At 37.4% G+C, this 42593-nt stretch carries 47 protein-coding genes (1 of these 47 only partly in view); 12 read left to right on the top strand and 35 right to left on the bottom strand.

Going from position 1 to position 42593, the window contains the following annotated elements:
• Positions 1 to 62: 62 nt before the first annotated feature.
• The 7 genes from E7Z78_RS06380 to E7Z78_RS06350 all read right to left on the bottom strand — a co-directional run bounded on the left by E7Z78_RS06380 (position 63) and on the right by E7Z78_RS06350 (position 5242).
• Positions 63 to 836, bottom strand: a complete 774-nt coding sequence (locus E7Z78_RS06380) for a coenzyme F420-0:L-glutamate ligase (protein WP_303724326.1) — start codon at positions 834 to 836, stop codon at positions 63 to 65.
• 26 nt (positions 837 to 862) lie between these two features.
• Positions 863 to 1489: an IMP cyclohydrolase gene (locus E7Z78_RS06375; RefSeq protein ID WP_303724325.1), complete on the bottom strand. Its 627-nt coding sequence runs from the start codon at positions 1487 to 1489 to the stop codon at positions 863 to 865.
• A 16-nt stretch (positions 1490 to 1505) separates the two neighbouring features.
• A complete protein-coding gene (locus E7Z78_RS06370; RefSeq protein WP_303724324.1) occupies positions 1506 to 1922 on the bottom strand; it encodes a biopolymer transporter ExbD in 417 nt (138 codons plus the stop codon).
• Positions 1923 to 1930: 8 nt separating this feature from the next.
• The gene (locus E7Z78_RS06365; protein WP_303724323.1) at positions 1931 to 2770 is read right to left on the bottom strand and encodes a MotA/TolQ/ExbB proton channel family protein; all 840 of its coding nucleotides are present in this window, start codon (positions 2768 to 2770) and stop codon (positions 1931 to 1933) included.
• 92 nt (positions 2771 to 2862) lie between these two features.
• A complete protein-coding gene (gene rnhB / locus E7Z78_RS06360) occupies positions 2863 to 3477 on the bottom strand; it encodes a ribonuclease HII (RefSeq protein ID WP_303724322.1) in 615 nt (204 codons plus the stop codon).
• A 50-nt stretch (positions 3478 to 3527) separates the two neighbouring features.
• Entirely contained in the window at positions 3528 to 4601 is a 1074-nt protein-coding gene (locus tag E7Z78_RS06355; protein WP_303724321.1) for a rod shape-determining protein, read from the bottom strand.
• Between the two features lie 2 nt (positions 4602 to 4603).
• On the bottom strand, positions 4604 to 5242 hold the full coding sequence (locus E7Z78_RS06350; RefSeq protein ID WP_303724320.1) for a hypothetical protein: 639 nt from the start codon (positions 5240 to 5242) through the stop codon (positions 4604 to 4606).
• A gap of 419 nt (positions 5243 to 5661) precedes the next feature.
• Here E7Z78_RS06350 and E7Z78_RS06345 point away from each other — a divergent pair, with 419 nt between their 5' ends.
• From E7Z78_RS06345 to E7Z78_RS06330, 4 genes are read left to right on the top strand one after another with little or no spacing between them, the layout of a single operon-like run.
• A complete protein-coding gene (locus E7Z78_RS06345) occupies positions 5662 to 6357 on the top strand; it encodes an archaetidylserine synthase (protein ID WP_303724319.1) in 696 nt (231 codons plus the stop codon).
• Between the two features lie 60 nt (positions 6358 to 6417).
• The gene (locus E7Z78_RS06340; RefSeq protein WP_303724318.1) at positions 6418 to 7593 is read left to right on the top strand and encodes a DUF515 domain-containing protein; all 1176 of its coding nucleotides are present in this window, start codon (positions 6418 to 6420) and stop codon (positions 7591 to 7593) included.
• A 36-nt stretch (positions 7594 to 7629) separates the two neighbouring features.
• Positions 7630 to 8349: a sortase gene (locus E7Z78_RS06335; protein ID WP_303724317.1), complete on the top strand. Its 720-nt coding sequence runs from the start codon at positions 7630 to 7632 to the stop codon at positions 8347 to 8349.
• Positions 8349 to 8720: a dihydroneopterin aldolase family protein gene (locus tag E7Z78_RS06330; protein WP_303724316.1), complete on the top strand. Its 372-nt coding sequence runs from the start codon at positions 8349 to 8351 to the stop codon at positions 8718 to 8720. The genes E7Z78_RS06335 and E7Z78_RS06330 overlap by 1 nt, the downstream gene beginning before the upstream one ends.
• Here E7Z78_RS06330 and mfnA read toward each other — a convergent pair.
• The 3 genes from mfnA to rplJ all read right to left on the bottom strand — a co-directional run bounded on the left by mfnA (position 8717) and on the right by rplJ (position 12865).
• Complete coding sequence (mfnA, locus tag E7Z78_RS06325; protein WP_303724315.1) at positions 8717 to 9874, bottom strand: tyrosine decarboxylase MfnA; 1158 nt, start codon at positions 9872 to 9874, stop codon at positions 8717 to 8719. The two genes, E7Z78_RS06330 and mfnA, sit on opposite strands and share 4 nt — an antisense overlap.
• A 57-nt stretch (positions 9875 to 9931) precedes the next feature.
• Positions 9932 to 12208 (bottom strand): phosphoenolpyruvate synthase, encoded by a 2277-nt coding sequence (gene ppsA, locus E7Z78_RS06320; RefSeq protein WP_303724314.1) that lies wholly within the window; start codon positions 12206 to 12208, stop codon positions 9932 to 9934.
• Positions 12209 to 12382: 174 nt separating this feature from the next.
• A complete protein-coding gene (gene rplJ / locus E7Z78_RS06315; protein ID WP_303724313.1) occupies positions 12383 to 12865 on the bottom strand; it encodes a 50S ribosomal protein L16 in 483 nt (160 codons plus the stop codon).
• A gap of 202 nt (positions 12866 to 13067) precedes the next feature.
• Here rplJ and E7Z78_RS06310 point away from each other — a divergent pair, with 202 nt between their 5' ends.
• Positions 13068 to 13298 (top strand): KEOPS complex subunit Pcc1, encoded by a 231-nt coding sequence (locus tag E7Z78_RS06310; protein ID WP_303724312.1) that lies wholly within the window; start codon positions 13068 to 13070, stop codon positions 13296 to 13298.
• Between the two features lie 74 nt (positions 13299 to 13372).
• The gene (locus E7Z78_RS06305) at positions 13373 to 14389 is read left to right on the top strand and encodes an ATPase (RefSeq protein ID WP_303724311.1); all 1017 of its coding nucleotides are present in this window, start codon (positions 13373 to 13375) and stop codon (positions 14387 to 14389) included.
• On the opposite strand, the gene E7Z78_RS06300 is transcribed toward E7Z78_RS06305, so the two are convergent.
• Entirely contained in the window at positions 14366 to 15460 is a 1095-nt protein-coding gene (locus E7Z78_RS06300) for a nucleotidyltransferase family protein (protein WP_303724310.1), read from the bottom strand. The genes E7Z78_RS06305 and E7Z78_RS06300 overlap by 24 nt on opposite strands.
• A 90-nt stretch (positions 15461 to 15550) precedes the next feature.
• Between E7Z78_RS06300 and E7Z78_RS06295 the strand changes: the two genes are divergently transcribed.
• The gene (locus tag E7Z78_RS06295) at positions 15551 to 16807 is read left to right on the top strand and encodes a dihydroorotase family protein (protein WP_303724309.1); all 1257 of its coding nucleotides are present in this window, start codon (positions 15551 to 15553) and stop codon (positions 16805 to 16807) included.
• A 44-nt stretch (positions 16808 to 16851) separates the two neighbouring features.
• Here the strand turns inward: E7Z78_RS06295 and E7Z78_RS06290 are convergent, their stop codons facing one another.
• From E7Z78_RS06290 to mcrB, 22 genes are all read right to left on the bottom strand, one after another.
• Positions 16852 to 18087: a 4Fe-4S binding protein gene (locus tag E7Z78_RS06290; protein ID WP_303724308.1), complete on the bottom strand. Its 1236-nt coding sequence runs from the start codon at positions 18085 to 18087 to the stop codon at positions 16852 to 16854.
• Positions 18088 to 18106: 19 nt separating this feature from the next.
• Positions 18107 to 19534, bottom strand: a complete 1428-nt coding sequence (locus E7Z78_RS06285) for a Ni/Fe hydrogenase subunit alpha (protein ID WP_303724307.1) — start codon at positions 19532 to 19534, stop codon at positions 18107 to 18109.
• A gap of 1 nt (position 19535) precedes the next feature.
• Positions 19536 to 20462, bottom strand: a complete 927-nt coding sequence (locus E7Z78_RS06280; protein ID WP_292739179.1) for a F420-nonreducing hydrogenase — start codon at positions 20460 to 20462, stop codon at positions 19536 to 19538.
• Positions 20463 to 20477: 15 nt separating this feature from the next.
• Positions 20478 to 20903 (bottom strand): hydrogenase iron-sulfur subunit, encoded by a 426-nt coding sequence (locus E7Z78_RS06275; RefSeq protein WP_303724306.1) that lies wholly within the window; start codon positions 20901 to 20903, stop codon positions 20478 to 20480.
• A 304-nt stretch (positions 20904 to 21207) separates the two neighbouring features.
• On the bottom strand, positions 21208 to 22458 hold the full coding sequence (locus tag E7Z78_RS06270; protein WP_303724305.1) for a SufD family Fe-S cluster assembly protein: 1251 nt from the start codon (positions 22456 to 22458) through the stop codon (positions 21208 to 21210).
• On the bottom strand, positions 22427 to 23182 hold the full coding sequence (locus E7Z78_RS06265; RefSeq protein ID WP_303724304.1) for an ABC transporter ATP-binding protein: 756 nt from the start codon (positions 23180 to 23182) through the stop codon (positions 22427 to 22429). Before E7Z78_RS06265 ends, E7Z78_RS06270 begins: the two co-directional genes overlap by 32 nt.
• A 146-nt stretch (positions 23183 to 23328) precedes the next feature.
• Positions 23329 to 23598 carry a PRC-barrel domain-containing protein gene (locus E7Z78_RS06260; protein WP_116592369.1) on the bottom strand — a complete coding sequence of 90 codons (270 nt, stop codon included), beginning with the start codon at positions 23596 to 23598 and terminating at the stop codon, positions 23329 to 23331.
• A gap of 55 nt (positions 23599 to 23653) precedes the next feature.
• Positions 23654 to 24262, bottom strand: a complete 609-nt coding sequence (locus tag E7Z78_RS06255) for an NTP transferase domain-containing protein (RefSeq protein WP_303724303.1) — start codon at positions 24260 to 24262, stop codon at positions 23654 to 23656.
• 19 nt (positions 24263 to 24281) lie between these two features.
• A complete protein-coding gene (locus E7Z78_RS06250) occupies positions 24282 to 25751 on the bottom strand; it encodes a methanogenesis marker 14 protein (RefSeq protein WP_303724302.1) in 1470 nt (489 codons plus the stop codon).
• Between the two features lie 145 nt (positions 25752 to 25896).
• Entirely contained in the window at positions 25897 to 26829 is a 933-nt protein-coding gene (gene mtrH, locus E7Z78_RS06245; RefSeq protein WP_303724301.1) for a tetrahydromethanopterin S-methyltransferase subunit H, read from the bottom strand.
• A 13-nt stretch (positions 26830 to 26842) separates the two neighbouring features.
• Positions 26843 to 27079: a tetrahydromethanopterin S-methyltransferase subunit MtrG gene (mtrG, locus tag E7Z78_RS06240; RefSeq protein WP_303724300.1), complete on the bottom strand. Its 237-nt coding sequence runs from the start codon at positions 27077 to 27079 to the stop codon at positions 26843 to 26845.
• 12 nt (positions 27080 to 27091) lie between these two features.
• Positions 27092 to 27298, bottom strand: a complete 207-nt coding sequence (locus tag E7Z78_RS06235; RefSeq protein ID WP_303724299.1) for a tetrahydromethanopterin S-methyltransferase subunit F — start codon at positions 27296 to 27298, stop codon at positions 27092 to 27094.
• Between the two features lie 13 nt (positions 27299 to 27311).
• The gene (mtrA, locus tag E7Z78_RS06230; protein WP_303724298.1) at positions 27312 to 28028 is read right to left on the bottom strand and encodes a tetrahydromethanopterin S-methyltransferase subunit A; all 717 of its coding nucleotides are present in this window, start codon (positions 28026 to 28028) and stop codon (positions 27312 to 27314) included.
• A complete protein-coding gene (locus E7Z78_RS06225) occupies positions 28029 to 28358 on the bottom strand; it encodes a tetrahydromethanopterin S-methyltransferase subunit B (RefSeq protein ID WP_303724297.1) in 330 nt (109 codons plus the stop codon).
• A gap of 17 nt (positions 28359 to 28375) precedes the next feature.
• Positions 28376 to 29191 (bottom strand): tetrahydromethanopterin S-methyltransferase subunit MtrC, encoded by an 816-nt coding sequence (gene mtrC, locus E7Z78_RS06220; RefSeq protein ID WP_303724296.1) that lies wholly within the window; start codon positions 29189 to 29191, stop codon positions 28376 to 28378.
• Position 29192: 1 nt separating this feature from the next.
• Positions 29193 to 29894 (bottom strand): tetrahydromethanopterin S-methyltransferase subunit D, encoded by a 702-nt coding sequence (gene mtrD, locus E7Z78_RS06215; RefSeq protein ID WP_303724295.1) that lies wholly within the window; start codon positions 29892 to 29894, stop codon positions 29193 to 29195.
• Positions 29895 to 29907: 13 nt separating this feature from the next.
• Complete coding sequence (gene mtrE, locus E7Z78_RS06210) at positions 29908 to 30786, bottom strand: tetrahydromethanopterin S-methyltransferase subunit E (RefSeq protein ID WP_303724294.1); 879 nt, start codon at positions 30784 to 30786, stop codon at positions 29908 to 29910.
• A 295-nt stretch (positions 30787 to 31081) separates the two neighbouring features.
• Positions 31082 to 32737 (bottom strand): coenzyme-B sulfoethylthiotransferase subunit alpha, encoded by a 1656-nt coding sequence (mcrA, locus tag E7Z78_RS06205; RefSeq protein ID WP_303724293.1) that lies wholly within the window; start codon positions 32735 to 32737, stop codon positions 31082 to 31084.
• A gap of 6 nt (positions 32738 to 32743) precedes the next feature.
• Positions 32744 to 33502, bottom strand: a complete 759-nt coding sequence (gene mcrG / locus E7Z78_RS06200; RefSeq protein WP_292742953.1) for a coenzyme-B sulfoethylthiotransferase subunit gamma — start codon at positions 33500 to 33502, stop codon at positions 32744 to 32746.
• Positions 33503 to 33504: 2 nt separating this feature from the next.
• Positions 33505 to 34104: a methyl-coenzyme M reductase I operon protein C gene (gene mcrC, locus E7Z78_RS06195; protein WP_303724292.1), complete on the bottom strand. Its 600-nt coding sequence runs from the start codon at positions 34102 to 34104 to the stop codon at positions 33505 to 33507.
• A 3-nt stretch (positions 34105 to 34107) separates the two neighbouring features.
• Complete coding sequence (gene mcrD / locus E7Z78_RS06190; RefSeq protein ID WP_303724291.1) at positions 34108 to 34557, bottom strand: methyl-coenzyme M reductase operon protein D; 450 nt, start codon at positions 34555 to 34557, stop codon at positions 34108 to 34110.
• A 34-nt stretch (positions 34558 to 34591) separates the two neighbouring features.
• Positions 34592 to 35920: a coenzyme-B sulfoethylthiotransferase subunit beta gene (mcrB, locus tag E7Z78_RS06185; protein WP_303724290.1), complete on the bottom strand. Its 1329-nt coding sequence runs from the start codon at positions 35918 to 35920 to the stop codon at positions 34592 to 34594.
• A 485-nt stretch (positions 35921 to 36405) separates the two neighbouring features.
• Here mcrB and mmp10 point away from each other — a divergent pair, with 485 nt between their 5' ends.
• Positions 36406 to 37650, top strand: a complete 1245-nt coding sequence (mmp10, locus tag E7Z78_RS06180; RefSeq protein ID WP_303724289.1) for a methyl coenzyme M reductase-arginine methyltransferase Mmp10 — start codon at positions 36406 to 36408, stop codon at positions 37648 to 37650.
• An 11-nt stretch (positions 37651 to 37661) separates the two neighbouring features.
• On the opposite strand, the gene E7Z78_RS06175 is transcribed toward mmp10, so the two are convergent.
• Together E7Z78_RS06175 and E7Z78_RS06170 are read right to left on the bottom strand one after the other, a co-directional pair.
• Entirely contained in the window at positions 37662 to 38585 is a 924-nt protein-coding gene (locus E7Z78_RS06175) for a methanogenesis marker 7 protein (protein WP_303724330.1), read from the bottom strand.
• Positions 38586 to 38641: 56 nt separating this feature from the next.
• Complete coding sequence (locus tag E7Z78_RS06170) at positions 38642 to 39160, bottom strand: hypothetical protein (RefSeq protein ID WP_303724288.1); 519 nt, start codon at positions 39158 to 39160, stop codon at positions 38642 to 38644.
• A 39-nt stretch (positions 39161 to 39199) separates the two neighbouring features.
• On the opposite strand from E7Z78_RS06170, the gene comB reads away from it, so the two are divergent.
• The 4 genes from comB to E7Z78_RS06150 form a co-directional block, all read left to right on the top strand.
• Positions 39200 to 39886: a 2-phosphosulfolactate phosphatase gene (gene comB / locus E7Z78_RS06165; protein ID WP_303724287.1), complete on the top strand. Its 687-nt coding sequence runs from the start codon at positions 39200 to 39202 to the stop codon at positions 39884 to 39886.
• A 52-nt stretch (positions 39887 to 39938) separates the two neighbouring features.
• Positions 39939 to 41108, top strand: coding sequence for a TraB/GumN family protein (locus E7Z78_RS06160; protein ID WP_303724286.1), 1170 nt, complete (start codon positions 39939 to 39941; stop codon positions 41106 to 41108).
• A 63-nt stretch (positions 41109 to 41171) separates the two neighbouring features.
• Positions 41172 to 41384: a DUF1922 domain-containing protein gene (locus E7Z78_RS06155; protein WP_303724285.1), complete on the top strand. Its 213-nt coding sequence runs from the start codon at positions 41172 to 41174 to the stop codon at positions 41382 to 41384.
• 23 nt (positions 41385 to 41407) lie between these two features.
• Positions 41408 to 42593, top strand: the 5' portion of a protein-coding gene (locus E7Z78_RS06150; RefSeq protein ID WP_303724284.1) for a hemolysin family protein. The gene runs 137 nt beyond the window's last position; only the first 1186 of its 1323 coding nucleotides appear in the window; it begins with the start codon at positions 41408 to 41410; its stop codon lies beyond the right edge, outside the window.

Raw genomic sequence — 42593 nt, 5'->3', positions numbered from 1 at the left:
ATTCCTTGAAGCAATTTTGGAGTACCAGTTCCTCCAGATAAAACAGTAATCATAATTATCACTCATTTTCTAAATACGTCAGCCTGTTTTGGCATTAAAACTGACTTAATGTTTGAATCGACATTTCTTAATGTGTCAAAACTGTCAAAGCCACGAATAACAACAACCGGAAGTCCCTCATCAGCCTGACCCATAATCAGGGATGCAGCTGCTGACAATTCATCGCATGTTGCAATTTCAGTGGTTTCCAATTCACGACCGTATAAATCCTTTTCACCAACCCTTCTCCATATAGGTGAAATTCCGGAACATCCTATAGCAGTACCTATGGCTCCAAATCTGAAAGCTCTGCCTTGGGTGTCTGTGATTATGACTGCAATCTCTTCTCCGAACTCATCCTCTAAAAATTCACGGATTTCGGCTGCAGACTTATCAGCATCCTGCGGCATAGGAGTTGCAAGACCGTCACCGACATTTGACTCGTCAATACCTGCATTGGCGCAGACAAAACCATGTTTTGTTTCAGTGATGACAAAATTAGGACCTACACGAACAACTTCATTGGACTCATCCAGAATTGCCTGGACCAATTTAGGATCCTTTCCTGATTGGTTTGCCAAATCGATTGCCTCTTGTGAAGGAGTCAATTCATCTAATTTTATAAAGTTTTCTTCAGCCTTTGAAATCAGGGTTTCAGCAATCAGAACAATATCTCCATGATTCAAGCTACAGCCCTGCTTTTCAATAGCATCCTTAATGATAAGTGAAATATTACTATTCCCATCAATAATAGGAATATTCTCTAAGCCAAATAATTCAATACTCATAATAATCATCTAAAAATAGTTAAAAAAAGAAAAAATTATGGATTATAGACATCAATAGTCCATTCTCCATCAAAAACAGCTGCACAAGAAGTTACAGGTTTTTCATATTCTGCGAAAACACCCTCATCAAAAATATATTTTGCAGCCTCTGTGGATGTTTTAGCTTCAAATTCAACCTTATCAGGCACTTGACTGCCATAAGTTGAAATGAATACTGCTTCTCCAAATGGTACTTGTTCAACCAATAGTTTACTATCGTTTACAATACCTACGTAACAATCGTATTCCTCCTCATTGTCACCAGGCACGACAACTGCAGCAATTCTTGGAGTGTTATAGTCATCCTTTTCATAATCCATTGTTAACAATGAATATGCAAGGGCGTCCCTAACATTCATTCCCACAGCCAATTTGTCAGCTATAACATCAGTTTGAGACCCATTTGATACGACAGCCATGTCTCCTACAATGCAGATGCTGTTGTATGCTATATAAGGACTCTTGTAAATGTCATTTTCATAACCTTCCTTTGGAACAATAGATGCACTGTCATCAGCTTTTAAACATCTCCTATTTGGAAATGACCTGCTTGACACTCTATAAGCCACAAAAGGTTTACCATCACTATTCATTCCACTTGATAAAATTCTACCAGTATACATTTTTTATTCCCCATTATTAAAGTTCAGGACGTTGAACCGCTTGGTCAACAGAAATTCCCGGAGGTGTTTTAATTACAATCTCACCAGGTTTAATGGTAACTTGTCCTTCATCGATAACTCTTGCCTGAACACCTACGGCACTGCCTGCAATGGCATCCGACCGGTCTTGGCCGTCAACAGTAACCTTGTGAAGGTTTGCAACAGGCACCACATAATATTCCTGGTCCCCAGAAACATCAGTGACATTAGGTTTTCCGCTGCCTTGCTCTATATCCTGGGCAGCATCATCGGCTTGAACATCAGTAGCTGAAAAATTACTTGTAACAACTAAAAAGATCATTATGGTGAATAGAATATCAATGAAAGGAACTAAATTGATACTTGGCTTTTGGTCCAAGAACTTCTTCTTATGTTTTCTAACATCAATAGCCATCCAATCACCTATTGTTTAAGTTTACTTTCAGTAATTTCAGCGTTAACATTACATTTCTCTAAAATAATATTCGCAATACTCTTATCCAACATGCTCGGCTTAAATGAAACCTTAATGTTGGCGTAAGGGTCTGAAATCAATCTGGTATTAACAACACCGTCAGCCTCTTGCAGTGCTTCAAGTGCGCATTCAACATTAGAATCGACTCTGACCTTAACTACAGCATAACCCCAGTTGGTCATTTTTGTAGCAAGCTCAATCTTATCCATTTCCGCTTCAATTAGCCCTTGAATGTAAGTGTAAGTTGGCAACAACACAATGGCCACTAAAAGCCCCATGATTGTGGTTGTCAAAGCAACGTAAATACCTTCAGCCATTGCTGCAGAGTCAGGATGAACTCCTAATGATTTGAATGTCATCCAGATACCGATAACAGTACCTATTAAACCTAAGAACGGAGCGAGCTCAGTGATTGTCTTGATGGTGCTTAAACCTTTAGTCATTTTAGCCATTTCAACAATGAAGATTTGCTCCATACTTTCCTCTACTTCGGTCTTGTTCTTATAACCGATTTTTAAGGTTTCTGAAATAATTCTAGAAATAGGATTTTTAAAACCGTTAATTTGTTTTAAAGCTTCAACAGCTCCGCCTCTTTCCATAGAAGCAGTTACAACACCAAAGATTTCGGTTGTATCCACTTTACTGATTTTTCTAAGATATGCTATTTTCCTTAATGCAATAATAAGACCATAAACACCAACGAAAAGAATTATATAAGTGATAATTCCCCCTTGAGTAAATATGTCCATTATTCCATCAATGAAAGGCATAATATACTCAACAATCATTTTTATCCTCTTAAAGTATTATCTTAAAAATTGTTTATAAGAATATTATATAAATTCAAATACTTAAATATTTTTTAAAAAAAAGAGTGGAACTATCTCATTTTGGCGACAGTGTTCCATGACCTTCTGACAAAATCCGGCATTTCATCATAAGTGTAGTTTTCCAGAAACTTTTTTGTTGTCGGGTCGGATGGATAACCTGAACCTATTCCGCCTTGCTTAATGAACTGCTTGTTGATTTCAGCAATCTGGTCATCCCTTTCGGCCTTGGCAATGATTGATGCGGCACTGACCTGAATATAGTTATCATCAGCCTTATGCTCTGCAATGACATCAAATCCAGTGTCCTTTTGCAGGTTATTCTGGAATCGTTCTGCTTTAACGTCAACAGCATCGACAATAGCCTTTTCAGGTTTTAACCTCATGATGAGCTCTTCCATTGCATTTTTCTCAATCTCATTGAGATTTATGCCGTCTGCCCTCATCTCATCAATTTCACGAGCGGAAATTACGATAATGTCATAATCAAACATTTTCTTTAATTTACGGGACAGTATTGTACGTCGATGTGGAGCCAGCTTTTTGGAATCCTTAACTCCCATCCTTTCAAGGACCTTTTCCATTTTTTCAGGAACAATAACACCAGCAATAACCAGCGGACCTAAAACAGACCCTCTTCCAGCTTCATCAACGCCTAAAATATCCATAATAATCAGTAAAAATAATAAATAAAAAAAAGAAGTGAAATAAAATAAATTTATTTCATAGCCCTAAGACGGACTTCCGGTTCTAAAGCTAATGGTTCAGCAGCAACAATAGCTGTACCTTTTGCTACAACAGTCATTGGATCTTCTGAAATTTCCACAGGTATAGCGATTTCATCGAAGATTCTTTCTTTCAATCCACGGAGTCTTGAGCTTCCACCAACAGCAACGGAGTTGTTGTAAACACCCATCATTAATTCTGGGGATAATCTTTCAAGGATTACGTTTAATCCGTCTACGATTTGTTGCATGTATGGTTCCACTGCATCTGCAACGAGCATTGAATCAATGACTACTTTCTTAGGTCTGTTGGTTTCTAATGATTTACCGATAACTTCAACACTTAAGTTTTCAAGTTGTTCTGAACAGTGAACCATTCCAACTTCCATTTTAGCGGATTCTGCATCATGAATACCAATAGCTACATCGTATTTTTCTGCAACAATTTCAACAATCTTATTGTCGATGTCATCTCCACCACATCTAACGGTTTCGATATCGTTGATACCACCGAGGGAAATGATTACAATATCAGTTGAACCTGCACCGATGTCTATGACCATGGTACCGTTTGGTTCTGCAATAGGTAATCCTGCACCAATAGCTGCAGCCAATCCTTCACTGATTACTAAAATGTTTTGTGCACCCGCTTTTCTACCGATTTCTTCAGCAGCATTCTTTTCAACTTCAGATGCGTCCCCAGGAATACCGATAACGATTCTTCCTACGGTTTCACCTTCATTGATACCAATTTGCATTGCTTTAATGAGTAATGCTTGTGCTTGCACAACATTTTCAATAACTCCTTTTTTCAAAGGTCTTACTGCAAGAATATCTTCAGGAGTTCTTCCAAGCATTCTTTTAGCTTCTTCACCGACAGCTAACACTTCAGCAGGGTCATCTTTTTTAACAGCGACAACAGATGGAATTTGGTATAAATCAAATTTGTCTCCTGAAGGTTTTGCAATAACAGTGTTTAAAGTTCCTAAATCAATTCCTAAACTATTACTGATAACTTTAGTGTTTTCAGTTTCTGGTACTTCTTCATCATTTCCAAAAATATTCATGATTAATCCTCCGTTACAATGTCTCTAAAATCGATAACGAAAATCTTATTAGATGTAGCTATACTTTGAACTTTTCCAACATCACCATCTTTCTCAACGGAAATTAAAATTGCAGACAATACAATTTCATTAGCATTGTAGAATGGCTTTAAAGCAGACTTAATGAAATTAGGTAATTTGACTTCATTATTTATATCAATATCTATGAAACTAGTGGTTTGAGACTCCTTGATTATTGCAAAGGGAATCTTGGATTTCTCAATGACGGTAACGGTTCTCCTGATTACGTCATCAGGAGCAACAAGCACCATGAGATTAGGTTCAGTGTTGAGATATTCCTTCGCCACTTCTATATATGCTCCACCACGTTTGTGAGCCTCATTTTTAAAATCGTTAAGGATTAAAGTGTTTCCATAAAGCATGATAAAATCAAATTTCTTATCAAGTTTACCTTCTTTAAGGATTACATGTTCCCTGAACAATATTTTAACGTTATGATTGGATGCAATAGCCTTATATGCCATGGCATCAATCAAATCAACATTCCCTGCAATGACACACCAGTTTTTCTCAATTTTATTGGTTCCATCGGATGAAATCCTTGCAGCTTGTCTAAGAACACGTATATTATCTTCTATCATTTAACTACTCACGATTTATCAATATAAATTAGTCCCCAATATAAATAGCAGATTTAAATAAAAATATTAAGCCAAATAAGGAAAATACCTTTAAATTAGCCAATAAATTTAAGATTTACTGCATTTATTTAAAGTCTAACAATTAATATTTATTAAAAATATTATTATATATATTTTATCTTTTAACGGATTTTTTAAAAAATATTGTTGAAAAAATAATTTTTAAAATAATAAAGCCCCCAATACATGAAAAACAAAAATTACATAAGGGAATAAGCAAATAATAAAATATATGAATGTTTCATATGAATGAAAAATAACATATGAATACTAAAAAGATTATTATTGTCGGAAAATGAATCAGAAGGCAAGCCAACATTAATAAAAGATAATGTGAAATGTAATACTGGAGTTAAAATATGAGTAATATGGAAACTGACATGAAAAGTTTTATAGCAGTATCAGACATCATATCCCTACTAAATATGTGTTCCGGATTCCTGTCAATCATAAGTTCGATAAATGGAAATCTCGAACTGGCAGCAATCCTCATGATCATTGCAATCATATTTGACTCAATTGATGGTTGGGTAGCACGAAAAACAAACAGACAGGATGATTGGGGATTTGGAAAAAATATCGATTCCCTATCCGATGCCATTTCATTTGGAGTTGCACCGGCGATATTCCTGTATTGCAGCATTAACACCACTCCCGGCTTTTATCAAATAATAGTGCTGTTGGTTAGCTTATTGATTGTTATCTGTGGCGTTTTAAGATTAACAAGATATAATGTGATAGCTGAAAAGATTGAAACCAAAGGATTCATTGGATTTCCAATCCCTGGAATATCCTTCATATTGGCAACATTCTATTTAAGCGGATTGTTCAATCCTTATGTCGCATTGTTATTGAGTATTGTTGTATCACTTCTGATGGTGTGCAACCGCCAATATCCTAAATTCGACAATATCCCGATTATTGCCATATCAGCAGCCCTGATATTGCTTTTGATATTGCAAGTGAAACTGGTCATATACAACATCAACCTGCCTGCAATCATATTGCTGCTGTTCTGTCTATACTACCTGATAATTAATTTAATTAAAAGATGAGACACCTTACTCCTACTAATTAAATTAACCATCATTACCGAAAATATAGGAGTAATCAAAATGAATGACCGACCACGAGATCCATTACGACCAAGAGGTTTTGAGGAAACTCAGGAATTGAGAAGACAGATTTCACAAGACTTTCCAAAACCTGCCAAAAAAGAAGAAGAGGATGATGAATTATCACCATTGAAAAAGCTGAATCACAAATTAGGAGTTTACCTATCTCCAAAAACAACCAGCATAAGCGATGACGAGCAAAAAAGAAAAATCGGAGTTATAATTACAACAATAATTATAATCACGTTAGTAATTTCAGCATATTATTTCATAATCTATGAACCGTCACAGGAGCAATTGTCCCTTGCAAAGACAACAAAGCTCAACGAGCTTCATGACCTATACTCAGGAGCATTGACAACATCCCCAAATGCAATGATGCTTGAAAGCAAAATCAATGACGCACACAGTCCAGAAGAGATAGAAACAATCAACATCCTCACTCCCGCAACAAAGGATTGGAAATCCTTCCATAAAAAATCAATCGCAACAAACCAGGACAAATACAACCGGACAATGGCCGTTTATGAAAACGAAAGCAAAAACACCATCATGCCGATTTCACAAGCAACAAAAATCCTAAATGAGAATGATGCCATAATCCTTTCAAAAATCAAGTTTGAGGAACCGAACACCGTTTCAGTGCCAATACTCATTTCAAGGCTTCAGGCAGGAGCTGGACTTGTAAGCGTTGGAAGTGTCGTTGACATATACAACAACCACAATTCAACAGCAGACAACTACACCTCAAACAGCACCTCACCCGAAATAAGCGGATGCACAGTCCTTTCGATAATGAGATATGAGGAAAACGGCGACATCGATTCTGAGTACTCAAAAACAAAAATGATTGTTAAGGGAAACAACACCAATCCCCATGAAAACACTAAGGGATTTTCATCAGACGTTTTGGAAATGATAAAGGGAGCCATTGCAAATGGCTATGATGAGAATGAGACTTTTGACATGCTTAAGGATTATGGAGTTAAGCTTTCAAACTATGAACGCCAAATCAATCTGGGTGATTTGGATGCACAGTACATGCTTTTGATTGAAACACCTCAGGATAAGGTCAATTATGTATTGAACAACATGGACGATATAGTGTTGACAATCCCAACATCAGAAGCGCCTGACTGGATGGTGAAAGAAATCAGCTCAACATACCAAAATTAAGAAAAGTATTATATTAGATTTGACAAATGAGATATTATGAAAAACCCTACAATTTCAACAATAATTGTCATAATCTGTTTGCTGATAATCGGATTATATGCAATGGGAGAAGTGAACTATTTCTCAACAAAGACACTTGTTGAACAGAATATCGACACTCCCAAGATAATAATCCCATCAATCGGTGTTGATGAAAAGATTAATACGGAATCATTAAATCTAGGCGTTTTGAGCGATCCAGGGGAAAACATCCCTACACAGAATTATGTTGCATTGTTCGGCCATAGAACCCTTCAGGGTTCACCATTCCTAAGGTTGAACGAGCTTTCAATTGGAGACACATTCCTATTGGAATGGCCGGGCATCGGGGAAGTTCAATATACAGTAGTGGACACTAAAATCGTGCCTGCCACTTACCAATTGAGTGGAGGAGATGGAAATACAGCCTACCTAATCACTTGCGACCCAATTGGGTCAACAGAAAACAGGCTCATCGTACAGGGTGAAGTGTCACAAATAAATGAGCTAAACACTGAAGCTCTCCAAAACAACCCTCAGGCGTCAAATGCATGGATAATCTCTGCAATATTCCTAGTGATTGGATTGATATTCACATTCCTATATCCGATAGAAAATAGGATATACATTTTCGCTACAGTGATAATAATATCAGCAGTTCTGTTCTTCTGCTGCATAAGTCCAATACCATCAGAGATCATATACGACAAGATTAATTTCCTAAACGGAGGATTATAATGGACGTTGATAAAGAATACTTTTCAAACATAACCACGAGAGAAAGAGCCATATTTGAAGGCGCAATCAGTATGGGAGCATTATTCCATCAATTTGTGGGAACTCCAGTTAATAAAGAGACCAAAAAAAGTTTGGAAACAAGCATGGAGGAATCTTTAAAACTGCAGCCTGCAATCGAGGATGTTGAAGTTGAAATCAGATTTGACAAACTTGAAGAGTCAATGACCGAATTCGACTACACTTCACTTACTGGTGACATGCTTGACGTTAAAATCCATACAAAAGTAGAAAACGTTAAGGCAATAATTCGCATTGAATTCATAGAAGAATTAAACTATCCATTAATGTATGTTGAAAACATAGAAGATTAGAATATTTCTTTTAAATCTTCTAACAATTCTTCTAAATGCTTTCTTTTTATATGATTCATTAAGACTACCCTGATTGCAACTGGACATTTTGCAACTGAAACTTTCCAATCCAATTCTTCTAATTTTTGAGCCAAAGTGTGAGCATCCATATCCGGATGGTTAAATGCAACGATATTCAGTTCAGGTTCACAGATTATTTCATAACCTATTTCTTTTAAAGCATTAGCAAAAAACTCAGTGTTGTCCATTAAGGTTTTAGCCAATTTTGAATATCCTTCCCTACCGAAATATTTCATTATAGCATAAGTTGCTGCAGATGATGCACCCAAACGAGTTCCGACAATAGTTGATTGGGTCTTGACAGTCAGGTATGGTGAATCAACCGCCATCACATCCAAGTATTCCTCACGTCTGAAAATTATTCCACCAGCAGGAATTGGAGCCAAACCCATCTTATGAGGATCCACTGTTATTGAGCAAACCCCCTCAAGTGAAAAATCAAATACCGGCAAATCATAACCCATCTCCCTTAAAAATGGAATTGAAAAGCCTCCAAATGCAGCATCAACATGGAAATATATGTTGTTTTCATGAGCTATTTTTGAAATCTCCTCGATTGGATCTATTAAACCCAGCTCAGTGGTTCCGGCAATGGCAACAATAGCCACTGTCTTATCAGAAATGGCCTGCTTAACGGATTCGACATCAATCTTATAGCCATCATCCAATTTTGCCTCTACAATCTTAAGGTTCAGCATGTCTGCAGCTTTCTTAAATGAAAAATGAGCAGAATCTGGAATGATTATTTCACCATTAACGATTCCCTTGTATTTGCGTGCATGATTTCTTGCAGCACGTATGGCCATGATATTCGCTTCAGTACCGCCTGTTACAATATTGCCATAAGCATTATCCAGGGATAACAACTTACCAATAGACTGTACGACTTTTTGTTCAATTTGCTTTGTTCCCTTGAAAAGTCCAGGATCTCCCAGGTTGGTGTCTAAAAACTTGCAGTAAACTTCCTTTGCAAATGGATGCGCTTCAGTGCACATTGAACCGAGGATTCTGCCATCTGCATAATCATAATCCAACTTATGAAGTTCTTCTAATTCCTTTAAAATATCCTGTTTATCCATTGGTATATCGTCCATAAAATAACCTATAACACGTTAAAATTAAAATAAAAATAAAAAAAAGAAAGAATAAAATTATTCTAAGCGCTTACGAGCAGCATCAAGAATAATTTTTTGCTCAGCACGAGCAACAGTTTTTCTCACATCAGCAATAGCATCAGTATTTGATGATACGCTTGTAATTCCAAACTCAACAAGTTTTTCAACAATGTGAGGCACACTGCCTGCTTGACCACAGATACTGCAGGTAACACCTGCTTCAGCACATTTTCTGATTGTTCTTTCAATCAGTTTCATTACTGCAGGGTGTTCTTCTGAGTAGTGTTTTGCTACAAACTCGTTGTTTCTGTCAACTGCAAGAGTGTATTGAGTCAAGTCGTTGGTTCCTAAACTTACAAAGTCGATACCAACTTTAATGTACTCGTCAATCATGATTGCAGCTGCCGGAATTTCTACCATCATACCGAAGTCAACGTCTTTGTGAGGTTCGAATCCAACTTCAGAACAAAGTGCTTTTGCTTTTTTAAGCTCTTCAGGACTTTGTGACAATGGAATCATAATACCAATGTTTGTGTATCCTTTTTCGTGTAACTTTTTAATAGCTTTGAATTCACATTTGAGGATTTCAGGTTGGTCTAGTTCTCTTCTGATACCTCTCCAACCAAGCATTGGGTTATGTTCTCTAGGTTCGTTTTCTCCACCTTCTAATGTGATAAATTCATCTGTTGGCGCGTCTAAGGTTCTGTACCATACTGGTTTTGGATAGAATGCATCTGCTACAATTTGAACGTTGTCTGCAATTGTATCGATCAATTCATCTTCCCTTCCATCAGCAATGAATTTACCTGGGTGAATACCTGAGGTTAACATTAAGTGTTCTGTTCTTAAAAGTCCAACACCATCTGCTCCTGTTGCTGCAGCCTTTTCAGCAGCTTCAGGCATACTTACATTAGCTTTAACTTCAGTCACAGTGATGATTGGAGCAGCTTCAACAGCACCTGCAACAGCCACTGGCTCTTCTTTGGTTTCAGAGATTCCATCAAATACTAATCCTTTTTTACCGTCTAAGGTAACACCATCGTTTTCTTTTAAGGTTGTTGTAGCATCACCTGTTCCTACAACACAAGGAATTCCGAGTTCACGGGAAATAATGGAAGCGTGGCAGGTTACTCCACCTTCATCGGTTACAATACCGCTTGCCCTTTTCATAGCAGGAACCATGTCAGGAGTGGTCATTGTTGTAACCATGATGTCTCCATCTTTGATTTTATCCAATTCGTCAATGTCTAAAACGATTTTGACTTTACCGGATGCCATTCCAGGACTTGCTCCAAGACCTCTTACCAGAACATCACCTAAATCGGAAGCTTCATCTTCAGCATCTTCAACTGTGTCTCCTAAGGTTGTGATTGGTCTTGCTTGTAATAAGAATAACATGTCTTTTTCAAATGCCCATTCAGTGTCCATTGGTTCACCATAGTGAGCTTGAACTGTTTTACCCATTTCGGTCAATTCAATTAGCTCTTCGTCAGATAAAACTCTTTCTTTTCTTTTATCTTCTGGAACTTCAACTTTTACACTGGTACCGTTTTCATCATTTGTGTACATGACTTTTTTGTCACTGATTGTAACATTGATGATTTCGTTATTCTTTTTGTCAACTTGATAGTTATCAGGGGTTACGTCACCAGATACAACTGATTCACCAAGTCCCCATGATCCTTCAATCAATGCAATTTCTTCACCGGTTGAAGGGTTTACTGTAAACATTACACCAGCCTTGTCTGCAATAGCCATTTTTTGAACAACAACAGCAATGTATACTTTGGAATGTTCAAAGTTGTTTTCTTCCCTATAAAAGATTGCTCTTGCTTCAAATAATGATGCCCAACATTTCCTAATGTATTCGATTACTTCATCATCACCAGATACGTGAAGGAAAGTATCTTGTTGACCTGCAAATGATGCTTCAGGCAAGTCTTCTGCAGTAGCGGATGATCTGATTGCAACATCTGTGTCGTCTTCATCGACCCTTTGACAGAGTTCGTTGTAGTATTCACGGATGAACATTACCAAATCGTCAGGAATAGGTGAATCAATGATTATCTTCTTGATTTCTTCAGCAGCTTCCTGAAGTTGTTTTGTGTCGTTGACATCAATTTGATCAAGAATTTCCATGACTTTATCATTAATTCCAGCTTCTTCCATGAAGTATTCGTAAGCTTGCGCAGTTACAACAAAACCTGGTGGTACTGGAATACCTGCTTGAGTCAATTCGCCTAAATTAGCTCCTTTTCCTCCAGCAATTCCAATATCATTCTTATCTAATTCCTCAAATTTTTTTACATACATGAGATTGACCTCTTGGATTGAAAATATTCTTACATTGACATAAAACTAATTAGCCAATATTATATTTTAATTTATTTTTCTATGTTTAAATATTTAATGAAAAAAAATTTGAAAAAAAGTAAATGAAAAATTGGTTAATGAAAAAAAGAGTAAAAAAAGATTAATTAAATAATATTATTTAATTAATTCTGCGCCTTTGTCGACTACGATTTTACATGGAACTGGCATTTTCATGCCTGCTCTTTTGAGTGCGACTTTAGCTTCTTCAAAGTTTTTAGCGTTACAGTCAATGGTAATAATCCTTTGGTTTTTCTTAACGATAGCTTCAACTGAAATAGGTTTACCAAAAGCGTTTCTCATACCACTTTGTACCCTATCCGCACCTGCACCGGTTGCCATTGGGTTTTCCCTTACGATTTGGTGAGGGTATACTCTTAATTTTAAGTGGTATCCCATTCTTCCTGCAGCCCTTTGCATTAACCTGTTAGAAGCAACCCTAGCAGCTTCTAAAGAGTTGTGTCTGATTTGAGCTGGTTTTTTAACAGCTAAACTTAATGATACTGGAAATTCTTCTTTTAAGTTACCCATATCGTATTGTACGATCCTTGAATTTGGGTTTTTTCTAATATATTCTTTTCTTGTGTAAGCACGAACCATTATTATTCCTCCGAAATAAACATAAGATGTTTTTAATTAAAAATAGCTAAAAATAGTAATTTTCCAACAATAGCTATATAATAAATTATATCGTAATATAATAGAATACTTAAATATATTAATTAAGTCATTAATAAAGGTTACCATATTTTCGATATTTTACCACAAAATTATTTTAGATAACAATAACATAATATATTTTATGAAAATCACTGGTGAAATTATCTTCACATACAATACTGAAAATGATGCAGAACTGGTTTTTGATTCATTAGAGGTTGACAATGAAAACTACCTAGAATCTTATTTAAATGAAAATCAGATTACATATACTGTCAATAGCTCAAAGTTAGGAAGTTTTTTAGCAACCGTTGATGATTTGGTCGCTTCAGAGATTGTAGTGGAAAAAATAATTAACAAAACAAAATCATGAAAACTTTTATATAAATAAAAAAAACATATATAACTATATTATATATTATTAAATTCGTTATGAGAGTGTAATTTATGGAATGCTATTATCATCCTGAAAGAGACGGCACAGATCAATGTGCAATATGTGGAAAATCAATTTGTAAAGAATGCGGATTAGAGATTGCTGGAAAAATATACTGTAAAGAATGTCTAGAAAAAATTGTAGGTCTCGGAATAGACAACAAATCTCAACAAGAACCTCAAACCGTTGCTGCTAAAGAACCAGTCAGAAGCGAACCTGCAAGACTTAACAAACAGCCTGTTGAGGAAAACATCTACGAACCTCAAGCAGAAGAAATCGTACCTACTCATGAGATAAAACAAATTAGTGACGATTCCCCATACAACATAAAGGATAATATTGAATATTCCGGAGGTCTTGAATCATCCTATATAAGTGATTCCGAAGCACAGCAAGTGCAAGTAGAGCCTCAACCACAAATTGCTCAAAACGAATATGAACCTGAAGTTGCAACACAACCTGTTGACAAAGCTCAAGATTTTATTTATCCTGATCACTCTTATGAACCTGCACCAACCAGTGCAAGAGTTGAACTAGAAGACAAATATGAAAAGTATCTCGATGACTTATACTTTGATGAAGCTGAAGTTCCTTTAGGTGAACAATTGGCAAAAGACGAAGAGGAATTCGGTTCCCTAACCAGACGTCCATACCAGCCAAGACCTGAAGAACCAGTTCTTGAACAAAAACCTTCAAGACCTGAAACCCCTGAAGAAATGGAAGCAAGAATCAGAGCTGAAATTTTAGCAGAACAAGAAGGTAAAAAAGGTAGAAGAGGCAGAAGAGCTAAAAAAGATGAAGATGAAAGCATCCACAACTTAAACTATAAGGATGAAAAAGAGCCTATGGGTGCTGTAGATATTCTTTTAACAATCATCTTGATAATTGTTATTCTAGTGGTTATCTACTATCTTGTTTACATCTTCGTATTGCATGCAACATACCCAACATTCATTGATGCAATATATGCTCTTGGAAACCCACAAAATGTAATAAACAATGTTTTAACTCCTCAACCGCAAGTTTAAAACATTTTTATTATTTATTTTTTCTTTAAATTTTTCTAAACTTTCCTTATTTTTATATGCCAACACCCTGATATTTGACGGATACTTGTCAATGTATTCGGAAATTACTTCTTTTGGAATCGGATTTTCAAGAATGCTCAATACCCTTTGACGGAAATGTGATGAAAATCCCGGCAATATTGACTCCTCCAGTGACTTCAAGTCATCAAATGGTCTGTTGTCAACAATGCTTTTGGCCAATTTATCGTTGAAAAGGTTCAATGCTGACAGCTTTTCCATGGAGTAGTCATTTGCAGTGGCCAATATTGATTCCTCATCGCGTATTCCATAGATGATTGAATCGTTGGTAATTTCCCTTTTAAGCACTTCAATTGTTTTTTCAGGCATCATTCCGGTGACCCTGTCGAAATTGTCCTTCTGGATGCTTTCACGAATCAGTGTTCCGCTGACGCCCTCTATCCTTTCAACAAAAATGAACTTGCCAGTGTAGTCAAAGCCTATCTTGCTTAGGGAGTTTGCAAAAGAGGTTATTACATAGTTATCCTCTTCAAGTTTTCCTTTCAAAAGGGTTTCATGTGTTGTCTTGTCCTGGATCTTGTAGGGTTTTGAGGCGACGTGATGGCCCATGTTTATTCTTTTCAATATTTCATCAATTCCTTCTACAGGCTTGTATCCCCTCGGAATATAGTCAGTGTTGAGTGCCTGGAATGTCTTGCAGAGGCACAGGGAGTACTGTCCGGAACCCATTATTCCCATTGGCGGACCTTCAACAACAATGTCCGCTCCGACGTCAACGGCTATTTCGGCCCTGATTTCACGTGGAAGTATATATGGGATTCCCCTTCCGCTTCTCTCGAAAAGTCCCGGCACAATAGCTACAAACAATGAGTCGGGAAACATGTCCCTTGCTGTTTTCATGCAATGATAATGGCCATTGTGCAAAGGATTGTACTCTGTGAAATCTGACACCAGAACCGTATCTGAGGTGGTGTCGGAAAGATTGGCCTCGGTATCATAATCCTCGTAAAACAATTTCATATCCCTTTTAAGAATATCGGAAACTTTAGACATAATAAAAACTATGTTTTCAAATTAAAAAAAAGTTATGATTTAAAAATATGAAATGACAAATATCTTATCAACATAATTAGGAGATTAATCATGGATTTAGTTTTGAAGAATTGTAAATTGGTTGACAGGACTGGAGAACATTACATCAAGATTGATGACGGCAAGATTACTGACATTTCAAAAGCACCATTGAAGGCATCAAAAACAATTGACATGAAAAATAATTATGTGCTTCCAGGCTTCATTGACCCACATATACATTTCAGAGATCCTGGATTAACCCAAAAGGAAGATTTCAAAACAGGAAGCATGGCAGCTGCAAACGGCGGATTTACAACAGTAATAGACATGCCAAACACACTTCCAAAGACAAATACATATAAGGCCCTTAAGGAAAAAATCCAAATAGCCGAAAGAAAATCCGTGGTTAACTTTGAACTTCAGGCAGGTCCGAACACCCTAGATGAAATGGAAAGGATGATGGAACTGAATCCAATCGCATTTAAGGTCTTCATGGACTTGGAAAGCGATGAAAGCCTGGAGAAAATATTCCATGATTTGTCCCTTTTAAAACAAAGAACCGATTATAACGGATTGGTCGCCACTCACTGTGAGAAAAAGTCAATTGTTGAAAGGGAGACAGGAAGACTGAAGGAAAAAGCTGAAAATGAGGCAATTGACTATACCTATGCCAGACCTGTTGAATCAGAGGATGAATCTGTCAGGCAGGCAATAGACCTTGCAAGGGCAAATCAATTACGATTGCATATCTGCCATTTAAGCTCAAGGAAATCATTGAGTATGGCAAAAAGTGCAAGTAAAAGCATGCCTGTAAGCTGGGAATTTACACCTCATCACTTGTTAATGGACAATTCATCATACAATATATATGAAACATTTATAAAAACCAATCCTCCACTAAGACAAAAACAGGATTCAGTGAGGATAAGTGATTTGGATGAAGAATCTATAATCGGAACAGACCATGCACCGCACACCCTTGAAGACAAGACAAAAGGAACCTGGGTATCATCACCTGGAATACCAAACCTTGAAACAGTAGTGCCACTGCTTTTAACAGAAGTCAATAAGGGAAACATCGATTTGAAAATCATACCTAAGATATTCAGCCAAAATGCCGCAAAAGTTTATGAACTAAAAAATAAGGGCGAAATAGCAGTCGGAAAAGATGCTGACCTTACCGTGATTGACTTGAAACAAGAAGGAAAATTCAATATTGATGAATTCAAAACAAAAGCAGAATATTCACCATTTGACGGATGGGAATATCAAGGATTACCAGTAATGACAATAGTCAACGGTAAAATAGTAATGGATAAATTATAACTAATTTTTAAAAAAAATAAGAAAAAATAGGTGTGTGTTTCCACCTATTTATAACATAAAGCGTCTTCTGGACAAGCTTCCATACATTGACCACATAAGGTACAGAATCCTGCAATTGGTAATTTAGGATTATCTGATTTGTGTAACATATCGTATGGACATGCTTCGATACAGTCACCACATGCATCACATTTGGATGGGTTGAATTGTATCCTGTCTCTTGTTAATGTTTCTTCGCCGACTTCTAATTCGATAGAACCAACGGATAAAGCGCCGTTAGAACATACAGTAGCACAAGCACCACATCTGATACAGCTGTTAAATGATGGTTCTGCATCAGTTTCTTCTAAAGCAGGGCATAACATACCAGTTTTGGTAACTACACGAATTGCTTCAGTAGGACATTTGTTAGCACATGCACCAATGAAATCACATTTTTCTGCATCTCTACCGATACCTTCAGCATCAACAGGAGCTCCTTCACCCCATTCAACATTAATGTCTAATGCGTCAACAGGACAAAGTTTTACACATAAACCACATGCAGCACAAACGCTAGGAATTGCAACGGTTAAGCTTGCACTGTTAGCAGCAATGAAATCTCCAGGACATGCTTCTACACAAGTGTTACAACCGATACATTTTGCAGAATCGAAAGTGAATGATTCAATTTCTTTAGTACGTTTGATAGGTACTTTTTCTGAAATGTAAATTGCATTCCAAGGACAGGTTTGTGAACATAAACCACATCTGATACAATCGTCGTTGACAGTAATAGGGCTTCCTACTTCTTCAAGGGTAATTGCATTTACAGGACAAGGATCTACACAAGTTCCACATCCAACACAATCAACGATGTAAACAGGACCTTTACCAGCTAAATCAATTTCAACTTCTTTAGGTTCTTTTACACCAGGAATACCGATTACATCTACTGGGCAAATGTCAACACATTTTTGACACATTACACAGAAACCTTCAACTTCTTTTAATTTAGCACCAGTGACTTCAATAGTTTCTTGTGGGCAAACTTCAGCACATTTACCACAGGAGTCACAAAAGACTGAGTTGAATACTAATCTTGCTTGTTCAATACCTTCAGCAATTTCGTACATTTCAACTTTTAATGCTCCATTAGGACAAGCGTCTGCACATTTTGGTTCTCCACCACAAGTGTCACAGTGAATAATAGAGCTAGGTGTTACATCAATAGCTGAGGTAGGGCATGCACCTTCACATGCTCCACATTTAATACAGCCATCTTCGTTAAATACAATCATCTATAAAACCCCCTTAAATTTAGAATTTTTTAATGAGGTTTCCTTCACTGTCTACGATATCTACTTCAGCTAATCTCATTTGGCTATCCATTGAGTGGGTAGCACAAGATAAACATGGGTCGTAAGCTCTGATAACCATTTCCATTAAGTTGAAAATGCTGTCGTCTACTTCTACACCAGGTTTGATGTAATCTTTAGCTACTTGGTGAATACCCATTTCCATAGCAGGGTTGTTTTGGATAGTAGCTACAACAATGTTAGCGTAATTACATAATCCGTTTTCATCGGATTCGTAATGGTGGATTAAAGTACCACGAGGAGCTTCAACAATACCTACACCTTTACCTTCGGTTCTTTCTAATTCATCAGGGAATTTTTTACCGGATAAATCTTCTTCTAATGCTGCAGCAGCACATTCAGCGGATGCTAATAATTCGATGAGTCTAGCATAGTTGAATAATAATGGTGCTTGAGCATATCCGAAAGCGTCACGGAAAGCTTTAAGAGCTTCTTGTGCGAGAGGTGCTTCTTTAGGCATTTGGTCACAGACATTGATCCTTGATAATGGTGCTACTCTGTAGATACCTTCTGGGTATCCCATTTCTTTAATGTATGGGAATTTTAACCAGGAGTAAGGTTTTACGTGTTCAGCAACATAGTCGGTGTACTCTTCGTTTCTGTATTCGAACATGTCACTACCGTCTTTGTCTCTGAATCTGATGTTACCGTTGTATACATCCCAGGTTCCGTCAGGTTTTACAGTACCACAGTGTCTGGTGTCACCGAAGTTACCTAATGAAGAGATTAAGTCAATGTTTTCTTCAAATACTGGAATAGCTAAGTCTAAAGTAGCTTGTGCTAATTCAACGTTTTGTTTAGCTCTTTCAAGTAAGTCTTTTTGAGTATCAGCGTCTAATTCGGTTGAGATACCACCAGGGGTGGATGAGGTAGGGTGAATAGGACGACCGCCTATTTTTCTAACCATTTCTAAACCGTTTCTTCTGATGTTAATAGCTTGAAGTGCAACTTCAGGCATGTCTTTAATAACTTGGAAAACATTTCTAGTTTTTCTGGTTCCGTTAGGAATGATTAAATCTGGTGCTGCTAAGAAGTAGAAGTGAAGAGCGTGGGAGTGCATGTAAGATCCCCAGTTCATAATTTCTCTCATTCTGTATGCAGCAGGTAAGATTTCATAGTCATCGAAACCGAAAATTTGGTCAACTGCTTTTGCAGCTGCTAAGTGGTGTTGTACATCACAAATACCACAAATCCTAGGTACGATTCTTGCTAATTCTTCTACAGGACGACCTGTTAAGAATTTTTCGAATCCTCTGAATTCCATAACGTGTAATCTTGTTTCTTCTACATTTCCTGCATCGTCAAGATGCACGGTGATTTTTGCGTGTCCTTCAATACGAGTGACAGGCTCCATAGTAAGCTTAACCATTTTATTCTCCTCCTTTCTGCATTTTCATTGGTACTAAAGCAGCAGGTAATGTGTAAGTATAGAAAGTACCTACAATATCATCTAATTGATCAGCAACTGTTTCTGGGTCAACGGTTTTATCTTCTTGTACACCGTAGTCAGATGCAATCGCACTGATCATTTTTGCTCCTTGGTCTAATACTTTAGCAGTAGGACCGTAACATCCTCTACATTGGATACCAATGGAAGGACATTCTGCACCACATAATGATACGGTAGCAGGACCCATACATACTAATCCTTGGGTAATTAAACATAAATCAGGTTCAGGAAGACCTAATTCGAATTGTCTTTTAATGAAGTCCATAGCTAAACCTGCAGGTGGTTTTTCTCTAGGACATACTTCACAAAGGTTAGTTGAAGGTAATTCGATTGTTTCTCCTCTTAATAATGTTAAGATAGCTTCTGCTACAACATCAGAACGAGGTGGGCAACCTGGAATCATTAAGTCAATATCCATACATTCACTGATAGGTCTTACTCTGCTTTCGAGATGAGGTACATCTTCGTGAGGAATAATTCCTTCAGGGTTTACAGTGGATACAGAGTTAATGTATGCTTCTTCTTCAAGTTCTTCTACAGTCCATAAGTTTCCGAGACCTGGAATACCACCGTAGCAAGCACAGGTACCGTAAGAGATAACCATGTTAGCTTTTTCGTTTAACATTTCAGCTAATTCTCTGTTTTCGTCGTTTCTTACTCCACCTTCTACGATAATAATATCTAACTCAGGTACTTCATCATATTTAGTATCCATGAGTACAGGGGAAAATTCGAAATCCGCAAATTCCATAACGTCAATTAAGGATTCGTGGAAATCCGCAATGGATAAGTGGCAACCGGAACATCCGCCAAACCACATGGTTCCTATTTTAACTTTATCTGCCATATTCATTCCTCCAATCTATCTTTCAGCATCTAATTGTTGTTTCAATGGAGCTGGACCTAAGTCTTTGATTCTGTTAACCATCATTTTAACAGATGAAGAGAATTTTTCACCTTCGGATGCAGAAATCCAGTCGTGGTGAACTCTTTCTTTTCCAATTCCCATGTCTTCTACTAATTTGTAGATTAATCTCATTCTACGATCTAATTTGTAGTTACCTGCATCATAGTGGCAGTCACCCATGTGACATCCAGCTACGAATACACCGTCAGCTCCTTCTTGGAACGCTTTTAAAACAAATTGTGGGTCAATTCTTCCGGAACACATTACACGAATAACTCTAATATTCGGTGGGTATTGCATACGTGCAGTACCAGCTGTGTCTGCTCCTCCATAGGAACACCAGTTGCAACAAAACATTACAATTTTTACATCATCAGCCATAGAGTTTCTCCTCCTCTATAATATTTTTTCTTTAGAAAAACTTGCGTCTTTCTAAGACAATTTTAAACTTTTTTAAAAAATTTTAAAATCTCTTTTTAAGGAATACATGTTTAGGCACTCCTTAAAATCACAATTTTATGTACATAATGAGCTAGCTCAGCATTACATTAAGTACTGATTAATATATTTAATTAATAATTAATATAAAGGTTACTTGGAAATTAAAGTCAAAAAGTTTATATACTATAAAACAAAGTTGGAAAAAATAAGAAAATAAAGACAAAAAAAGAAAAATTAGATGGAATTACATTCCATCAAGACTCATATCAATCATATTTTGAGTTTGCTCAGCCAATTCGTCAGGAAGGCCAGTAATATCCATGTTTAAAAATCCTCTTACAATCATGGATTCCGCATCCTCTTCGGTAATTCCACGGGAAGTCAAGTAGTTAATCTCATCTTCTGAAATTTTACCGACAGCCGCTTCGTGAGACATTTCAAGGTTTGCAGAACTTGCTTCAAGTTCAGGAACCGCATAAATGAAACTGTCATCAGACAATACCAATCCGTGACATTCCAAATGTCCCTTAACGTCAGGCACTGTACCTGCCAAATGACCTCTAGCGTAAATCTTAGATTCATCCTGAGCAACAGCTCTTGAGATGACCTCTCCACGAGCACCTTCAGCATTCAATAAGACTCTTGATCCAACATCAATGATTGAATCCTTTTTACCTCCCTGAATACTTTGGAAGATAGCTCTTGAATCTTTACCGTTACAGTAAGCGGTTGGGAAAGATTGGATAGTCCTTACAGGACTTGTTAAAATATAATTATTGATGAATGTAGCGTTATCTCCTACATTAACACCGGTTCTTGGACGGACTTCAACCTCTTCAGCCCAGTTGTGGACCATGGTGAATGTGATTTTGGAACCTGGTTTCAAATACATTTCAGATACTCCCACATGCATTGCGGAATCGATATCTGAACCGGTTGCACAACCTGTAATCAAGTGGAGTTCTGAGTTTTCCTCAGCAATGATTACATTGTGAGCAGTTTGCATGATATCTGCATCACTGATGAACATGCATGCTTGTACAGGCATGACTTCTTTAGTTCCAGGCAAGGACCTTACAAAGTAACCGCTTTTAACGCCATCTTCTTTTTCCCTTAAAGCGGTTTTAGCAGTGTATTTATCTGCATCAGGCTTTACCACATTCCATAAGTAGTCTTCAACCCAACTGTATTTGTCCATTGCAACACCAATGTTCATTACTTCAATGGAATCTGACATTGAGTTATTTGTAAAAATGTTACTTTGATCAACCTGTAAAAATGAACCGGACCTGTTTTTTTCCTCAGTATCAACACCAACTCTTAAGAGATCCTCTTTGGTGGATTTGCTTAAGTCATCCAAATCATCAATCATGTCCAAAGCGTTAACTGTTTCATCAGTAAAATTTTCTATTGTGACATCTGCACCAATTGGTGCTTTTTTATCTTTAGCTCTTTCAGCATCTTCATAAACATTGCGCACACTCAACACATCCATTAAAACCATTTTTTCTAATATCTTCTAAAATTTCACTTGGGTTTCCTGAACAGGAAATAGCCCCATCAATCAAAACATGCGCCTTATCAGCACTGACGAAGTTTAAAATATAACCTAAATGAGTAATTAATAGTCCACTTCTTTTTCTGGAACGTTGTGGTTTATCCTTATCCAACAATGTACCGATTTCAGAAGCCAATAACTCTACATTTTCAATGTCCACACCAGAATCAGGTTCGTCAAACATTGTGAAATCCGGCATTTGAGCGAGTAATTGCAAAATCTCTGAACGTTTCACTTCTCCACCGGAAAATCCTAAGTTAACATCACGGTCTAAAAACTCATCACTGAACTTGAGCTGTGTAGCCAATTCTTTCATTCTTGGATTTAACTCCTCATCCATATCCTGATGAGATTCTATTTTAAGCAAGTCCCTTACTGAAACTCCTCTGATTGCAGGAGGGGTTTGGAAACTTACACCTAAACCTAACTGCACTCTTTCGGCAGTTGATAAATTTGTAATATCTTGACCTTTAAATTTAATAGTACCCTCAACTACCTCATATTGTGGAAATCCTAAAATAGTTAAGAATAAAGTACTTTTACCAGCACCGTTTGGTCCTAAAAGAACATGAGTTTCACCTTCATCAATAGAAAGATTTACTCCTTTTAAAACTCTTTTTCCAGCCACATTAACGGCCAAATTTTCTATTTCAAGCAACATTATAATCACCTTTATGAATAAATATGAATTTGTTTTATACTATTATAACTATTGATTTATAAAATATAAATACTTAACACATGGTATAAAAAATACGGTAAAAAAAATAATTGAAAATATAAATAAAAAAAAGAAAATAACTGAAACTATTCAGTTACAATAATGAATTCGCCGACTTTTTCGACTTTAGCAAAAGGAACTAACAATAAGTCACCGTTTCTTTTAGCGCCTTTTACATGGATATTACGATCACTTTCTATCCTAATAGCAATATCAACAATCTTACCTGTTTTTTCATTGATGATTAATTCATCCAATACCCCAAGGATACGTGCATTGTTGGTAGCTACTTGATAGTTTTTAATTTCACTCCATAATTTTTCTTCTCTTTTAGGAAGTTGTTGTTTATTTTCCATTTAATCACCTAATAAAAATAATTTTTACTTATATAATTATTAAACTTCATTATATTTAAACATAATATTCAAAATATAATCTTTCCGCTATTTCGCTATCGGGAATGGTGTTAATATTTAACGCCAATTCGACTTTGGAAAGGACCAGCTGGTTTTCATCCTGGATGATATTCTCGCTTCTCAATACATTCAAACCTGAAGGGACCTTGCCCTCAAAATCATATGAATAATCAAGGCCCAACTCCTCAAATATTTCAACGGGAACCAAAACAGATAACGCATCCTTATCGGAATTCTGATAGTATTCAAGAACATCATCAATGGTTTTGGAGGATATGAAAGGCAAATCTGCATTTATAAAAAGCAAAATGTCATTTTTGGATTTCCTTTCAAAATGATCTAAAATGTAAGATAAGTCTTTTAAGTAATCCTCACCTGATGTGTCCAGAATCCTAAAATCATCATTTAAGGATTCCAAGTATTTGGTTGTTTCACGAGTGTTGGGACTGACTGCAATAACGATTTCATCAATCAATTTAGATGATTTCAAGTTGTCAAGTACAAATTTAATTAAAGGTTTATCATGTAATTTGAAAAGAGGCTTTTCGCAAGGAACCTTGAGCCTGGTTCCCCTACCTCCGGCCATCAAAATTGCATAAATCATGACAAACCACTAAAAGCATTTAAGCGAACTTGCCACCAGCCATTTTCATACGGTCTTTAAGAATGCATCTTCCACCTTGTTTACCTCCAATAGGTACTTTAGGTGTACCCATTGAATTCATACAACGTGCCATGATTGCAGAACCTAAAGCAAGACCGTCCTCTACAAATACGACATTTTCAAACTTGTCCTGAACGGCTTCCAAAATGAGTTCAGGTTTGCGTCCAGTGATACCTGCCCTACCGGTAATTCCTAAAGCGGAACCAGGAACAATGACATTTTCGGCAAACGCAACATCCAATACACGTTTTACAATGTTTGTACTTACATAATCCAATGTTGAAAGCAATGTTGGAAGACCGTCAGCATCATAGAATTGTGCACCCAATTCCATAAGTTCACCGAGCTTGTCACCATTGAATCCCACATCACATCCAATCAAGGTTGTACCTGCTTTTGCGGCAGCTTCAGGATTTACAGGAACTGTACCGAACCTTTCAACATCCATTGGCACTTTAGTAATGTTAATTAATTTATGAGCTTCAAGCGCATTGGCTTCAGCTTTCTTATGGTCAGCCTTTTTCATTGCCTTTTCAGAGTATAAGTCTAAGGCAGCACCGTTTTTCTTGTCAATCTGACCGGAACCTCTAGCCAAGGAGTCGCTTACAACACCTGCAAGACCTAAAAAGTTACCTACAGTGTTAGCGTAAGGTTCGTTATCGTTAACAATACGTCCTGCTAAAGTGGAACCGAAATCCAGGGAAACACAAGGGTTTCTGTAGTCAACTTCAGTCCATTTTGCACCTAACTTGATTCCTGCTGTAACAAGTTCCCCTTCCATCTCGTTTGCAACGGTTTCCTTACCTTCAGGAGGAACTACACTAACAACAGCACCGTCAAACATGATGTTCTCTAAAAGGGAGTGTCTTTGAAGCCTTTCAGGAAGTTGGGAAATGCTCATTGCAGGAGACATTTTCCTAGGAGGAATATCTGCTTCAAGACAGCCGTCAGCAAGAGCGATAATCAATTGACCTGCCTCTTCAGCGGTTGCAAAACCTGCAGTAACCCCAGTTGACCTTACAACAAAATCCAAGTCCTCATCCTTATCGACTTGACATTTCCTAAGGGATTCCAATACGGTATCCCTAATCAATTCTGTTACCGCTTCCTTGGAAAGCTCGATACCCCAAACGGTTTTACCGAAAACCTCTTCATTAGGTTTAGGCGGACGGATGTCACGAGTCATCTTAACGGTTTTATTCAATAAATAAGATTCACTTGTGTTTAAATTGGTAGCCATTACAATGGATTTTGTAGTGGTGTTACCTAATTCAACAGAAGCAGTCACATAAAAAGTATCCGGCTTTTGAACAGCACCCGGACTTGCAGGACCTGCCCTTTGAGCTCTTAAAGTGGCTAAATTTCCTGTTTTGGAATGAGCAATAATAGGCTTAGGACCTTTCTTGAAAATTTTACTTAAAAAAGACATTATCTAACCTCTCCAAAATATAAAGTTAAATAATAATATCTTTTTAGAATAATATAAATTTTGTTAAAATAATCTTGAAAAAAAGTGTTAGAAAAATAAAAAAATAAGATTAGATGAAATTAATCATCTAATCGACCCGTAACATCTATAATAATTTGTTAATTGGGTGGTCTTCTACAGGTTCGGTACCGATATCTTTTGCTGCTTCAGCAATCATGATATCTGCCATACCACATGCAGGGAAAGCAAGTCTTGCGTTTTCGATAGGTCCAAAGAGAACGAAGTCTCCTCCAGCCATTTGTTGAACAATGTTGGAACCTATGTCACAAACAGGCCATGCTTCTTTGTGTTCTTTTTTGTATCCTCTTAACCAGTCCCATGCGGATGGAACGTTGTGAATACCTGATCCTACAGGGTAACCCCATTTAGCTTTTACAGCGTAAGAGGTTCTTACAGCAGGTCCTGCACCTTGACCTAATGGAGTAACAGCTACGTCCATCCAAGGTTTGGTAATTCCACATTCGTCAGCCATTTCGAGAATACCTTGGTCAATTACAGATCCACCAGTTTCCCAAATTTCGATTTTTCCTTCTACACCAGGAGTCATTGGGTTGAATCCTAAGAGAATGGATGCGTCGATGTCTGAGTTTTTAACAGCTTCGATTTCTGCAGGTTCTGCAGCCATACTGATAGAGTTGTATACAGCTCTTTCACATAATCCTGCGTCTTGAACGTATTCTACACCTGCAATTTTAGCAGCAGCTGCAGTTGAGTCGATAAGGAAAGGTTTGTCACAGATGTCTCCTACGAATTCTAGGTATTTTACCATAGCTTCAGGAGTAGCACCGAAAGTTTGTACAACACAAGGGTTTCCGGTTACATCAGACATTTCTTCCATTGTTTTAATTCTTTCTTCAGCAGCATCTTTATCAAAGATACCAGCTTTTTCATCACTAATAATATTGTGTCCGCCGTAAAAGATTGTTCCTGCTAAAACGGTTGGATATTCACCAGGTTGTCCACCCATTTTTACTCCAGCAATATCTACGACGATTTGTTCTTTATCAAATCTTAACATAAGTATAAACCTCCTATAATAAGGTAGATAGCATTGTAGTTATACCGAATTTTATAGCTACAACTAAAATAATTAATCCAATTATAATACCGTATAATATACCAACATCTCTACCAGTTTGTTGGCCTAAACGTTGATAATATTCCCCTACAGTGAAATCAACTTTTTCTTCTGCATCATCTAATTTTGCAACAAGTTGGTTGAATTCATCTGAGGAAACCATTACTTGAGGTACTGATTCTTCACTCATAAATAACACCTCTTATAATCCTAATGCTTTTGCAATAGCAGGAATAATTACGATTAAAAGTAAAGCTATACATGCTCCGTAAGCAAATCCTTTAAATCTTGTTGCAAGTAAACCTGCGAAAAGTTTACCTTCTCTTGCAAGGAGTTTGGAACTGTATTCAGCATCATCAGCTGCAGTTTTCATACTACTAACATTTGGTTTGTTTGAAATTTGTACCATAATTATTACCTCCTTAGAACATCAAGAATAAAACTCCAATGATTAAAGTGAAAGCTAAACCGATCATTATACCTTGGACTTTACCTGCATAATTACCAGCCATATTTCTTTGGACAGCTCCAACCATATCGATTTTAGTGTTTATATCCCTAATTCTTGCTTCGATAAGGCCAGTTTCAGCTGAAACAACTTTCATTGCTTCGCCTTCTTCTTCTTCACCGTCGTCGTCATCCACTGAAATAACCATAGCTTCTTCTTCAAAAGCACCTGGGTCTTTTTCTACGCATTCATTGATTTTTGATTGAATTGCTCCGATATCTTCTGTGTCGATTAAGTCAACAATTTCTAATTGTTGTTGGAATCTTTCAACACCATCGAGTGGAACATTTTCTACGAAAGGAATAGCTCCAGTAGCACCGATAATTTTCTTTTTATCAGGGTCAGCACCGTTTTCGTGTAAAGCTTTAAAACTTTGACCGGTAATGTGACCTTGCACTTCAGCACCAGCTAATATTAAGAAACGAATATTAGGGTTGGAAATAATATTAGCAACTACTTTTTCTATTCCTAAGTTTTCTGTTTTACATGGACCTGCAATAGCTGCTCCAGAAAGTTCAGCTTCAATGTGAGAAGCTAAAGTTGTTACTGCAACAGGGCTTTCAGGATCACCTACAATGTAATCCCCACTAATAACCGGCCAGCCATCTGCAGGAGCTTTTTTATCAGCCATCTATAATACCCCCAATACTTGTAAGATTGGTAATGCAGCAAATATGATGAATGATGCTAATAAGAAACCATATACCATGTTAGTTAATAATCCTGCGGTAACATAGGAACCTTCCCTTCCAGGGAATGATCCGACAGGACTTGTATATGGGTCTAAGGAAGCCATTAATTCATCAGCAGCTAATTCCACTTTTGCTACTTGTTCTTCAACTTCATCCATAGAGAGGAGAACAACTCCTGAACCTAAAGATGATCCGAGGACCCCAGTTACAGGATCGTATGCGAAATTCATTTCAGGTACGATTTGTACCATAGGTAACATTTGAGCCATATTTAATTCCTCCTAATCTATTGATCCACTTTAGGCCATAATCCAGCCCATTTGGTTGATGCTGCGTCATTACATGAAGCTAATACAAATGCTCTGAATGAAACAACCCATCCGATTAATCCAACGATGAATACAACAAACCAACCGAGTCCACCAGTAGTGACAGACATAAGACCAGTAATAGTCATGGATAAGAATGCAGTAGATGCTGCACATTTGAGAGTTCTTACTTGATCTTCGTTAGGTCCTAAACATGCGTTGAATGGGTGTTGAATAGCCATAGTACACATAATAAATAATACAGCAATAAAACCAGTTGCAACAACGTGTTCGTAAATTGCCATCATGTCGTAACTACCTGCAATAGCAACAGCAAATCCTAAAATTGATAAAGTAGCTGCACCTGCAATTTCAATAGTACATTGGAGCATAATTGGGATTTTCATACCAACGATTTTGGTTGCAACAATAGCAATGATAGCACCAATGATAACTGCAATTACAAAACCAGCGATAGGTCCTAAAAGACCGATTTTTAAGATAGTTGCTAAACTGAGACCAGCTAATGCAGAAATTACACCAACGGAAAGAGACATGTAACCGATAGATGGTACACCAGTACCTAAACCGTAACTTGCTACTCTACGAATAGCGTCAGCTCCCCATACGATTGCTAATACTGCACCAATACCAGCAATAACAGGACCGATAACGTCTCCTAAAAATCCTGATAAATATATACAAAGTAATCCGCCAACGATACCTAAAATTAATAAGTGAGTTGAACTTACTGCACCTGCAGCTGCACCGTCAGCACTTCCACCAGCAGACATCTTAGATACCTCCAGTTAAAATAATACAAAAGATTCCGACAACAATAGATGCGATTGCACATGCAAGAGCTCCAGTACCAATTCTTTTGAATTTTGGATCGTGCATACCTTCAATGGTACCACCAATGTTATATGAAGCAATTACAGAGTTGATAAAGAACACACCTACACCTAAAATAGCAGCTAAACCAATACTTATAGCAGGATCGGTTACAAAGGTACTTTCATTAACAGCAGTGTTAATTCCGTAGTAGACTAATCCACCACCGAAACCACCAAGAAGTCCTCCGATAAGACCACTTATAAATGAAGTTACTGGTACACCGTGACCTTCGGTACCAGGGGTTTTATAAGGTTCTTGGTTACGTTTGGTAATCCAGTCTACTGGTACTTTGGATGCAGCAGGAACAATACCTACACCGAAGATGTAGATTAAGTTCGCAATGAGCATAGTAATACCCATCATGATCATAGCACCGATAGCACCACCAATACCAATGATATAAAATGGTTCACCTGTCATAGTTGCAGCAGTAATAAGACCTGTTAAACCTGCACCAGCAGCTAACATAGCAGTACCGGTACCTACACCAGTAGCTGTAGACATAGCTGCAGGAGCTCCTCCTACAGGAATAAAGTGCACACCTGCACCAATCATAATACCGCCTATTGCGATGAATAAAATTAAAGTAATTGGATCCATAATCGAAACCTCCTTATTCTTCCTCATATGGTCCATATTTGTTTCTTGCAAATACTTCTAAATAATTATCCATGATAATTAATAAGATAATTATTATAATACCTACAATAATACCACCATATACTCCAAATACTACTGTATTCCAGAAACTAAAGAATACAACGAGACCGAAACAGAAACCAGTTAATGGTCCACCGAATTTAGCACAGAAGTTTACTACGTCCATAGAGTTTTTAGCACCTAATGGAGCTTTAGTAACGATATCCCCTTGAATAGCTACAGGAGTACCTCCACCAAATTCGAATTTTTGATACTCACTTTCAGAACCATAGTGAACGTCCCCAGTTGAAGATCCGATAGCACCTAAAGCAATACCCCAGAGCATTGCTAAGAGAGGTAATGGGAATACGTGTAATGGGGTACCATTCAATGGAATGGTCATTAAGTAAGAAATTCCAACAATACAGAAACTAGTTATAAATCCGTGACCTACGATAGGTCCTAAAGATTGAGTTAAAACATCCATAAATAATGGTTGTTCGAATTGGGATTGTCCGACAATCCTTCCCATGTGGGATGTAACAGTATAAATAGCGTGAACAAAAGCAGCGATACAAGCACCCATTGCAATAGCTACGATAGGCATCATACCTAAAGACATTACTATGTATGCAACAGCACCAGCAACACCACACCAAACACCATAAGCGACTGGTTCACCAGAAGCCGCCTTGTTTATCATACGGTGTAAATGTCCCATTTGTGGAGCAAGTTGAACTTGGGAGTTAGGGTTACTTTGAGAACCGATATCAGATTCTAAGTCCTCTGCAGCCCCTCCAATAGTAGCAACTGCACCCATTAATGCAACTACACCTAATGTTACAGGGTCCATAATTTTTTTCCTCCATATTATTTTATTAAATTGATCATTTAATAAACATGAAATTTGATTCTTGTTCCATACAAAAATCTTGTAAACAATAATATTTTATGACTTTTTTATTTTTCAAGTGAAATTGATTTTAGTTCCATTCGATAATTTCAAACTTGTTAATTGTCACTTAATTATTGCTTAATTAATATATTTTACTAGCACTTAATATAAATGTTTTGGATATTTTCAAGTAAACTTGATTTGTATAAAATGGTGGATAGGTGATGAATCACCTATCACCGTGTTTATCTATCTATTTTGCTGGGGTAATAGCAGTTCTTTCACCAGCAGGTTCGAATTCTCTTAATGCACCTTTAGCAAATTGAGCACGTACTTGGCTGAAGTCGAAGCATAAGTTCTTATCAGCAAATGCGATTTTTACTAATGGGTTGAAAGCCCAAGCGTCTCCACGAGCGGAGTGAGGTGCTTGTGCGATACCAGCGTATTCACCTTGGTGTCCTACGTTCATTGCGTAGTTAGGGTAGTTAGGTCCTCTCATTTCGAGTGGTAAACCTTCATCGTTTCTGATGGAGAATACGTTAGCTGCACCACATTGATCTTGTAAATCGAAACCGTAGAATCCGAGTCTGGAGTGTTGTTCTTTGTGTAAGTACATGGATAAGTACCATCCACTTAAACCAGTTTGTGCATTACCAGTAGCGAATGCAGTGGAACAACCAGCCGCTGCGGAAATAACGGATGCTCTTTGAGATCCACCGAAGTGAGTTTCGAGTAAAGCTGGGTATTCTTCGTATTGTTCTAATGCGTAGAATGCTACTTCAGTACCTACGTCAAGTACAGTGTCCATGTCGTTAGGTGCTGCGCATAAGTCGCCGTATTTGTCTTCGACGTAATCTTTACCGTAGTAGGTGAAGTCGTCTAATACGTTATCAGTGTATGCTGCGGTAGCATATTGGGTGAATCCTACACCACCAGACATGTAAGAACCTAACCAAATTTGGTCGTATAAAGCAGCACCTAAAGCTACTACTTCTAAGGTTGATCTTACAGGGTCGTCAGGGTAAGCTCTGGAACCTTGACAGATATCTGCCATGAATCCGAATGGAACTCCACCAAGTTCGTTTTCTGCTCTTGCTCTTCTTACAGGTAAGTAAGTACCCATGTGGATAACTTCTGCGTGTTTGGATGCGTAAGCGAAGTCACCAGTAGCTCCTTCACCAGCACATTGGTTGTATGCAGAAATCATGGACATACCAATTTGCATAGCAGACCATCTGGAGGTGTTACCACCGTCACAGACTCTTCCTACAATGGATGGAATTCTTACAGCTTGCCAAATAGCTCCGCCAACTTCAGCTTTTAAAGCTTCAGCTTGTTCTTCAGGGAACTCTTTGTTGATGTCTAAAACGAATGCGGAATCAATTTCATCAGCTAATTCGTCGTCACCAGTGAAAACTTTTACGTAAGAATCTTGTACAACTAATGGGTCAGTTTCTACCATGTGTTCTTGAACTACTGCTGCACCAGGCATAGCGTGGTTTACAGTTTCTAAGTAGTGAGTAATTGTTTCAGGAGTTACTTCAATACCTAATCTTTTTTCGAGAACGTTGTGTGCAGTGTTTAACCCTACGATTACAGTTCTTCTGATATCGTCCCAAGCTTGTTGGATAGCTGCGTTGTTAACATAGTGTAAATCGTCACCTTCTACGAAAGTATCAGTAGTAGATAATTGGTAAGACATTAAAGCTCTTTGACCTAAAGGAGTACCAATGTCTGGGTTGTACATTGGAATTCCTCTTTTTTCAGCGATTTCTTTACCTTCATTTACAAATGCAGTTTTCTTTTCAGATTGGGTCCAACCACCCATGTTATAGAATTGGGTTCTTTTTTCAGTTGGGTCTTCACTGAATTTTTGTTTCATTGCATCTAAGAATTTTTTATCAGCCATATTAATCTACCATCCTGTAACTGGATTGAATGCACCGAATGACCTGGAAACGTGTATTCTTTGACATACTTTTACAGCTTCTACGTCATCTTTGTATGCTTCACCATCTATTCTGTAAATAGTGGTTTTTGCTCTTAAAGTTTCTTCGTCTAATGGTTCACCTAAGACTACAGGTTCGTCTAATTCTCTACCTACTTGGTCTTTTACCATTTCGACATTACCGGTTTCTTTGTTGAATACTTGTCTTCTGAGCATATCGAACATTAAACCGTTTTCATCTAATCTTAATGAGTGACCGTGTACACCTGCACCTCTAATACCGGTTCTTGCAGTATCGAAGTATTCGGTTTCTAAGAGTGTTTTTGAGAGTTTTTCTAAGTCTCTTTCTCTTGCTTCGACTACTTGTCTTCCGGATAAGGTACCGGTATCGATTCCTCTGAATCTGGATAAGTAAGATCTAGCTCTTAAGAAAGGTTGAGCAGGAGCGAAGTACATGGAGTCTACGAATTGGATGTATCTAATCCTGTCACCTGCTTTTGCACCGTCAATAGGTGTTACTAATTCTCTTACACTGTCATCTGGCTCGTCCATTTCGTCTAATGGTGGGTGAACTGATTTGTATTCTTCACCTGGAGCTTTGTGACCTAATATTTTTACTACGTCTTCATCAGAAATTTCTCTTAACTTTTCTAACTCGTGTTCAGGGTTAGTGAAGTTTCTTCTGTTTTGAGCAACCTGAGAAGTACCTGGATAAATTTGTACCATAATTATGCATCTCCTAATGCTAACTTAACTTTTCTAATTATTTCATCTAATTTGTCCTGTGAAATTGTTTCACCACGGATAACCCCTGTAACAATATCATCAATAGTACCAACAGTTTTAATATTGCCTTCATCAGGCATGACCTTTGAAGTTTTTACTCCAATTTTAGCAAAATCTTCACAGTCCACTGGTGATTCGCAAATAATTATACAGTGTTTATTGACGTTCCTGAGTATTAATCTTGCTTTGTAAGTAATATGATTTGCAACACCTCCAAGGTGGATTACAAGCAATTTGAAATTTTTCATTTGTTCAACTTCCTTATCGGTAAGCCCGAACAAAGTTCCACCTGAAGCCGGAGAATCATGAGGAACACCAGCACCAGCATTTAAAACCATAGTACTTGTTAAAACATTAGCTTCACGCAAACCAAAAGTAATTTCGCAAACAGGCTTTGTAATGTGTCTACGTCCGGGGGACATAGCTACAGCGCATACGTCAGTACCGCATTCGGCAAAAGTTCCTCTTTGAGCGAGACTTCCGCCTTTACCCATACCGCTTGCTTCCCTACAATCTACTACGTGAGTGCAACGTCCTATCATATTCTAGTCATCCTTTTTAATTATTTTCACATGATCATCGAATGTTGAATATTGATCAGTCATTCCAACTAGTTCATCTGGTAAATCCTTATTACCATATTTAATCCTGTCAGTAACAGTTTTCTGTTTTCTGATGTAATTGGATTTGTCTTGATTGATATCAAAACCATATGGAATGTGTTTATTACAGATTTCCTCGATGTCTTTGATTGTGGATTCCATAGTTAATTCAATGAAGATTCTGGCGGTTTTAACTTGTAAAACAACATCCTCGCCATTGACATTGATAACCCTACGTTCCCTATATTGAGGAGGTAGAGTCGCTTCACCTTTTGGGAATCTTGGACCTTGAATTACAGTCCTTTTAACATCTTCAAGTGATTCCAAGTCATTTAATAACTTTTCTGTTGAGTCACTTCCTAGAATTCTGTGAGGAAAAATTTCAATATCCATTATATGACCTTCAAATTAGATTTAATTAAATTAATTAGATGTCACCTTTAATTTCATCAGCTGCAACAGCAACTGCTTTAATAGGTTCTCTGAATTCATCAATTTGACTGTATACTTCTTTAATTAAACCAGAAGTTGCTTCTGGTGAAAAGAGTTGTGTTCCTGCATCTAAGGACATAGCAGCAGCTACACAAGGGATACAGAATCCTTTACTGTGTCTGGTTACAACGTGGTTACCGTTGAAGAGACCAGGACCTCCACCACCGTAAATGGAGTGACTGAAGAAGGAGAATCCTACAGCTACACCTTCTGCTCTACCGTAGTCGAGACCAGGTAAACCAGTAGCGAATTCGAGGTTGTCGTTGAAGTATAATAAAGTAGATGGAATACCTTGAGCAGCACGAGCTGCACCTACGTTAACCATAGTTGCTGCAACAGCACCAGCAGCAGCGTATGCGTTCCATTTAGCTGCGTCATCAGTGTTGTAAATAGCGAAATCGGTTAATTGTTCACCAGGAGCAATAATACCATCTGCTTCTGCACGAGCAATAGTTGCTTGAACTACATTACCAACAGTACCGTCTGCATTTTCTTTAACTAAGTCATATACTAAGTTATCAGCGTTTAAACCTTGGTAAGCTAAACCTAATAAGTGTAATCTTTCGAATGAACCTAAAGCGTCAGCCATTTCAAACATAGCAGTTTGTTCGAAAATAGCAGCTAATGCGGTTGCTTGGAAAGTGTTTTTCAAGGTAGCAGCAGCGAAGTCGTTTGCTTTAACGTTTCTTAAACCGTAACCTGCACCTTCGAGTTTTTGTGGAATGTCTAACATGGTTGCGATGTTGGAACCTTTGTAATCTACAGATTGTGGGTATCTACCTAATACTGCAGCTTTTACGAAGTTAGCATCGTAAATGTCAACACCACATACGTCGATAACAGATTGTACTAATGCGGAAGCAGTAGATAATGGAGCTACGGAGTATTCAGCAGCAACATCAATTCTTTGAGTTGGTACTTGTACTAATAACCTTTTTCCTCCGGAAATTGGTTCTACTTTAGTATCGTCACCTTCGGAAATTTGAATAATTCCTTTCATTTTGTCTGCGATTGCTTCTGCGTTATCAACAATAGCGAGATCTAATTCTCTACCTAAGATTCTAGATTTGTCTCCACCAACAGATGCGGTTTTAACAGATTTTTCGAGTCCTTCTAAGTTTACTGCAACAGTTCTTTTAACACCTTTTACGATGCTTTGGATTGCAGGGTTCCTTAATGGACTGATAGCTTCGATTGGTACGTCAGATGCAATTTCGTTGCCTCTATCATCGAATAAATCGATTTTATCATCAAACTTTGCCATTTTTTCCCTCCTAAATAAATAGAGTTTAACTAATATACCACTCTCAATGGTAAACTTTTTACCAAATTGAGTTTTGAGCTACAAAGCAAGTTTTTGCAATAGCCAGCCATATGGTATACAAATTTTATTTTATCAAAGATATAATATAAAGATTACCTATGAGATATTTTAGAAAAGTTTATAAAGTATAATAAAACATTTTATTTTTAAGAAAAATGAGGCCAAAAGTAATACTTTTTTTTATTGATTAAATTAGGTTTTTTGTTGAAAATCAAAATAAAATAAACTAAAAATATCAATAAAAATAATTTATATGAAAAATACAATATTAAATAAAAATTATCCACTTATTTTTAAAATAAAGAAAAATTATAAGTTATTACTTTTGAGAGTAGGAGTAATAAATAATACTAAAAGTATTACACAATTTAGGCAAACAAAATATGGACTATTTATAAATAAAATGAAAATAAAAATAATAAATTATGCAACTTGTAGCAGATGTTGGAGGAATACCTGGCAAGGATTGTAACGGTTTTTGTAAATACTGTTACTTCCGAAAGGTGAAAGAAATAAAAAGTTTTGGCTGTGCACACTGTTTACCCAATAAGATTGGTTGTGAAAGATGCAGCAAGGGAGTTTCAGAAACACAAGGTGCATTTAAAAGTCCCTTTGAAGTGATAAACGAAGTACAGACCGCCCTTATGATGAACATGAGGCCGGGCAAAGTAAGCGCATACATTAGCGGAGGAGGAGATATAAGCTGCTATCCTCATCTGGAAACCTTAACCGCAAACCTGAACCAGTTTTCAATATCATCCGTGCTGGGATACACCAGCGGAAAGGGAATAACCGATTCAGCTACCGCTACAAGATTGATCAACAATGGGGTTGATGAAGTGTCATTCACTATTTTTTCTTCAGACCCTAAGCTTAGAAGAGAATGGGTTAAGGATCCAAACCCTCAAGAGGCATTGAAATCCTGTCAAATATTCTGTGAAAGCATTGACCTGACAGGCGCTGCAGTGATAATTCCCGGCGTCAATGACGGAGATGTGTTGAGAGAGACATGCAACACCCTGGAGGAATGGGGTGCAAAGGGAATGCTTCTTATGAGATTTGCAAACACATTCAATGAGGGATTGATTCTAGGAAATGAGCCAATCATCAAGGGAATAGAGTCACAGCCGGTAGAGGACTTTGCAGAACTTGTCAAGCAAATCAATTCAGAATACAAGTTCAGAGTCAGCGGTACACCTCTATGCGACCCTGAAACCGGAGGCCCGTTCGCAATTGCAAAAGATGAGAATGAAGTGTTCCTGCAGTTCATAAAGCCTGTTACCGGCGAAGCGACAATAATCACCTCAAAGATAGCTGAACCGTTCATCTCAAAAATATTCGAAAAGATTGAAGCAGACAGCGTGAATGTCGTTGCATGTGAAAAGGAAATTGCCTGCTTGATTACAAAGGAAGACTTGGAAAAGCTTGACTTGAGTGAAATCAAGGATGCAGTGATTTTACCTGGAAGATCATTTGTCCACCAGCTTGATGCCGAAAGAATCTTAAGCGCTGACGGCGTGGACAGGCTTGTCGGACGTGGACCTGACACATTGAGCGTTGACGGTGAGCTGAGCATTGACATGACTGATGAAAATGTCATAGAAAGAGAATTGGAACAGTTCAATGATTTGGTGGATGCAATCAACTTCTTCGGAATGAGATTGCTTTAAAAAAAAGAGAGTTAGTTAGAATCCTCAACAAGAGAACTCTCACTATTTATTTTAACTAGAATGTAATCATACATTTTTGATTTTTTAATGTCCGCAATTTCGGATAATTTCTTGCCGTCAATTACGACATTGGCGACGACGTCCTTGTAAGTGTCGTAATCGAGTTTTACGCGAACACCATCCAGCTGTGAAGTTACTGGAGTTGGGGAAATAACATCCTTTATTTCCTTAACCTGATTTTCAATTGCATTTTTAACAACAATAGCCGGTACCAATGGTGCATCGAGAGACATTTCACGTTTCTTATCATTTAAAATCTGTTCAATGGTTTCAACCAACTTGTCAAGTGCGCGTATGTCCGGACCTCTTCTGAGCCTTCTTGGTATTCTTCCAAGACCTCCAACATATGCATCTGCACCTGGAAGTTCATTAACATCTATTTCTGGAGCTCCTGTGACAATTACTGGAATGTCAATGTCATCATATAAGAAAGATTTTTCTTTTATGCAATTTTCAAAACTGCCCAATGCGAAAACTGCAATGTCATGTTCCTCAATCAATGCTTTTTCTTCTTCAGTGATTCCTGAAGTTCCCTTACCGTCTCCACGTGCAAGACCAATCATGTTGTCCTTTGCACCGAACTCACGAAGGTATTCGGATATGTCGCATGCCGCATGGGGCAGGTGGTGTCTTGCAAGGGTTGGTGAAACAATAGCTATCTCGGAACCTGCCATAGGGGCAACGGATAACTTTGCAAGCAGTTCTTTTGACTTTTCCTCAATCTTGTCAACGTCCTCGATAGGAATTGCCATATTCAGCACAAGTTCCATTTGCTGAACGCTGTCTTGAAGAATGAATCCTCCCAGATCTTCAATCAGTTCTCTTATCTCTTCACTTTTGTGAACTCCACCAGTAAATATTAATGTTTCATACATTCTTAACAACTCTCGAAAAATGCAATTGTATAATATTATAATCTTTAATTACTATATTATATTAAATTTTCTAAAATGCCGTATCTCAATTCGGCCTTTTTGAATGGGTTTTTGGAAATGTCATTGTGTGAAGGGATTTCAACAAGATTTTCTGTTTCTTTGACAGTGTCTTTTAGATAGTCCGGATAAATAACGTATTTATAGTCATCAGACACTATATTAAAACCGACATCCTCAACAATGTCTTTTAGAAATTCGGAATAGACCTTGACATTAATATTGTTTGAAAAACTGGAATTCAGGTATTTCTTCAATATTTCATAATCGTCAAAAAAGCTCATGACATCTACATCAAACAGTTCATTTCCGGCAAGCCTTGAAACTTTCTTGATGCTTTCAAAAATCTGTGAGGGAGTGTTGATTTTAATGGAAAGTGAATCCATTTCAACCTTGCTTTCAGAAAGGACTATAGCCAAGTCCCCCGCCTCTTCATCAGGGAATTTATTTAATGCATAATCAGTAATTCCTGCCAGTTTTACAATCTCTTCACACATGGGTGTTGTGATAATTTTCATAATAATATTATTATATAATTATTTTATATACATTACTTCATGAAAGTTACATTGAGTTTTGAGGAAACTGAAAGCAGTGATGTTTCAATCATGGTTGATGCTTTAAGGGCAAGTTCAACAATAACTGCTGCATTGAATAAATTCAAAAAGGTGATTCCATGTTTCACTCCTGAAGAAGCTCTTGAATTAAAGAAAAATGTTGGAGGAGTCCTTGCAGGAGAGCGCATGGGAAAACAGATTGAAGGATTTGACATCGGCAACACCCCAATCGGAATATCCAATTATGCAAGTGATGAGGACACTCTCATTTTCACCAGCAGCAACGGCACAAGAATACTTGAGAAAATGGACTCCACTGTGCTTGTCGGATCCATGGTGAACGCCAAGGCAGTTAGCTTAAAATGCCTCGAACTGGCCAGCACCCATATTGATGTGGTCATGGCAGGAGTTAATGGAACATTTGCCATTGAGGATTTCCTTGCATCAGGCGAGATATTGTATTGGATTAGGCAGAACCTGAAAGACTGTGAATTGAGCGAATATGCCCAGTCAGCAATTTTGGCAAGCCGTGACTATGATGCACTTAAGGAAGCATTTCTAAATTCAAGGACTGCAAAAAGACTCATTGAACTTGGATATGAGGAAGATGTCAAATACTGTTGTCAAAAAAATATTAGTGACAATGTGGCAATATATAATAATGATGAATTAACTTTATATATTTAGATTAAATAATATTTTAGATAATATCAAATTACAATAAAGAAGTGTTTTTTTAATGAAAAGAGAATGTTTAACTATAATCGGTACCGCTCATGTATCCGAAGAAAGCGTAAATGAAGTTAAGGACGCAATTTATGAGCAACACCCCGAAGTAGTCGCTATCGAACTTGACAGGGGACGATACATAAAGCTGAAAAAACAGATGATGGGTATTGAAGAAGATGAAGAAATATCCGTGACCAGAATCATTAAAGAAAATAAGGTAGGTCTGTTTTTCACAAGCACACTGTTAGGGTATTTTCAATCAAAGATTGGGGCCGACCTTGATGTTGCACCAGGTTCCGAAATGATTGGTGCAATCGAAGCGAGCGAAGATTTGGAAATTCCAATTGCATTGATTGACCGTGACATAAATACCACCCTTCAAAGAGCATTGAATAAGATGGGTTTTATTGAAAAAGCCAAATTTACATTTGGATTACTTGCATCAGTCTTTGGAATCGGAGATGATGACGAAATCGATGTGGAAGACTTGAAAAATCCTGACAACCTTGATGAACTTATGGAAATGTTCAAGGATGAAGCTCCAAGCGTTCATGAGGTTCTAGTACATGAAAGGGATGCATATCTCGCAGGAAGAATCATGCAATTGCCTCAAGACCATGTCATAGCAGTTGTAGGGGCAGGGCATAAACCTGGAATTGAAAGATATTTGGATAACCCTGAAACAATGCCAGATTTAAGAGATTTGGAAGTTACTAATGAAAAACGTGGAATCCCATGGGCAAAAATACTCCTGGCCATGATTCCAATACTGTTTGTTGTGATATTTTTTCTGGCTTATTTTAGCGGGATAAACATAACATGGAACATATATGAGTTCATTATAATCAGTATGATTATGGGATTCATCGGTTCAATATTGTCCGGATCAAAACTGATCTCCGCAATTGTCGGAGGATTGGTTGCTCCATTGACCATCATTCACCCATTGCTTGCAGCAGGATGGTTTTCAGGTTTGACTGAAGCGAAATTCAGAAAAGTCAGACAAAGCGACATTAAGAACTTGAGCAAAATCGAAAGTTTCCGTGACTTATGGGACAACAATATCTTTAGAATACTTCTTGTGGTTATCGGAACCAATTTAGGGGTCAGCATAGCCACATTGGTGATTTTGCCTTCAAAAGTTTTCATACCACTGTTCATGAAAATCTTTGGCGGATAGAATAATTTTAAATAATATATTAATAATATTATTATTACAATTAATTTTAAATGGAAAAAAATCATGTATCTCATATTTCGTTGTGACTGTGGAAGAGCATTATATGCAAAGGAAGGCGTGGCCACTCGCAAATGCGTATGTGGAAAAACCTTAAAAGTCAAATCTAGAAGAATTTTCGAGAAAGTGGAGACAAGAGAGGAAGCGTCCCTTGCAGTCCAAAAGATGCAGGATAAAATATATAAAAACACTGGTTTTATGAAGGCCAGTGACTTGTAATTAGTTTTAATGGTTTGTTAGAAATGATTGGAACGACACTGAAGATAATTATAATTATAATTCTGATAATTATTACAGGATATTTATCAATGGCTGAACTTGCCGTTGTATCTATTAGAAAAGCAAAAATGCAAAAATACTTAGAAGAAGGGGACAAACGAGCCCAAATCGTTATGGATTTGTTGGAAGACCCTAATGAATTTTTATCAACCGTTCAAATAGGAATTTCACTTATTGGTGTTTTAAGCGGGGCATTTGGTGGAGTAACATTAGCTGAACCTCTCGCCAAATACATATCATTCATCCCATACGCAGAACCTGTAAGTGTGGCTGTTGTTGTTATTGTAACTACTTATTTAACATTGGTTGTTGGAGAGATAGTCCCTAAGGTTATCGCATTAAATGACCCTGAACGAATTTCACTCAAAGTGGCGAAAAGCATGGTCATTCTTTCTAAAATTTCATTGCCCGTTAGTTTCATACTTGCAAAATCAAGCAGTTTCCTTTTATGGTTAATGAGAATTGAAAACAGAAACGATGATATCGTCACAGAAGAGGAAATCGAATTGATGATTAAGGAAGGAAGGGAAGACGGTACAATCGAGCAAGAGGAAGAGGATATTATCAAACGTGTTTTCAAGCTAGATGACCAAAAGGTTGAAAGCATAATGACTCCTCGTAATGAAATCATATGGATTGACCTTGAGGATGACCGTGAAGTCAACAAGATTAAAATCATTGAAAGTAAAAGGTCCATTTTCCCGATCTCCAGTGGAGAATTGGATGATTTCATTGGAGTTGTTCAGGCAAAAGATATTCTCTCAGCAATGTTTACTGAAGATGAATTTGATGTTCACAAGATTGTAAAAGAGCCTTTAGTGGTTTCTGAACATTTGGAAACACTTGAATTATTAAAGGAATTCAAGGAAAACCAGGAATATGTTCACATGTCACTGGTAGTTGATGAATTCGGAAGTGTTGAAGGTTTAATTACATTAAACGACTTGCTTGAAGGAATTGTTGGAGACATTCCAGGCATTGACGAGGACGATGAACCGAAAGCAACCCAAAGGCTTGACGGATCATGGTTGATTGATGGAAGATACCCAATTGAAAAATTCAAGGAACTGTTTGAACTTAAGGAAAATCTGCCTGACGAGGAGGAAGACGGATACACCACTCTTGCAGGATTCATCCTCAGTTTAAGCG

The sequence above is a fragment of the Methanobrevibacter thaueri genome (assembly GCF_015062915.1).
Taxonomy (GTDB): Archaea; Methanobacteriota; Methanobacteria; order Methanobacteriales; family Methanobacteriaceae; genus Methanocatella; species Methanocatella thaueri_B.
The sequence above is the reverse complement of the archived record's forward strand: the minus strand, read 5'-3'. Positions and strand labels throughout refer to the sequence as shown.

Excerpts from the sequence above, each read along its gene's own strand:
- E7Z78_RS06260 (WP_116592369.1), bottom strand. The coding sequence starts at position 23,598 with ATGGAAAATAAACAACAACTTCCTAAAAGAGAAGAAAAATTATGGAGT.
- rplJ (WP_303724313.1), bottom strand. The coding sequence starts at position 12,865 with ATGGTTCGTGCTTACACAAGAAAAGAATATATTAGAAAAAACCCAAAT.
- mcrB (WP_303724290.1), bottom strand. The coding sequence starts at position 35,920 with ATGGCAAAGTTTGATGATAAAATCGATTTATTCGATGATAGAGGCAAC.
- ppsA (WP_303724314.1), bottom strand. The coding sequence starts at position 12,208 with ATGTATGTAAAAAAATTTGAGGAATTAGATAAGAATGATATTGGAATT.
- E7Z78_RS06365 (WP_303724323.1), bottom strand. The coding sequence starts at position 2,770 with ATGATTGTTGAGTATATTATGCCTTTCATTGATGGAATAATGGACATA.
- E7Z78_RS06310 (WP_303724312.1), top strand. The coding sequence starts at position 13,068 with ATGAAAATCACTGGTGAAATTATCTTCACATACAATACTGAAAATGAT.
- E7Z78_RS06375 (WP_303724325.1), bottom strand. The coding sequence starts at position 1,489 with ATGTATACTGGTAGAATTTTATCAAGTGGAATGAATAGTGATGGTAAA.
- E7Z78_RS06225 (WP_303724297.1), bottom strand. The coding sequence starts at position 28,358 with ATGGCTCAAATGTTACCTATGGTACAAATCGTACCTGAAATGAATTTC.
- E7Z78_RS06155 (WP_303724285.1), top strand. The coding sequence starts at position 41,172 with ATGTATCTCATATTTCGTTGTGACTGTGGAAGAGCATTATATGCAAAG.
- mmp10 (WP_303724289.1), top strand. The coding sequence starts at position 36,406 with ATGCAACTTGTAGCAGATGTTGGAGGAATACCTGGCAAGGATTGTAAC.
- E7Z78_RS06235 (WP_303724299.1), bottom strand. The coding sequence starts at position 27,298 with ATGGTACAAATTTCAAACAAACCAAATGTTAGTAGTATGAAAACTGCA.
- mfnA (WP_303724315.1), bottom strand. The coding sequence starts at position 9,874 with ATGGACGATATACCAATGGATAAACAGGATATTTTAAAGGAATTAGAA.
- E7Z78_RS06285 (WP_303724307.1), bottom strand. The coding sequence starts at position 19,534 with ATGGTTAAGCTTACTATGGAGCCTGTCACTCGTATTGAAGGACACGCA.
- mtrH (WP_303724301.1), bottom strand. The coding sequence starts at position 26,829 with ATGTTAAGATTTGATAAAGAACAAATCGTCGTAGATATTGCTGGAGTA.
- E7Z78_RS06275 (WP_303724306.1), bottom strand. The coding sequence starts at position 20,903 with ATGGCTGATGATGTAAAAATTGTAATGTTTTGTTGCAACTGGTGTTCC.
- E7Z78_RS06280 (WP_292739179.1), bottom strand. The coding sequence starts at position 20,462 with ATGGCAGATAAAGTTAAAATAGGAACCATGTGGTTTGGCGGATGTTCC.
- E7Z78_RS06305 (WP_303724311.1), top strand. The coding sequence starts at position 13,373 with ATGGAATGCTATTATCATCCTGAAAGAGACGGCACAGATCAATGTGCA.
- E7Z78_RS06160 (WP_303724286.1), top strand. The coding sequence starts at position 39,939 with ATGAAAAGAGAATGTTTAACTATAATCGGTACCGCTCATGTATCCGAA.
- mcrC (WP_303724292.1), bottom strand. The coding sequence starts at position 34,104 with ATGATAGGACGTTGCACTCACGTAGTAGATTGTAGGGAAGCAAGCGGT.
- E7Z78_RS06250 (WP_303724302.1), bottom strand. The coding sequence starts at position 25,751 with ATGTCTTTTTTAAGTAAAATTTTCAAGAAAGGTCCTAAGCCTATTATT.
- E7Z78_RS06350 (WP_303724320.1), bottom strand. The coding sequence starts at position 5,242 with ATGATAGAAGATAATATACGTGTTCTTAGACAAGCTGCAAGGATTTCA.
- E7Z78_RS06290 (WP_303724308.1), bottom strand. The coding sequence starts at position 18,087 with ATGATTGTATTTAACGAAGATGGCTGTATTAAATGTGGAGCATGTGAA.
- E7Z78_RS06355 (WP_303724321.1), bottom strand. The coding sequence starts at position 4,601 with ATGAATATTTTTGGAAATGATGAAGAAGTACCAGAAACTGAAAACACT.
- mtrE (WP_303724294.1), bottom strand. The coding sequence starts at position 30,786 with ATGGACCCTGTAACATTAGGTGTAGTTGCATTAATGGGTGCAGTTGCT.
- E7Z78_RS06300 (WP_303724310.1), bottom strand. The coding sequence starts at position 15,460 with ATGTCTAAAGTTTCCGATATTCTTAAAAGGGATATGAAATTGTTTTAC.
- E7Z78_RS06335 (WP_303724317.1), top strand. The coding sequence starts at position 7,630 with ATGAAAAACCCTACAATTTCAACAATAATTGTCATAATCTGTTTGCTG.
- comB (WP_303724287.1), top strand. The coding sequence starts at position 39,200 with ATGAAAGTTACATTGAGTTTTGAGGAAACTGAAAGCAGTGATGTTTCA.
- E7Z78_RS06270 (WP_303724305.1), bottom strand. The coding sequence starts at position 22,458 with ATGGATGTGTTGAGTGTGCGCAATGTTTATGAAGATGCTGAAAGAGCT.
- mtrG (WP_303724300.1), bottom strand. The coding sequence starts at position 27,079 with ATGAGTGAAGAATCAGTACCTCAAGTAATGGTTTCCTCAGATGAATTC.
- mcrG (WP_292742953.1), bottom strand. The coding sequence starts at position 33,502 with ATGGTACAAATTTATCCAGGTACTTCTCAGGTTGCTCAAAACAGAAGA.
- E7Z78_RS06295 (WP_303724309.1), top strand. The coding sequence starts at position 15,551 with ATGGATTTAGTTTTGAAGAATTGTAAATTGGTTGACAGGACTGGAGAA.
- E7Z78_RS06380 (WP_303724326.1), bottom strand. The coding sequence starts at position 836 with ATGATTATTATGAGTATTGAATTATTTGGCTTAGAGAATATTCCTATT.
- E7Z78_RS06255 (WP_303724303.1), bottom strand. The coding sequence starts at position 24,262 with ATGATTTATGCAATTTTGATGGCCGGAGGTAGGGGAACCAGGCTCAAG.
- mtrC (WP_303724296.1), bottom strand. The coding sequence starts at position 29,191 with ATGTCTGCTGGTGGAAGTGCTGACGGTGCAGCTGCAGGTGCAGTAAGT.
- mcrA (WP_303724293.1), bottom strand. The coding sequence starts at position 32,737 with ATGGCTGATAAAAAATTCTTAGATGCAATGAAACAAAAATTCAGTGAA.
- E7Z78_RS06340 (WP_303724318.1), top strand. The coding sequence starts at position 6,418 with ATGAATGACCGACCACGAGATCCATTACGACCAAGAGGTTTTGAGGAA.
- mtrA (WP_303724298.1), bottom strand. The coding sequence starts at position 28,028 with ATGGCTGATAAAAAAGCTCCTGCAGATGGCTGGCCGGTTATTAGTGGG.
- E7Z78_RS06330 (WP_303724316.1), top strand. The coding sequence starts at position 8,349 with ATGGACGTTGATAAAGAATACTTTTCAAACATAACCACGAGAGAAAGA.
- E7Z78_RS06265 (WP_303724304.1), bottom strand. The coding sequence starts at position 23,182 with ATGTTGCTTGAAATAGAAAATTTGGCCGTTAATGTGGCTGGAAAAAGA.
- E7Z78_RS06175 (WP_303724330.1), bottom strand. The coding sequence starts at position 38,585 with ATGTATGAAACATTAATATTTACTGGTGGAGTTCACAAAAGTGAAGAG.
- E7Z78_RS06370 (WP_303724324.1), bottom strand. The coding sequence starts at position 1,922 with ATGGCTATTGATGTTAGAAAACATAAGAAGAAGTTCTTGGACCAAAAG.
- mcrD (WP_303724291.1), bottom strand. The coding sequence starts at position 34,557 with ATGGATATTGAAATTTTTCCTCACAGAATTCTAGGAAGTGACTCAACA.
- mtrD (WP_303724295.1), bottom strand. The coding sequence starts at position 29,894 with ATGGATCCAATTACTTTAATTTTATTCATCGCAATAGGCGGTATTATG.
- rnhB (WP_303724322.1), bottom strand. The coding sequence starts at position 3,477 with ATGGATATTTTAGGCGTTGATGAAGCTGGAAGAGGGTCTGTTTTAGGT.
- E7Z78_RS06345 (WP_303724319.1), top strand. The coding sequence starts at position 5,662 with ATGAGTAATATGGAAACTGACATGAAAAGTTTTATAGCAGTATCAGAC.
- E7Z78_RS06170 (WP_303724288.1), bottom strand. The coding sequence starts at position 39,160 with ATGAAAATTATCACAACACCCATGTGTGAAGAGATTGTAAAACTGGCA.